General features: G+C 71.0%; 43 protein-coding genes and 1 pseudogene (1 of these 44 cut by a window edge). 29 read left to right on the forward strand and 15 right to left on the reverse strand.

The genetic code is table 11. From position 1 onward, the window contains the following. Positions 1 to 201 carry the start of a TIGR03086 family metal-binding protein gene (locus FF041_RS21245; protein WP_153524241.1) on the reverse strand. It extends 462 nt beyond the left edge of the window, so 201 of the gene's 663 nt are visible here — the first part of the coding sequence; its start codon is at positions 199 to 201; its stop codon lies off the left edge, out of view. Positions 202 to 346: 145 nt separating this feature from the next. Then, on the reverse strand, positions 347 to 835 hold the full coding sequence (locus tag FF041_RS21250; protein ID WP_153482600.1) for a beta-class carbonic anhydrase: 489 nt from the start codon (positions 833 to 835) through the stop codon (positions 347 to 349). Between the two features lie 246 nt (positions 836 to 1,081). On the opposite strand from FF041_RS21250, the gene FF041_RS21255 reads away from it, so the two are divergent. After that, positions 1,082 to 2,611 carry a YfcC family protein gene (locus FF041_RS21255; RefSeq protein WP_153524242.1) on the forward strand — a complete coding sequence of 510 codons (1,530 nt, stop codon included), beginning with the start codon at positions 1,082 to 1,084 and terminating at the stop codon, positions 2,609 to 2,611. Between the two features lie 148 nt (positions 2,612 to 2,759). Next, a complete protein-coding gene (locus FF041_RS21260; protein WP_323392318.1) occupies positions 2,760 to 3,710 on the forward strand; it encodes a fibronectin type III domain-containing protein in 951 nt (316 codons plus the stop codon). A 316-nt stretch (positions 3,711 to 4,026) separates the two neighbouring features. On the opposite strand, the gene FF041_RS21265 is transcribed toward FF041_RS21260, so the two are convergent. From FF041_RS21265 to FF041_RS21275, 3 genes are all read right to left on the reverse strand, one after another. After that, positions 4,027 to 5,253, reverse strand: a complete 1,227-nt coding sequence (locus tag FF041_RS21265; protein ID WP_153524243.1) for an FAD binding domain-containing protein — start codon at positions 5,251 to 5,253, stop codon at positions 4,027 to 4,029. Between the two features lie 63 nt (positions 5,254 to 5,316). Continuing rightward, positions 5,317 to 6,942, reverse strand: coding sequence for a malate synthase A (gene aceB, locus FF041_RS21270; protein ID WP_153524244.1), 1,626 nt, complete (start codon positions 6,940 to 6,942; stop codon positions 5,317 to 5,319). Between the two features lie 210 nt (positions 6,943 to 7,152). After that, positions 7,153 to 7,800 carry a nucleotidyltransferase family protein gene (locus FF041_RS21275; protein ID WP_153524245.1) on the reverse strand — a complete coding sequence of 216 codons (648 nt, stop codon included), beginning with the start codon at positions 7,798 to 7,800 and terminating at the stop codon, positions 7,153 to 7,155. A gap of 253 nt (positions 7,801 to 8,053) precedes the next feature. Here FF041_RS21275 and FF041_RS21280 point away from each other — a divergent pair, with 253 nt between their 5' ends. Together FF041_RS21280 and FF041_RS21285 are read left to right on the forward strand one after the other, a co-directional pair. Beyond that, complete coding sequence (locus tag FF041_RS21280; RefSeq protein WP_153524246.1) at positions 8,054 to 8,374, forward strand: DUF5955 family protein; 321 nt, start codon at positions 8,054 to 8,056, stop codon at positions 8,372 to 8,374. 141 nt (positions 8,375 to 8,515) lie between these two features. Beyond that, positions 8,516 to 9,205 carry an alpha/beta hydrolase gene (locus tag FF041_RS21285; protein ID WP_153524247.1) on the forward strand — a complete coding sequence of 230 codons (690 nt, stop codon included), beginning with the start codon at positions 8,516 to 8,518 and terminating at the stop codon, positions 9,203 to 9,205. Between the two features lie 198 nt (positions 9,206 to 9,403). Here FF041_RS21285 and FF041_RS21290 read toward each other — a convergent pair whose 3' ends face one another. Further along, positions 9,404 to 10,210: an IclR family transcriptional regulator gene (locus tag FF041_RS21290; RefSeq protein ID WP_323392322.1), complete on the reverse strand. Its 807-nt coding sequence runs from the start codon at positions 10,208 to 10,210 to the stop codon at positions 9,404 to 9,406. Between the two features lie 335 nt (positions 10,211 to 10,545). On the opposite strand from FF041_RS21290, the gene allB reads away from it, so the two are divergent. Both allB and alc read left to right on the forward strand, forming a co-directional pair. Continuing rightward, a complete protein-coding gene (gene allB / locus FF041_RS21295) occupies positions 10,546 to 11,883 on the forward strand; it encodes an allantoinase AllB (RefSeq protein WP_153524249.1) in 1,338 nt (445 codons plus the stop codon). 2 nt (positions 11,884 to 11,885) lie between these two features. Beyond that, positions 11,886 to 13,049, forward strand: a complete 1,164-nt coding sequence (gene alc / locus FF041_RS21300) for an allantoicase (protein WP_153524250.1) — start codon at positions 11,886 to 11,888, stop codon at positions 13,047 to 13,049. 35 nt (positions 13,050 to 13,084) lie between these two features. Here the strand turns inward: alc and FF041_RS39190 are convergent, their stop codons facing one another. Next, positions 13,085 to 13,501 (reverse strand): hypothetical protein, encoded by a 417-nt coding sequence (locus tag FF041_RS39190; protein WP_228388460.1) that lies wholly within the window; start codon positions 13,499 to 13,501, stop codon positions 13,085 to 13,087. Positions 13,502 to 13,987: 486 nt separating this feature from the next. On the opposite strand from FF041_RS39190, the gene FF041_RS21310 reads away from it, so the two are divergent. Continuing rightward, positions 13,988 to 14,605, forward strand: coding sequence for a dihydrofolate reductase family protein (locus tag FF041_RS21310; RefSeq protein WP_153524251.1), 618 nt, complete (start codon positions 13,988 to 13,990; stop codon positions 14,603 to 14,605). A 65-nt stretch (positions 14,606 to 14,670) separates the two neighbouring features. Here FF041_RS21310 and tnpA read toward each other — a convergent pair. Continuing rightward, positions 14,671 to 15,081, reverse strand: a pseudogene (gene tnpA / locus FF041_RS21315) (IS200/IS605 family transposase); the annotation flags it as partial. A 26-nt stretch (positions 15,082 to 15,107) separates the two neighbouring features. Here tnpA and FF041_RS21320 point away from each other — a divergent pair. The 3 genes from FF041_RS21320 to FF041_RS21330 all read left to right on the forward strand — a co-directional run bounded on the left by FF041_RS21320 (position 15,108) and on the right by FF041_RS21330 (position 18,554). Beyond that, entirely contained in the window at positions 15,108 to 16,328 is a 1,221-nt protein-coding gene (locus tag FF041_RS21320) for an RNA-guided endonuclease InsQ/TnpB family protein (protein ID WP_323392326.1), read from the forward strand. A gap of 199 nt (positions 16,329 to 16,527) precedes the next feature. Beyond that, positions 16,528 to 17,826, forward strand: coding sequence for an IS4 family transposase (locus FF041_RS21325; RefSeq protein WP_228388479.1), 1,299 nt, complete (start codon positions 16,528 to 16,530; stop codon positions 17,824 to 17,826). Between the two features lie 50 nt (positions 17,827 to 17,876). Continuing rightward, positions 17,877 to 18,554: a response regulator transcription factor gene (locus FF041_RS21330; RefSeq protein WP_153524252.1), complete on the forward strand. Its 678-nt coding sequence runs from the start codon at positions 17,877 to 17,879 to the stop codon at positions 18,552 to 18,554. 192 nt (positions 18,555 to 18,746) lie between these two features. Here FF041_RS21330 and FF041_RS21335 read toward each other — a convergent pair whose 3' ends face one another. Continuing rightward, complete coding sequence (locus FF041_RS21335) at positions 18,747 to 19,751, reverse strand: Gfo/Idh/MocA family protein (protein WP_153524253.1); 1,005 nt, start codon at positions 19,749 to 19,751, stop codon at positions 18,747 to 18,749. 101 nt (positions 19,752 to 19,852) lie between these two features. Here FF041_RS21335 and FF041_RS21340 point away from each other — a divergent pair, with 101 nt between their 5' ends. From FF041_RS21340 to FF041_RS21360, 5 genes are all read left to right on the forward strand, one after another. After that, entirely contained in the window at positions 19,853 to 20,626 is a 774-nt protein-coding gene (locus FF041_RS21340; protein WP_323392328.1) for a GntR family transcriptional regulator, read from the forward strand. A gap of 143 nt (positions 20,627 to 20,769) precedes the next feature. Continuing rightward, positions 20,770 to 21,765, forward strand: coding sequence for a sugar ABC transporter substrate-binding protein (locus FF041_RS21345; RefSeq protein ID WP_153524255.1), 996 nt, complete (start codon positions 20,770 to 20,772; stop codon positions 21,763 to 21,765). A gap of 227 nt (positions 21,766 to 21,992) precedes the next feature. Continuing rightward, a complete protein-coding gene (locus FF041_RS21350) occupies positions 21,993 to 23,006 on the forward strand; it encodes a sugar ABC transporter substrate-binding protein (RefSeq protein ID WP_407698181.1) in 1,014 nt (337 codons plus the stop codon). After that, a complete protein-coding gene (locus FF041_RS21355; protein ID WP_153482624.1) occupies positions 23,003 to 24,064 on the forward strand; it encodes an ABC transporter permease in 1,062 nt (353 codons plus the stop codon). The genes FF041_RS21350 and FF041_RS21355 overlap by 4 nt, the downstream gene beginning before the upstream one ends. Beyond that, complete coding sequence (locus FF041_RS21360) at positions 24,061 to 24,900, forward strand: ATP-binding cassette domain-containing protein (RefSeq protein WP_153524256.1); 840 nt, start codon at positions 24,061 to 24,063, stop codon at positions 24,898 to 24,900. The genes FF041_RS21355 and FF041_RS21360 overlap by 4 nt, the downstream gene beginning before the upstream one ends. 176 nt (positions 24,901 to 25,076) lie before the next feature. Here the strand turns inward: FF041_RS21360 and FF041_RS21365 are convergent, their stop codons facing one another. The 4 genes from FF041_RS21365 to FF041_RS21380 form a co-directional block, all read right to left on the reverse strand. Then, the gene (locus FF041_RS21365; RefSeq protein ID WP_228388461.1) at positions 25,077 to 25,565 is read right to left on the reverse strand and encodes a S26 family signal peptidase; all 489 of its coding nucleotides are present in this window, start codon (positions 25,563 to 25,565) and stop codon (positions 25,077 to 25,079) included. After that, positions 25,559 to 27,514 (reverse strand): ABC transporter ATP-binding protein, encoded by a 1,956-nt coding sequence (locus tag FF041_RS21370; RefSeq protein WP_323392330.1) that lies wholly within the window; start codon positions 27,512 to 27,514, stop codon positions 25,559 to 25,561. Before FF041_RS21370 ends, FF041_RS21365 begins: the two co-directional genes overlap by 7 nt. After that, positions 27,511 to 28,041 carry a TlpA family protein disulfide reductase gene (locus FF041_RS21375; protein WP_153524257.1) on the reverse strand — a complete coding sequence of 177 codons (531 nt, stop codon included), beginning with the start codon at positions 28,039 to 28,041 and terminating at the stop codon, positions 27,511 to 27,513. The genes FF041_RS21370 and FF041_RS21375 overlap by 4 nt, the downstream gene beginning before the upstream one ends. A gap of 299 nt (positions 28,042 to 28,340) precedes the next feature. Continuing rightward, positions 28,341 to 28,598, reverse strand: a complete 258-nt coding sequence (locus tag FF041_RS21380) for a hypothetical protein (protein ID WP_153482629.1) — start codon at positions 28,596 to 28,598, stop codon at positions 28,341 to 28,343. A 262-nt stretch (positions 28,599 to 28,860) separates the two neighbouring features. Between FF041_RS21380 and FF041_RS21385 the strand changes: the two genes are divergently transcribed. The 11 genes from FF041_RS21385 (at position 28,861) to ggt (ending at position 39,925) form a co-directional block, all read left to right on the forward strand. Beyond that, positions 28,861 to 30,021 carry an ROK family glucokinase gene (locus FF041_RS21385; RefSeq protein WP_323371439.1) on the forward strand — a complete coding sequence of 387 codons (1,161 nt, stop codon included), beginning with the start codon at positions 28,861 to 28,863 and terminating at the stop codon, positions 30,019 to 30,021. A 129-nt stretch (positions 30,022 to 30,150) separates the two neighbouring features. After that, positions 30,151 to 30,726, forward strand: a complete 576-nt coding sequence (locus FF041_RS21390; protein ID WP_153524258.1) for a hypothetical protein — start codon at positions 30,151 to 30,153, stop codon at positions 30,724 to 30,726. Between the two features lie 262 nt (positions 30,727 to 30,988). Next, complete coding sequence (pcaDC, locus tag FF041_RS21395; RefSeq protein ID WP_407698182.1) at positions 30,989 to 32,257, forward strand: bifunctional 3-oxoadipate enol-lactonase/4-carboxymuconolactone decarboxylase PcaDC; 1,269 nt, start codon at positions 30,989 to 30,991, stop codon at positions 32,255 to 32,257. A gap of 12 nt (positions 32,258 to 32,269) precedes the next feature. After that, positions 32,270 to 32,899, forward strand: a complete 630-nt coding sequence (locus FF041_RS21400; RefSeq protein WP_153524260.1) for an MBL fold metallo-hydrolase — start codon at positions 32,270 to 32,272, stop codon at positions 32,897 to 32,899. A 30-nt stretch (positions 32,900 to 32,929) separates the two neighbouring features. Next, positions 32,930 to 33,709 carry an exodeoxyribonuclease III gene (locus tag FF041_RS21405; RefSeq protein ID WP_153524261.1) on the forward strand — a complete coding sequence of 260 codons (780 nt, stop codon included), beginning with the start codon at positions 32,930 to 32,932 and terminating at the stop codon, positions 33,707 to 33,709. A 148-nt stretch (positions 33,710 to 33,857) separates the two neighbouring features. Beyond that, on the forward strand, positions 33,858 to 34,304 hold the full coding sequence (locus tag FF041_RS21410; RefSeq protein ID WP_153524262.1) for a DUF6278 family protein: 447 nt from the start codon (positions 33,858 to 33,860) through the stop codon (positions 34,302 to 34,304). A gap of 208 nt (positions 34,305 to 34,512) precedes the next feature. After that, positions 34,513 to 35,259 carry an amino acid ABC transporter ATP-binding protein gene (locus FF041_RS21415; RefSeq protein WP_153524263.1) on the forward strand — a complete coding sequence of 249 codons (747 nt, stop codon included), beginning with the start codon at positions 34,513 to 34,515 and terminating at the stop codon, positions 35,257 to 35,259. Between the two features lie 16 nt (positions 35,260 to 35,275). Then, positions 35,276 to 36,193: a glutamate ABC transporter substrate-binding protein gene (locus FF041_RS21420; protein WP_153524264.1), complete on the forward strand. Its 918-nt coding sequence runs from the start codon at positions 35,276 to 35,278 to the stop codon at positions 36,191 to 36,193. A gap of 8 nt (positions 36,194 to 36,201) precedes the next feature. Further along, positions 36,202 to 36,846, forward strand: a complete 645-nt coding sequence (locus tag FF041_RS21425; protein WP_323392333.1) for an amino acid ABC transporter permease — start codon at positions 36,202 to 36,204, stop codon at positions 36,844 to 36,846. Beyond that, on the forward strand, positions 36,843 to 37,718 hold the full coding sequence (locus FF041_RS21430; protein WP_153524266.1) for an amino acid ABC transporter permease: 876 nt from the start codon (positions 36,843 to 36,845) through the stop codon (positions 37,716 to 37,718). Before FF041_RS21425 ends, FF041_RS21430 begins: the two co-directional genes overlap by 4 nt. 401 nt (positions 37,719 to 38,119) lie before the next feature. After that, positions 38,120 to 39,925 (forward strand): gamma-glutamyltransferase, encoded by a 1,806-nt coding sequence (gene ggt, locus FF041_RS21435; protein ID WP_323392335.1) that lies wholly within the window; start codon positions 38,120 to 38,122, stop codon positions 39,923 to 39,925. Positions 39,926 to 40,166: 241 nt separating this feature from the next. Here the strand turns inward: ggt and map are convergent, their stop codons facing one another. Next, complete coding sequence (gene map, locus FF041_RS21440) at positions 40,167 to 40,934, reverse strand: type I methionyl aminopeptidase (protein ID WP_153524267.1); 768 nt, start codon at positions 40,932 to 40,934, stop codon at positions 40,167 to 40,169. 64 nt (positions 40,935 to 40,998) lie between these two features. Here map and FF041_RS21445 point away from each other — a divergent pair, with 64 nt between their 5' ends. Next, positions 40,999 to 41,253, forward strand: coding sequence for a helix-turn-helix domain-containing protein (locus FF041_RS21445; RefSeq protein WP_153482644.1), 255 nt, complete (start codon positions 40,999 to 41,001; stop codon positions 41,251 to 41,253). Between the two features lie 164 nt (positions 41,254 to 41,417). Here FF041_RS21445 and FF041_RS21450 read toward each other — a convergent pair whose 3' ends face one another. Continuing rightward, positions 41,418 to 42,107 (reverse strand): TetR/AcrR family transcriptional regulator, encoded by a 690-nt coding sequence (locus FF041_RS21450; protein ID WP_153524268.1) that lies wholly within the window; start codon positions 42,105 to 42,107, stop codon positions 41,418 to 41,420. Between the two features lie 176 nt (positions 42,108 to 42,283). Between FF041_RS21450 and FF041_RS21455 the strand changes: the two genes are divergently transcribed. Both FF041_RS21455 and FF041_RS21460 read left to right on the forward strand, forming a co-directional pair. Continuing rightward, complete coding sequence (locus FF041_RS21455) at positions 42,284 to 43,237, forward strand: MBL fold metallo-hydrolase (RefSeq protein ID WP_153482647.1); 954 nt, start codon at positions 42,284 to 42,286, stop codon at positions 43,235 to 43,237. Between the two features lie 103 nt (positions 43,238 to 43,340). Beyond that, positions 43,341 to 43,881 (forward strand): isochorismatase family protein (locus FF041_RS21460; protein WP_153524269.1); only part of this gene is annotated, 541 nt, incomplete at its 3' end.

Here is a 43,881-nt window from a genome sequence, read left to right on the forward strand (position 1 = left end):
GACCAGATGGGCCAGCAGTTCCCGTACGGAGTAGTCGGAGCAGGGCGTCGGGTCCCCGAGCCGCTCGTCGCCGACGCCGCCGAGCAGCAGAGCGACACCGTCGGCGGCGGCCCGGAGATCGGGGTGGCCCGAAGCGCCCTGGCTCTCCGCTCCGCCCGGGGCGGTGGCGTCCGGTGCGGGGGTCTGAGAAGTGGGGTCCATACTCCGTAGACGGTACCGGGGCCGGGATCTCATCGCGAGGGAAGCGACCCCTGCCCGAGAGGGAAGACCGGTGGCGGTGGCCGCGCCCCGCGCCCTCGCGGCTCGTACCGGCCCCCGGAATCCCCCCCGCCGGGCTCACGTCATCTCATTCCACTTCCTTCAGACGGCCGGTCGCCACATCGAAAATGAATCCACGAATCGATTTCGTGTAAGGAATGGAAGGGGCGACTTCGATGCGGCGAATCGACTGGCGTACATCGTCCTCAAGGCGGGAGAATGCCTCCGGGGCCCAGCTGGGGCGAATGCCGGTCTCTTCTTCGATCTGACGTTTGAATTCATCGTCGGTGAAGGTGAGCATGCCGCAGTCCGTGTGATGGATCAGCATGATCTTCCGGGTGCCCAGCAGACGCTGGCTGATGGTCAGCGAGCGGATCGTGTCCTCGCTGACCACGCCGCCCGCGTTCCGGAGGACATGGGCGTCGCCCTCGCACAGCCCGAGCATCGCATAGACGTTCATGCGGGCGTCCATGCAGGTGACGATCGCAAGTCGCCGGTGCGGCGCGAGCGGGAGCGGTCCCGAGAAGGTCGCCGCGTACACCTCGTTGTTGGACACGTATTCATCGGTCGTGGACATGATCGCCTCTCTGTTCGGAAGCGGCCGAAGGCTGTTATGCGCCGCTCCTCGCAAAGTAACGAGCGGGAATTCGAACAGGAATGGGCCTGACCGGTATGCGCCAGAGCATGGCCGGAGCCCATGCCCCCCGCCGCTCGGACGACGACCGAGGTGCGGTCACGGCCCGCCTCTGTTCCGATGGAGCCCTGTCGCGGAAGAACGGACCCCGGCCCGGCGCCGGGGCGAGCCCATCCACCGGAGGCCCCGATGACCACGGCCGCCCCCGACCGGGCCCCCGACGAGCCCACGGGCGAGAGGCGCTTCACCTTCCCCAGCGCGCTGACCGTGCTGGTCATCGTCACCATCGCCGTCTGGGCGCTGACCTTCCTCATCCCGCCGGGCGTATACGACCGCGACGCCTCCGGCGCACCCATCGAGGGCACCTACCACCGGGTCGACAGCGGACAGAGCCTCACCGACCGCCTCAACGATCTCTTTCTCTCCCCGGTCAACGGGCTGTACGGCATCCAGGACCAGCGGTCCGGACTGGTCGGCCCTGATCTGGTCGGCGAGCTGTACGGAAGCGCGGGGGTCTTCCTCTTCGTGCTCGCCATCGGCGCCTTCATCACGGTCGTCTTCGCCACCGGGGCCCTGGACCGGGGCATCGCCCGGCTCGCCCACCGGCTGCGCCACCGGGGCGCACTGCTGATCGCCGGGGTGATGACGGTCTTCTCCGTGCTCGGCACGGTCGAGGGCTTCGCCGAGGAGACCCTCGGCTTCTACGGGCTGATCGTGCCGCTGATGCTCGCCCTCGGCTACGACCGCATGACAGCGACCGGCGCGATCATCCTCGGCGCGGGCATCGGGGTCCTCTGCTCCACCGTCAACCCGTTCGCCACCGGCGTCGCCTCATCCGCCGCGGACATCTCGCTCGGCGACGGCATCGCGCTGAGGTCGGTGATGTGGGTGGTGCTGACCGCCGTCACCATCGCCTATGTCACCCGCTACGCGCGGCGCGTGAGGGAGCGACCGGACCGCTCCCTCTCCGGCTTCCTCCCCGGCGACCGCGATCACACGGCGATCAGCGACGACATGGTCCCACCCGATCTGACCGGCCTCCATAAGACGGTGCTGATCGTCGTCACCCTGGTCTTCGCATTCATGATCTTCTCGGTCGTCCCCTGGGCCGGTGCTCTGACGGGCGACGCGGACGCCACGCCGTACGGCTTCGAACTCGGCTGGTCCTTCCCGCAGCTGGCGGCGATGTTCCTGGTCGCGGCGGTCCTGGTGGGCCTGGTCGCCCGTTTCGGCGAGCCACGGCTCAGCGCGACCGTGGTCCGGGGCGCGGCCGACTTCATCTCCCCGGCCCTGGTGATCGTGCTGGCTCGGGGCGTCACCGTGATCATGAATAACTCCCAGGTCACGGACACCGTTCTGCACTCCATCGAGGGGGTCGTGCGGGGCACCTCCTCGGGCCTCTTCGCCGTCATCGTCTTTCTCGTCAACCTCCCTCTGGCCTTTCTGATCCCCTCCACCTCGGGGCACGCCACGCTGGCGATGCCGATCCTCGCCCCGCTCGCGGACTTCGCGGGCGTCTCCCGCGCGGTGGCGGTGACCGCGTGGCAGTCGGCGAGCGGCCTGATGAATCTCTGGGTCCCCACCACGGCGGTCACCATCGGCGGGGTGGCGCTGGCGAAGGTGGGCTACGACAGATATCTCCGGTTCGTCTGGCCGCTGCTGGTGATTCTCGCGGTGCTCATCTGCGGGTTTCTGGTGACAGGCGCGGTACTGACCTGAGCCGCGGCGCCCCCCGGGCCGCGTCTTCGAAGCAGCGCCGTCCGCCGGACGGGGGAGTGAGGCAATCCGCGGTGAGGTCTTGTCTGCCGGGCGAGGACTGTGCCATATAGGTCTGGACCATTCTCGTCCGCTTGCGGAGGTCCCACCCGTGCAACGTCCCCCCACACTCATCGCGTTCCTCTGTCTGAGCGCGCTCGTCGTCACCGGCTGCGGAGGTGACGACAAGGACTCCAAGGCCCCCACGACCCCGTCCGGCGTCACCGTGCAGGCGGGCAGCGCCACTTCCGTCCACGTCATGTGGGAGCAGGCGTCCGACGACAAGGCCGTGACCGGTTACGAGGTGTTCCAGAAGGACGCCAAGGTCAAGACCGTGCCCGCGGCCAAGACCATGGTCGACGTCAACGGGCTGAAGCCCGAGACCGCGTACAGCTTCACCGTCCGGGCCCGTGACGCCGCGGGCAATCTGTCCAAGCCCAGCGCGGCGATATCCGTCACCACCCCCGCCCCCACCCCCGAGGACGCCAAGGCCCCCACCCGGCCCACGGGGCTGCGGGGCGAGCTGGACGGAAAGCGGGCCGTCAGCCTGCGCTGGCGGCCCGCCGCCGACAACACCGCGGTGACCTCGTACGACATCTACCAGGAGGACTCCCGTATCCACAGTGTGTCCGGCACCGAGACCAGCGCCCGGGTCACCGGTCTGCGGCCCGGCACGGTCTATACCTTCACGATCCGGGCCCGTGACGCGGCCGAGAACTCCTCGCCCGACAGCAACGCCGTGGATCTGACCACCGCCGCCGCGCCCGGCGAGGGCCCGAACACCGCCCCCACCGATCTGAAGGCCGCTGTCCGCAAGGGCAGCGTCGAACTGAGCTGGCTCCCCCCGGAGGCCGACGGCCCCATCGAGTCGCATGAGCTGTATCTCGACGGCAAGCCCGCCACGACCATCGTCTGGGGCGCGATGCCGACCGGGAAGAGGGCGACGTACACGATGACCGTCACCGATCCGCCCGGCACCCGCTACAGCGTCAAACTGCGGGCCAAGCTCCCGGACGGCAAATGGGGCGACTTCTCCGCCCAGCGCACGGTCGTTCTCCGCTAGGGAGTGTCTTCAAAGTAGCGTCGTCCGCCCGGATGGGGGTCCCCCCGGGCGAAGCCCAGGGGGAGGGTCTGGCGGGGTCTGGTGCGTGCGATCGCAAGGCGGAGGAAGGAGCCACTGCGGTGGGGGCACCTCCCGTGCCGCTAGGCACAGGGGGCCATTGGCGACTGACGCCAACGCTGGGGGTCCCTCCCGTGCCCGCAGGGCTACGGGGGAGAGCGTGCGTGCCAGGGCACGGCAGACAGACGGGACTTTGAAGACACGACCTAGGGCACGTCGTCACAGGCCCCGCCCGCAGGTCGGGGCCTGTGACGGAGGCTCACTTCCGCAGTCGCTTCCCGCCGAACGCCCCGGCCGCGTCGGCCCGCTGCCACCAGGCGTCCAGCGCCGGTCCGTCCAGCGACTGCCAGTCCGGTGTCGCCTCGACCAGCGCATGGCCGAGGCGGCGGCCCAGCTCGACCATGGTGCGGCCCATCGCGGCCCGCGAACTCTCGTAGGCGCGCAGCCCCTCCCGCAGATCCGGAGCGGCGGTCAGCGCCGATTCCAGCAGGGTGGCGTCCTGGAGGGCCTTGACCGCCCCCGCGCCCGTGTGAGGGCGCGCGACCGTGGCCGCGTCGCCCACCAGGGCGAGCCGACTGGTGACCCCGGGGGAGGCGGTGAAGTCGTACATCGGCTGGACGAAGAGCTCGTCCGGGCCGGTCAGCCCCACCAGAGCGGCCCAGAACGGCGGCAGCCGGTCCCCGGCCAGCTCCGTCAGATGGCGGTGCAGCGCATCGCTCAGGGTCCCGGGCGGCAGGCTCGTCGGCATGTCGAGGGAGATGTCGAGCCCGGGCGGCGGGGCGGTGTACAGCACCCAGTTGACCCGGTGGCCGCCCTGGGCGTCGGGGATGCGGTAGATCACCGCATGGCCGCCGTCGAAGGCGACATACGCCGTGACCGTCTTCTCCCACCGCCCCGGATCGGCCAGCCTGCTCTCCGGGTAGGCCCCGCGCCAGGCCAGATAGCCCGCGTAGGCGGGCCGTACATCGGGGCAGACCGTGTTCCGGACCACCGAGCGATAGCCGTCCGCGCCGATCACCAGGTCATAGCGGTCGGAGCCCGAAGGGACTCCCGCTCCGGCGGGCCCGGCCGTCCGGACCTCGGCTCCGGTCGCCGACTCGACGACGGATTCCACCGTCGTACCCGACCGGAATTCGACCGAATCCGGTACCCGGCCGCGCAGTTCACGCCAGAGTGAACCCCAGTTGTACGCACGGAAGGGGAACGTCTCCCCCCGGATCACCCGTCCCAGCGGATCGGCGCCGTCCCTGACGTACCAGCGGCGCTCGGATATCCGTACGCACGGCATCGCCGCGTCCAGATAGCCCGCGCTCTCCAGCTCCGCGTAGCGCTCGCTGTGGACGGCGACGCCCACGCCCCGCTCGGCGAGATCGCCCGCCGCGCGCTCATGGACGACGATGTCCCCGTACCCCGCGCGGTGCACGGCGAGCGCCGCCGCACAGCCTGCGATACTGCCGCCCACGACGGCCACCCGCACTCCGCTCATGGGCGCATCATGACAGCACCGGACGCCCGGGACCCGGTGATCGCGGGGATGCGATGGCGTGAATCAGCCCGTCAGCCGCTCATATGCGGACAGGGTCAGAAAGTCCTCGTATGTCTCGTCGAGGGCCACCTTCAGCAGCAGATCGTGCGCCTCCCGCCAGCTGCCCGCCGCGAAGGCGGCATCGCCCAGCTCGGCGCGGACGGCGTCGAGTTCGTCCGCGGCCACCCGCCGGACGAGTTCCGCGGTGGCGCGCTCGCCGTTCTCGAAGACCACGCCGGCGTTGATCCACTGCCAGATCTGGGAGCGGGAGATCTCGGCGGTGGCCGCGTCCTCCATCAGATCGAAGATCGCTACCGCGCCCACCCCGCGCAGCCACGCCTCGATATAGCGGACGCCCACCTGGACGGCGTTGCGCAGACCGCCGTACGTCGGTGCGGCGTCGAGCGAGTCGACGGCGATCAGATCGCCGGCCGCGACCTCGACGTCCTCGCGCAGCCGGTCCTTCTGATGGGGGCGCTCGCCGAGGATGGCGTCGAAGGAGGCCATGGCCACCGGGACCAGATCCGGGTGCGCCACCCAGGAGCCGTCGAAACCGTCGGCGGCCTCGCGGTCCTTGTCCGCCCGCACCTTCTCGAACGCGACCCGGTTGACCTCGGGGTCGCGGCGGGAGGGGATGAAGGCCGCCATGCCGCCGATCGCGTGCGCGCCGCGCTTATGACAGGTGCGGACCAGGAGTTCGGTGTAGGCGCGCATGAACGGGGCGGTCATCGTGACCGCGTTGCGATCCGGGAGCACGAACCTCTCCCCGCCGTCCCGGAAGTTCTTGACGATGGAGAAGAGATAGTCCCAGCGGCCCGCGTTCAGTCCGGAGGCGTGCTCGCGCAGCTCGTAGAGGATCTCCTCCATCTCGTAGGCGGCGGTGATCGTCTCGATCAGCACCGTCGCGCGGATCGTGCCCCGGGGGATCCCGATGTACTCCTGGGCGAAGAGGAAGACATCGTTCCAGAGCCGGGCCTCGTGATACGACTCCGTCTTCGGCAGATAGAAGTACGGCCCCTTGCCCAGGTCGATCAGCCGCTGGGCGTTGTGGAAGAAGTAGAGGCCGAAGTCGGCCAGCGCGCCGGGGACCGCGCTGCCGTCGGCGGCCCGCAGATGACGTTCGCTCAGATGCCAGCCGCGCGGGCGCATCACGACCGTGGCCAGCTCTCCGTCCGGCTTCAGGGCGTACGACTTTCCGGTGCGCTCATCGGCGAAGTCGATGCGGCGGCGGAAGGCGTCGATCATATTGAGCTGACCGGTGACCACATTCGCCCAGGTGGGAGCGGAGGCGTCCTCGAAGTCGGCGAGCCAGACCCGGGCGCCGGAGTTCAGCGCGTTGACGGTCATCCTGCGGTCGGCGGGGCCGGTGATCTCGACCCTGCGGTCTTCGAGGGCCTTCGGCGCGGGGGCGACCCGCCAGGAGTCGTCGGCGCGGATCGCCGCGGTCTCCCGGGGGAAGTCCAGGGCGCAGGTGCGGGCGATCTCGGCGCGGCGCTCGGCCCGGCGCGCGAGCAGCTTGTCGCGGCGGGGGGTGAAACGCCGGTGCAGCTCGGCGACGAAGGCGAGGGCCGCGTCCGAGAGGACCTCCTCCTGCCGGGGCAGCGGGTCTGCTGCGACGATGGCCAGCGGGGACGGCGCCGGTGCGGACATGGGCGGTCACTTCCTTCAGCGGGCGTGGTGGGGATGCGTGCGGCGTACGGCGTGCGGGCATCTGCGCGGAGGGCTGAGGGGCCGAGAGTTTCTGATCGGTGGATAGTAGTTTCCTCATCGTGGAAGTACAAGACGGGTCGGCCCCGAGGTACTCCGGCCCGGCGGCCCTCTCCGCGACCGTCTTCCGGGCCATTAGGGCCGTTGGGGCCGTTACTCAAGGCGGTCGAGGTCGTCGGCCGTGTCGATGTCATAGGGCTCGGCGATGTCCCCGCACTCGACCAGCACCAGCGACGCCCGGTGCGCCGCCAGATAGCGGCGGGCCCCCCGGTCGCCCTCCGCCCCGGCCGCCACGCCCCGCCAGCGGTGCGCGCCGAGGAGTACGGGATGGCCGCGCTCACCCGCGTACGCCGCCGCCGCCAGCGTGTCCCGCGAGCCGTACGCGGAACGGACCCGGGCCACCGCCGGCGCCCCGACGCCCGGCTGATCCACCAGGCACACCAGCGCCGCGTCCGCCCCCGTGTCGGCGAGGGAGGCGAGACCCGCCCGGAGCGAGGAGCCCATGCCTTCGCGCCACCGCGGGTTGGCGACCACCGTGCAGCCGCCGAGCTCCGCCTCGGCGCGCACCTGCTCCGCCGCCGCGCCCAGCACCACATGCACCGGGTCGCAGCCGCCCTCGCGCAGGGCCTGTACGGCGTGTTCGGCCAGCGGGCGGCCCCGGTGGCGGAGCAGCGCCTTCGGCAGCCCGCCGAGCCGCCGCCCGCCGCCCGCGGCGAGCAGCAGCCCGGCGACGACAGGGTGCCTGGTCGGCACGGGGCCTCGCGTCGGGGTTGGCGGCGGGGGCGCTGATGGGGGTGTCATGGGGACTGCCTATCCCATCCACGGTACGGAGGTCACGGACGCGGTACGGAGGTACGGACGTGGTGCAGACGCGGTACGGAGATCCCGCGCCGGGCGGCGACCGGAAAGAGACCTTGACATTCGCGTCCTGAATTCGGTCCACGGAGTGGCGCGTAACGTACCTCATGGCGTTAACTTGCCCGCAACTCTGGGTGGTTGGCCGTCGACTGACGGTCGTGCGGACCGGTCCGGGGTGTGTGCGAGGGGGAGAACTTTGTTGCGGAGCGTGGGGCAGGCGCCGGTGACAGGGAGTGGGAAGGATCCGAGGGCGAGCGCGCTGGGAGCGGCGGTCTCCCGGCTCCGACGTGAACTGGCCGGAAACCCCGGCCGGTTCCCCGACCGGGACATCGCCGAGGACGAATTGGCCGTACTGGCCGCGATGGCGCAGGGCGGACAGTCCGACATCCAGCGGATGCGGCGCTCGCTGCTGCTGATCGCGGGCGCGATCGGGTCGGTGAGCGCACTCGGACCGGCTCTGATGCAGGTGCGTCACGCGGTCGACCTCTTCGGGCAGTCGCCTGGTCCGGTCCGGTAGTCCGTTCGCTCCGTCCGTCCGGACTCCTCCAGGAGTCCGGACGGGCTGTCTTGTACCGCAGCGGTGGCACGTCCGTCGCTGCGGTCTTAATTTAGGGAGGAAAGCCTCAAAACGACCATCGAGCTCTCAGAGGAAGTCGATATGGCCGACAAGCCGGCAATCGTTCTGGTGCATGGGTTCTGGGGAGGCGCGGCCCACTGGGGCAAGGTCATCCTCGAACTGAGGAACCGGGGCTACGGTTCTCTGCACGCTGTGGAGATGCCCCTGGCCTCGCTGGCCGAGGACGCCGAGCGCACCCGGAAGATGGTGAAGCAGATCAGCGGGCCCGTCGTCCTGGTGGGCCACTCCTATGGCGGCGCGGTCATCACCGAGATGGGCGATCTGCCCAATGTGACCGGGCTGGTCTACGTCGCCGCCTTCGCGCCCGACGCGGGGGAGAGCCCGGGGCAGATCAGCCAGGAGTATCCGCCCGAGGCGTTCGAGAACATCGTCCCCGACTCCGACGGCTATCTCTGGGTCGAGCAGAGCAAATACCACTGGAGCTTCTGCGCGGATCTGAGCGAGGACGAGGCGTTCGTCCTGGCGGTCACCCAGAAGGCCCCGCTCGCCTCGACCTTCGGCGACAACGTCACCGTACCGGCCTGGCAGAAGAAGCCCGTCTGGTATCAGGTGTCGACCGCCGACCGCATGATCAACCCGGACAACGAACGCCGGATGGCGAAGCGGATGTCCCCGCGGAAGATCATCGAGCTGGAGGCCAGCCATGCGTCGCTGGCGTCGCAGCCGCAGGCCGTGACCGATCTGATCGAGGAGGCGGTGTCCGGGGCCTGAGGGCCGGACCGGACCGGACCGTACGCCGCCGGGGTCCGAGCCGAGCCTCCGGTGCCGTACAACGACGGGAGGCCGGGCTCCGGGCCCGGTCTCCATGCCATGCGCCCCGTGCACGCGCCCTGGGCCCCGTAGTCCGGGGCTCATGCGCAACGCCCCGTGGCCCGGGCTCCGTTATCCGTCAGCGGACGCCTCAGCGCCTCAGCCGCTCGCCGCCGGGCCCGTGCTGCGCAGCGCCTGCGAGAGCTCCCGCGCCACCTCCTGGAGCACCGGCACGATCCTCCTGACGGCCGTCTCCGTCACCCGGCCCGCCGGTCCCGAGATCGAGATAGCCGCCGTGGTCGGTGAGTCGGGCACCGGGACGGCGAGGCAGCGCACCCCGATCTCCTGCTCGTTGTCGTCCACCGCGTACCCCTGGCGGCGCACCTGCTCCAGCGCGGCGAGGAAGCCCTCGGGCGTGGTGATCGTCTTTTCGGTGGCCGCGGGCATCCCGGTCCGCGCCAGCAGCGCCCGTACCTCGTCGGGCGCAGAGCCCGCGAGCAGCGCCTTGCCGACCCCCGTGGAGTGCGGCAGCACCCGCCGTCCGACCTCGGTGAACATCCGCATCGAGTGCTTGGACGGCACCTGGGCCACATAGACGATCTCGTCCCCGTCGAGCAGCGCCATGTTCGCCGTCTCGCCGGTCTCCTCGACCAGCCGGGCGAGATGGGGGCGGGCCCAGGTGCCGAGCAGCCGGGAGGCCGACTCGCCCAGCCGGATCAGCCGAGGCCCCAGCGCATAGCGGCGGTTCGGCTGCTGGCGTACATAGCCGCAGGTCACCAGGGTGCGCATCAGCCGGTGGATGGTGGGCAGCGGCAGTCCGCTGCTGGCGGAGAGCTCGCTCAGCCCCACCTCGCCGCCCGCGTCGGCCATTCTTTCGAGCAGATCGAAGGCGCGCTCAAGGGACTGCACACCACCGCTGTTCGCGGTCTTGGCTGCGTCGGAGGTGCTGGCGCTGGACGTCGGCACGGGTGGCGGTCCTTTCGGGCGGACGGGCAAGTGAGCAGCCTACCGGGCGGCCGTATCCGTCACCTTGCGGTCCGTAAGGCGTCCGCACCTTGCGGTCCGTAAGGTGTCCGCGCCGGTCAGATGGTGTTCGCCCGGGTACGGGCGGTCGTCCGGGATCGTCTGGGATCGTCCGCCGGTGCTCTTCGGACCCCTATCGGCCTTCTGTGCTGCGAAATCCGCCTTTCGCTCCATGGAAGCCGGGGCCGATGCCCGGATGCTTGACGGAGGGGGCGACCCGGGTGAAGACTCCTTCAACAGTTCGTTGAATTTCGCATGCAGATGTGAAAGGGGAACGGATGACCGAAGGTGTGGTGAGTCTGCTGCTGCGCTCCACCCGTGTGATCACACCGGAGGGGACACGGGCGGCGGCGATCGCCGTCGCGGACGGCAGGATCGAGGCGGTTCTGCCGTACGGTGCCGAAGTCCCGCCCGGCGCCCGGTCCGAGGACCTCGGCGACGACGCCGTGCTCCCCGGTCTCGTCGACACCCACGTCCATGTGAACGATCCCGGCCGCGGCGAGTGGGAGGGTTTCCACAGCGCCACCCGCGCGGCGGCGGCCGGAGGCGTCACCACCCTGCTCGACATGCCCCTCAACTCCTTTCCGCCGACCACCACGGCCGGCCATCTGCGGACCAAGCGGAGGGCGGCCCGCCCCAAGGCGCATATCGACACCGGCTTCTGGGGCGGCGCGGTGCCGGACAACGTCCGGGAGCTGCGCCCGCTGCACGACGCCGGGGTCTTCGGCTTCAAGTGCTTTCTCTCCCCGTCCGGGGTGCCGGAGTTCCCGGAGCTCGACCGGGACCAACTCGTCCGCGCCATGACCGAGATCGCCGGATTCGGCGGACTGCTGATCGTGCACGCCGAGGACCCAGCGCGGCTGACGCCCCAGCGGCCCGGCCCCCGGTACGCGGACTTTCTCGCCTCGCGCCCCCGCGCCGCCGAGAACACCGCGATCGAACTGCTGATCACCGAGGCCGAACGGCTCGGTGCCCGGGTGCACATACTCCATCTGTCGTCCTCGGACGCGCTGCCCCTGATCGCGGCGGCGAAGGCGGCGGGGGTGCGGGTGAGCGCCGAGACCTGCCCCCACTTCCTCACCCTCACGGCCGAGGAGGTCCCCGACGGGGCGACGGAGTTCAAATGCTGCCCCCCGATACGCGAGGCGGCGAACCGGGACGCCCTCTGGGCCGGGCTCGCCGCCGGGGTCATCGACTGCGTGGTCTCCGACCACTCGCCCTGCACCGCCGAGCTCAAGACCCCGGACTTCGCCTCCGCGTGGGGCGGGATCTCCTCGCTCCAGCTGGGGCTCCCGGCGGTCTGGACCGAGGCCCGCCGGCGCGGGCACACCCTCGACGAGGTGGCCCGCTGGATGTCCTCGGGGCCCGCCCGGCTCGCCGGACTCGGACGCAAGGGAGCGATCGAGCCCGGCCGGGACGCCGACTTCGCGGTCCTCGCGCCCGACGAGCGCTTCACCGTCGATCCCGTACGTCTGCACCACCGCAACCGGATCACCGCGTACGCGGGGCGAACCCTGTACGGAGTGGTCCGGTCCACCTGGCTGCGCGGGGAGCGCGTCGCGGCCGACGGCGTCCCGGCCGCACCCGCAGGCCGGCTGCTCGAAAGGAACGGCTGACCATGTCCCCTTCCGCCATCCCCTCCTTCACCGGGGACGCGAGGCCCTACGGCGGAGGCGAGCCGTACGCCGACTACCGCGCCGCGGACCTCCCCTTCACCCACCACGCCGATCTCGCCGACCGGCGGCTGGGCGCGAGCGTCATCGCCGCGAACGACGAGTTCTTCGCCGAGCGCGAGAATCTGCTCAAGCCCGGTCCGGCGGAGTTCGACCCCGAACGCTTCGGCCACAAGGGCAAGATCATGGACGGCTGGGAGACCCGCCGCCGCCGCGGCGTCTCGGCCGCCGCGCCCCATCCGGCCGACGACGACCACGACTGGGCGCTGATACGGCTCGGGGCGCCCGGGATCGTCCGCGGGATCGTGGTCGACACCGCGCACTTCCGGGGCAACTATCCGCAGGCGGTCTCCGTCGAGGCCACCGCGCTGCCCGGCGTGCCGGGGCCGGGCGAGCTCCTCGCCGAAGGGGTGAAGTGGACGACGCTCGTGCCGCGTACGGCCGTGGGCGGCCACGCGGCGAACGGGTTCGCCGTGGACGCCGAACGCCGCTTCACCCATCTGCGGGTGAACCAGCACCCGGACGGGGGCATCGCACGGCTGCGGGTGTACGGGGAAGTCGCGCCGGACCCCGGGTGGCTGGCGGCGCTCGGCGCCTTCGATCTGGTGGCCCTGGAGAACGGCGGCCGGGTGGAGGACGCGTCCGACCGCTTCTACTCGCCCGCGGTGAACACCATTCAGCCGGGCCGCTCACGGAAGATGGACGACGGCTGGGAGACCAGACGGCGCAGGGACCGGGGCAACGACTGGATCCGCTACCGGCTGGTGGAGCAGTCCGAGATCCGCGCGGTGGAGATCGACACGGCGTATCTGAAGGGGAACAGCGCGGGGTGGGCGGCGATCTCCCTGCGAGACGGGACCGGGTCGGGGGAAGGGTCCGGGCCCGGAGCCGGGTCCGGGACCGGGGGCGAGTGGGCCGGGATCCTGCCGCGCACCGCGCTCCAGCCGGACACCAACCACCGCTTCGTCCTGCCGGAGCCCGCGGTGGGCCGGGAGCTGCGGATCGACATCTACCCGGACGGGGGCATCTCGCGGCTGCGGGTCTTCGGCCGGCTGACGGACCGGGGCGCGGCCCGCCTTGAGGCACGCCACCGGGAACTGGGCGGCTGACCCGCTGTCCCGAGCGGGAGGTTCTCCTTCTCAGCTCACTGGATGGGTTCCTCGAACAGCATCGAACTCGTCCGGTCGTTGTAGCCCCAGAGGTCCGGGATCCTGCTGTTGGCGTTGTGCCAGACATGTCTGCCCTGCCGGCTGTAGTGCTCGTAGAGGCGCACCGAGCACTGGCCGTAGATCTGGAGCGAGCTGAGCCTGTCGTTCCAGCCGTCGGGGAGCGAGTCGAGCGGCTGCCGGCCCGCACTCCGGCAGTCCTCGGCGTAGAAGTAGATGGCCGCGCCGTCGTAGAAGGTGTGCTCCCAGCCGGTCGCCACATGGACCTGGCCCGTGCCGACGGACAGGGTGCGCGGTCCCGCGTCCGCCGCGCCCGCCGTGCCCGAGAGACCGAGCACCATGGTGATACCGGCCGCGACCGCGAGGGCGCCTGCCGCTCTGAAGCGTGTGAACACGTGGTTCTCCCTGAGTCGGACGGCGGCTGGAGCGGGAGGGCCGCTCCGGGGGCGTCCGGGTGCGGACGCCGTCCCGCCCTGTGTCACGAGGGCGGCGGCGCGGCGGTTCATGCCGGGGTGCGGTGCCAGGGCACGGCGGAAAGACGGGACTTTGAAGACACGACCTGGGCCCGGCGCCCCGGCCGAGGCGTGAACACGCGTCGATCGAGAGCTCCGCGCCTGTCATGAAGGCCGACTCGCCGCCCGCCGGACAGGCTGCCGGACAGGCCGCCGGAGACGCCGCCCCCTCAGAGCTGTTCCGGACATGTTGTCCCCTCCGTCATCAGTGCTCATGACGGTGAGAAAACCCTGCCCGGCCGCGTCGTGCTGGCGGGAATCGGACGCCAAGATCCAGAATCGTCTCCGGCGACCGATGATTCTCCGGACCCGGATCGGTCACAGTTCACGACGGATCGCGCACACCCCCCAGACGGAAGCAGGAACGGCATGGCACAGCTCTCGATCACCACCTTCGTCACCCTCGACGGAGTGATGCAGGCCCCGGGCGGCCCCGGGGAGGACTCCACCGGCGGCTTCGACCAGGGCGGCTGGTCCGTGCCCTACGGGGACCAGGAATTCGGGACGTTCGTCACGGAGGTCTTCGAACGGGCCGGGGCGTTTCTGCTCGGCCGGCGCACCTACGAGATCTTCGCCGGGCACTGGCCCAAGGTGACCGAACCGGACAACCCGGTCGCCACCCGTCTCAACTCCCTGCCGAAGTACGTCGTCTCGACCACACTGACCGACCCAGGATGGGAGAAGACCTCCGTCGTCCCCGGCGACGACCTGGTCAAGGAGATCACCGCGCTCAAGGAGAGCACCGAGGGCGAGCTCCAGGTGCACGGCAGCGGCCGGCTCGCCCACTCCCTCCTCGCGGCGGATCTCGTCGACACCGTGAATCTGCTGGTCTTCCCCATCGTCCTCGGCGGGGGACTGCGGCTGTTCGCCGAGGGCCTGCCGCCCACCGCCTTCCGGCACACCGGAGCCCGCACTACGTCCTCGGGCATCGCCATCCACACCTATGAGACGGCGGGCCGCCCCCAGTACGGGAGCTACGCGCTCTGAACTCCCGCCCCCGCCTCGCCCCGGCGGGGGCTACTCTGAGCACTGCTGTGACCGGCAGGCTGGAGCGGATGGTTCTGCTGCTCGATGTACTGGCGGACGGTCGACAGCGGGGCCCTGCCCACCGATCCGGCGGAGTGTGAGCCGGACCACGGGCGCTGTGCCCGCCAGTAGTGCCGGACCAGTTCCGGGTATTCCTGGCGGAGCCTGCGCGGGCTGACGCCCTTGAGTGAGTTGACCAGCTTGGACAGGGCTGCCTTCGGCGGGAAGTTCACGAGCCGATGGACGTCGGTGTTCGCACCGTTGAACTCCACCAGCTCGCATGCGAACTCCTCGCACACGGCCCGCTTGATCACCTCCATCCGTGTCAGGTGCACGTCCTTGAAGACCTTGTACCGGTACTTCGTCACGAAAACGGAGTGAGCGTGGAGGACGAAAACACAGTGCCGACCCGTACGAATGTTCTGATACTCAGTCATAAACCAACTGCAGTACGGTGATCGATGTGCAGCTTCGGTACCGCTTCCGCCTGTACCCGAACGGGCCGCAGCGCGGTGCGCTGACCAGGGCATTCGGGTGTGCTCGGGTGGTCTACAACGATGCGCTCCGCGCCCGTGAGACCGCCCGCAGCGCGGGCTTGCCGTTCCCGAAGACCGGCGACCTGTCGAAGCTGCTGATCACGGAGGCGAAGAAGACCGACGAACGCGCATGGCTCGGCGAAGTGTCCGCCGTGGTGCTGCAACAATCCCTGCGGGACCTGGACACCGCGTACCGGAACTTCTTCGACGGCCTCAAGGGCAGGCGCCCGCGCATGGGAGCGCCCCGGTTCAAGTCGAAGCGGGACAACCGGCAGGCCGTACGGTTCACCGCCAACGCCCGCTGGAGGATCACGGCCGGCGGGGACCTGTCCCTGCCGAAGATCGGCGATGTGCGGGTGAAGTGGTCCCGGGCTCTGCCGTCCACACCGTCCACGGTGACCGTCGTCAAGGACGCCGCCGGGCGGTATTTCGCCTCCTTCGTGGTCGAGACGGACCCGGACGAGGCCCTGCCCGAGACGGACGCGGTGGTCGGGATCGACCTCGGCCTGACCCATTTCGCGGTCCTCTCGGACGGCACGAAGATCGACAGCCCGCGCTTTCTGCGACGGGCGGAGAAGAAGCTGAAGCGGGAACAGCGCCGGCTGTCCCGCAAGGCGAAGGGGTCCAGCAACCGGACGAAGGCCCGGCTGAAGGTCGCCCGCGCTCACGCGCGGGTCGCCGACGCGCGGCGCGACTTCCACCACCAGCTCTCCACACGGATCATTCGCGAGAACCAAGCGATCGCCGTGGAGAACCTGGCGGTCAGGGGACTCGCCCGCACGCGCCTGGCCAGGTCCGTCCACGACGCGGGATGGTCCGCGTTCGTGACGATGCTGGAGTACAAGGCGGCCCGGTACGGGCGCGCCTTTCACCGCATCGGCCGGTTCGAGCCGACCTCTCAGGTCTGCTCGGCCTGCGGCGTCAAGGACGGCCCCAAACCCCTCTGCGTCCGCGTGTGGACGTGCGGGGCGTGCGGGGCCGTCCTGGACCGTGACATCAACGCGGCGGTCAACGTCGCCAAGGCCGCCGGACTGGCGGTGTCAGCCTGTGGAGCGCGGGTAAGACCGGGACACGTCCCGGCACAGCGCGGTGAAGCAGGAACCCACCGAGACGGTCACCCGACCGTGGCAGGAATCCCCCTCCTTTAGGACAAGGCCGTGAAGTTAGGGCTTCTGGGCTGGTGGCAAGGGGTGATCTGGCTGAGTGCCGGACGTAGGAAGCGGAGCCCCGGTAGAACTGGCAGTCGACCAAGACAAGCCGTTCACACAACCGGAGGCTCCGCTGTCGGGCCAGTGTGTCATCACGCGTGAAATCACGGTAGCCAAGGGGCTGTTCGCACCTGGGCACCTGGGGGAACTCACCCGCATCGTTCCCTTCGAGATGGTCGATGCCGTCCTCGCCGAGACCAACGCGAGCCAGCGCCGGCTGCGGAAGCTTCCTGCCCGTGTGGTGGTCTACCTGCTGCTGGCAGCCACCTTGTTCGAGGAGTGCGGCTATCCCGGCGTCTGGCGCAAGCTCACAGCCGCGCTGGACTCGATACCGATACCGACGATCACCGGGGCGGCGCTGTGGGACGCGCGGACCCGACTCGGCGTGCGGCCGATGCGGGCCCTGTTCGACCTGTTGCGCGGACCGGCGTCAGCGATCCGCACCAACGGCGCCCGCTGGAAGGGAATGCTGACCGTCGCCATTGACGGCACCTACCTCGATGTCCCCGACAGCCCGATGCACCGGACCCGCCTGGGCAAGGGATCCAACCAGTACGCCACCTCCGGATACCCGCAGATCTGCCTGACCACCCTGGTCGCCTGCGGGACCCGAGCCGTCATCGACGCCGCCTTCGGCCCCCGCAGCAGCGGTGAGACCGTCTACGGCAAGCGGCTGATGCGGTCCCTGCACCACGGCATGATCGTGCTCCTGGACCGCGGCTTCGCCACCAACACCTTCCTCACCGCCGTCGCCGGCACAGAAGCCGCCTTCGTGGCCCGCCTGTCCGCCATTCGCAAACCCCCCGTACTCGCCCGGTACGACGACGGCTCATTCCTGTCCCGCCTCGGCCACCTGGACGTCCGCGTCATCGAATGCGAGATCACCATCACCACCCCGACCGGGCGCCGCACCGGCCTCTACCGGCTGGCGACCAGCCTCCTGGACGCCCGCCGCTATCCGGCGCTCGACCTGGTCAGGCTGTATCACGAGCGGTGGGAAACAGAGTCCGCCTACTTCGAGATCAAGAAGTCGATGCTGGGCCGGCGGGTCCTGCGGTCCAAGACCTGGGCCGGGATCGCGCAGGAGGTCTACGCTCTGCTGAGCACCTACCAGGCCCTGCGGATCGCGATCACCGACGCCACCGGAACCGTCCCGAACACCGACCCGGACCGGGCAAGCTTCAGCATCGCCCTCCAGACCGCCCGAGACCAGATCATCCAGGCCGCAGGCGTCATAGCCGATACGGTGATCGACCTCGTCGGAACGATCGGCCGGGCAGTCCTGGACCAGCTCATGCCCACCCGACGCCTACGCGTCAGTCCCCGAGCCGTGAAACGCCCCCTGTCCCGCTACGCCTACAAAAGCCTCAAAGTCGACCGACACACCTACCAAGCCACCCTCAGCATCAACATCGTGACACCAACGATCAGCCCCTAACTTCACGGCCTTGTCCTTTAGGAGGGGGAGCGGAAGTCAACGTGGGCCGTATGACTATCCGTCTGCTCGTCGTCGATGACGACCCCCTGGTCCGTGCCGGCCTCGCCCTGATGCTCGGCGGAGCCGACGATCTGGAGATCGTCGGGGAGGGGGCCGACGGCTCCGAAGTCCCCGCGCTGGTCGACCGGTACGCGCCCGACGTGGTGCTGATGGACATCCGGATGCCGACGGTGGACGGGCTGGTCGCCACCGAGGAGCTGCGCCGCAGGCCCGGAGCTCCGCAGGTGGTGGTGCTCACCACCTTCCACGCCGACGAGCAGGTGCTGAGGGCGCTGCGGGCGGGGGCCGCCGGGTTCGTCCTCAAGGACACCCCGCCCGCCCGGATCGTGGACGCGGTACGGCGGGTGGCCGCGGGCGACCCGGTGCTCTCGCCCGCCGTCACCCGGCAGTTGATGAGCCATGTCGCCGACCCGGCGCACGACCGGGCGGCCGATCCCCGCAGACGGGCGGCTGCCCTGCGGCTCGCGTCCCTGGCCGAGCGGGAGAGGGAGGTGGCGATCGCGGTGGGCCGGGGCCGGTCCAACGCCGAGATCGCGGCGACGCTCTATATGAGCGTGCCGACGGTGAAGACCCATGTCTCGCGGATTCTGGCCAAGCTCGATCTCAACAACCGGGTGCAGATCGCTCTGCTGGCCCACGACGCCGGACTGCTCGACGAGGACGGGTAGGGGCCCCGGCGGGAGCGCGCACGGGGCGGGCCCCCGAGGTCCAGCCGACGGAGCGGGTACGAGGGGCCCCGGGCCAGGGCGCGTACGAGGCGAGGAGAGCCCCAGGCCAGGGTTCCAGCCGGCGGGAGCGCGCAGGAGGCGAGGAGGCCCCCGGGCCAGGGCGCGCACGAGGCGAGGAGGCCCCCGGGAGGCTCAGTCCGCGGGGATCTCCGCGATCCGTACCGGCCTGTGCTCGCGCCGGGAGAGCTCGCACGCCTCCGCGATCCGCAGCGCGGCCAGCGCCTCCCGCCCGTCGCAGGGGTTCTCCGCCTCCCCCCGCACCACCCGTACGAAGGCGTCGAGTTCGGCTTCGTACGCGGGTGCGAACCGTTCGAGGAACCCTGGCCACGGCTTCTCCCCGGGGGGCGGGCCCTGCGGTTCGGCCGAGGTCACCGGCGTACGGTCGGCCAGGCCCACCGCGATGGTGTCGAGCTCTCCCGCCAGCTCCATCCGTACGTCGTAACCGGCCCCGTTGCAGCGGGCCGCGGTCGCCGTCGCCAGGACGCCGTCGTCCAGGGTGAGCACCGCCGCCGCGGTGTCCACATCGCCCGCCGCGCGGAACATCGCCGGGCCCGCGTCCGAACCGGTCGCGTACACCTCCACGACCTCCCGCCCGGTCACCCAGCGCAGTATGTCGAAGTCATGCACCAGACAGTCCCGGTACAGACCGCCGGAGAGCGGCAGATACTCCGCGGGCGGCGGCGCGGGGTCCGCCGTGATCGCCCGTACGGTGTGCAGCCGGCCCAGCCGTCCCGAGCGCAGCAGCTCGCGGGCGGCCGTGTACCCGGCGTCGAAGCGGCGCATGAAGCCCAGTTGGAGCAGGGTGCCCGCCGATTCCACCGCATGGAGCGCGCCGAGGGTGCCCGGCAGATCCACCGCGATCGGCTTCTCGCAGAAGGCGGGGAGCCCGGCGCGGGCCGCCCGCCCGATGAGCTCGGCGTGCGAGGCGGTCGCCGAGGCGATCACCACCGCGTCCACGCCGCCGTCGAAGACCGCGTCCACGCCGGGCGCGGCCGTCGCCCCCGTGTGCTCGGCGACCGCCGCCGCCCGGGCCGGATCCGCGTCCGCCACGACCAGGGAGTCGACCTCCCCGTGGCGGCTGAGCACACCCGCATGGAAAGCCCCGATACGTCCCGTTCCGATGAGTCCGATGCGCATGCGCCCAAAATGGTGCCGCGGCCGTCACCGTGTCAAGACTTTGTCCTGACAACCGAACCTCACGGCTTCCCGTCACCATGAGCGGCGACTACGCTCGCCCCGTGCCCAAGCAGCCCAGACACGCGCCGGAACCGTCCCCCTCCCTCCAGCTCGCGGTGGACCGCACCAGCCCGGTCCCGCTCTACTTCCAGCTCTCCCAGCAGCTGGAGGCGGCCATCGAGAGGGGCGCGCTCACCCCCGGCAGCCTGCTCGGCAACGAGATCGAACTCGCGGCACGGCTCGGCCTCTCCCGGCCCACCGTGCGCCAGGCCATCCAGTCCCTGGTGGACAAGGGGCTGCTGGTGCGCCGCCGCGGCGTCGGCACCCAGGTCGTGCACAGCCAGGTCAAACGCCCACTGGAGCTGAGCAGCCTCTACGACGATCTGGAGGCGGCCGGCCAGCGGCCCGCCACCGTCGTCCTGGGCAACGCGGCCGAGACCGCGAGCGCCCGGGTCGCCGCCGCGCTGGGAATCGCCGAGGGCGCCGAGGTCCAGCGGATAGAACGGCTGCGCTACGCCCATGGCGAGCCGATGGCCGTGCTCGTCAATCACCTCCCCGTCGGTCTGCTCGGCTGCGACACCGAACGGCTGGAGGCCACCGGCCTGTACCGGATGATGCGGGCCGCCGGGATCACCCTGCACAGCGCCCGGCAGTCGGTCGGCGCGCGGGCCGCCGACGAGCGGGAGGCGGGGCTGCTCGCCGAGGAGCGGGGCGCCCCGGTGCTCACGATGGAGCGCACCACCTTCGACGACACCGGGCGTGCCGTCGAGTACGGCTCCCATATCTACCGCGCCTCGCGGTACGCCTTCGAGTTCCAGCTGCTCGTCCGGTCGTAGCTCCGTCGCCGCGCGGGCGAACGTCAGAACGAACATCAGGGCGAACGTAAGAATGTTCGGACAAAGTCTTGACGGCGTCGCACAGCCGCCGTAAAAACTCACCCAGCCGCAACCGGGCGGCCGGGAGAGAAAGCGGATCCACGATGCGAACCCAACGCACGGCAGTGGCCCTGCTCGCCGTATGCGCCCTGGTCGTCGTCGCCGGGTGCAGCAGCTCCGGCGGCAAGGAGGCGAAGGAGGAATCCGCCGGGAGCGGCGGTGGAGTCCCCGCGGCCACCGAGAAGCTGAAGATCGCCATGGTGACCCACTCCGGCGAGGGCGACACCTTCTGGGACATCGTCCAGAACGGCGCGAAGGTCGCCGCGAAGAAGGACAACGCCGACTTCCTCTACGCCGCCCACAAGGAGGGCAAGGAGCAGGCCCAGCTCATCCAGACCTATATCGACCAGCGGGTGGACGGGATCATCGTCACCCTCGCCAAGCCCGAAGCGGTGGGCGACGCGGTCGAGAAGGCCGTCGCGGCCGGGATACCCGTCGTCACGATCAACTCCGGCGGAGAGTTCTCCCGGGAGCTCGGCGCGATCGGTCATATCGGCCAGGACGAGTCCGTCGCGGGCGAGGCGGTCGGCGAGGAGCTGAACGAGCGCGGCCGGAAGAAGGCGCTCTGCGTCATCCACGAACAGGGCAATGTCTCCCTGGAGGCCCGCTGCGCCGGGGTGAGGAAGGCGTTCGACGGCACGGTGGAGAACCTCAACGTCGAGGGCGTCAATATGCCCCAGTCCACCTCGTCCATCGAGGCCAAGCTCCAGAGCTCCCGGGACATCGACAGCGTGATCACCCTCGGCGCACCGTTCGCCGCCGCCTCCGTCAAGGCCAAGGCCGGCGCGGACTCCCGGGCGGAGATCGACACCTTCGATCTCAACGCCGATGTGATCAAGCAGCTCAAGGCGGGCGAGATCGGCTTCGCGGTCGACCAGCAGCCCTATCTCCAGGGCTATCTCGCCGTCGACGAGCTCTGGCTCCACAAGGTCAACCGCAATGTGATCGGCGGCGGGAAGCCCGTGCTCACCGGCCCCGCCCTGATCACCCGCGAGGATGTGCCCGCCCTGGAGAAGCTCACCGCGGCCGGTACCCGGTGAGGTGCGCGGTGAGCTGCGCGTTGAGGTGCTCGGAGAGGTGCTCGGAGAGCTGCGTGGTGAGGTGCTCCCACAGCGCCCCGAAGGGCGCGGCGGCCCGTCGCGGAAGGCGCCCGGCGCACCCGATGCCCACCCTCCGATCTGCCGTGACCCATACTTGGGCGGCTGGGGTGCGACGAAACGTCCCCCGGTCGCACCGGCAGACAGTACGGCAAGAAGGGCACAGCGTCGTGGCAAGGGCAAGGACAGGGGTACGCGCACTCGGCGCGGTGCTGGCAGCGGTGCTCGGGGCGTCCCTCGTGGGATGCAGCAGCACCGGGGGCAAGCGCGCGGAGGACGCCCGTAAGGCCCAGGCCGCGGCGGGGAAGGCCGCGGTGAGCACCCCCCGCTGGACCTTCGCCATGGTCACCCACTCGGGTGACGGCGACACCTTCTGGGACATCGTCCAGAAGGGCGCCGAGGAGGCCGCGGCCAAGGACAACATCAACTTCCTCTACTCCAAGAACGACGAGGGCAAGGAGCAGGCCCAGCTCGTCCAGACCGCCATCGACAAGAAGGTCGACGGACTGATCGTCACGCTCGCCAAGCCGGACGCGATGAAGGACGTCGTCAAGAAGGCCGTCGCCGCCGGCATCCCGGTGATCACCGTCAACTCGGGCTCCGAGCAGTCCAAGGAGTACGGCGCGCTCACCCATATCGGCCAGGACGAGACCGTGGCCGGTGAGGCGGTCGGCGACGAGCTGAACGAGCGCGGCCGGAAGAACGCCGTCTGCGTCCTGCACGAGCAGGGCAACGTCGGCCATGAGCAGCGCTGCGCCGGAGCGAAGAAGACCTTCGACGGAGAGCTGCGGAACCTGTATGTCGAGGGCACCAATATGCCCGACGTCCAGGCGTCCATCGAGGCCAAGCTCCAGACGGACCCCTCCATCGACAGTGTGATCACCCTCGGCGCGCCGTTCGCGGACACCGCCGTCAAGGCCAAGGACGCCGCGGGCAGCAAGGCCGAGATCGTCACCTTCGATCTGAACGCCAAGGTCGCCGCCGCCCTGAAGTCCGGCACGCTCGGCTTCGCCGTCGACCAGCAGCCCTATCTCCAGGGGTACGAGGCCATCGATCTGCTCTGGCTCTACCGGTACAACGCCGATGTCCTCGGCGGCGGCCGGCCCGTGCTCACCGGACCGCAGATCATCACCGAGGCCGACGCCGCCGAGCTGGAGGACTACACCAAGCGGGGGACCCGATGAGCGCGACCGCACCACCCGCCGGCACCCGGGAGCCCGGCGCCGCCGATGAACGGCTGATCCGCACCTCGCCGCTGCGCAGCCTGCTCGGCCGGCCCGAGCTGGGCTCGGTCGTCGGCGCGATCGCCGTCTTCGTCTTCTTCGCGGTCGTCGCCGACTCCTTCCTGCGCGCCGCCAGCCTCTCCACCGTGCTGTACGCGGCCTCCACCATCGGGATCATGGCCGTACCGGTCGCGCTGCTGATGATCGGCGGCGAGTTCGACCTCTCGGCCGGTGTGCTGGTGACCAGCTCGGCGCTGATCTCGTCGATGATCAGCTACCAGATGACCGCGAACGTCTGGGTCGGGGTGCTGGTCTCCCTGCTGGTCACCCTGGCGGTCGGGGTCTTCAACGGGGTGCTGCTCACCCGTACCAAACTCCCCAGCTTCATCATCACGCTCGGCACCTTTCTGATGCTGACCGGCCTCAATCTCGGTTTCACCAAGCTGATCAGCGGCACGGTCTCCACCAAGTCCATCGCCGACATGGAGGGCTTCGACTCGGCCAAGGCGCTCTTCGCCTCCGAGTTCACCTTCGGCGAGGTCACGATCAAGGTCACCATTCTCTGGTGGATCGGACTGGTCGCCCTCGCCACCTGGGTTCTGCTGCGGACCCGCTTCGGCAACTGGATCTTCGCGGTCGGCGGCGGTCCGGACGCCGCCCGCGCGGTCGGCGTCCCGGTCACCAGGACCAGGATCGGCCTCTACATGGGGGTCGCGTTCGCGGCCTGGATCTCGGGGCAGCATCTGCTGTTCTCGTTCGACGTGGTCCAGTCCGGCGAGGGCGTCGGCAATGAGCTGATCTACATCATCGCGGCCGTCATCGGCGGCTGTCTGATCACCGGCGGCTACGGCTCCGCGATCGGCTCGGCGATCGGCGCGCTGATCTTCGGCATGACCAGCAAGGGCATCGTCTACGCGGAGTGGAACCCGGACTGGTTCAAGTTCTTCCTCGGAGCGATGCTCCTACTGGCCACCCTGCTGAACGCATGGGTGCGCAAGCGGGCGGAGGCGACACGATGAGCGATCAGCCCGCTCCGGCCGGGACCGATCGGCCCGCACTGGTCGAACTGGACCAGGTGAGCAAGTACTACGGGAACATCCGGGCCCTGGAGGGCGTCTCGCTGGAGGTCCACGCGGGTGACATCACCTGTGTGCTCGGCGACAACGGAGCCGGTAAGTCCACCCTCATCAAGATCATCGCAGGGCTGCACCAGCATGACGCGGGCACCTTCTCGATCGAGGGCGAGCAGACCCGGCTGGCCAATCCCCGTGAGGCGCTGGACCGGGGCATCGCCACCGTCTACCAGGATCTGGCGGTCGTCCCGCTGATGCCGGTGTGGCGGAACTTCTTCCTCGGCTCCGAGCCGACGACCGGGTCCGGCCCCTTCAAGCGGCTCGACGTCCGCAGGATGCGGGAGACGACCCGGACCGAGCTGCTGCGGATGGGCATCGATCTGCGCGATGTGGACCAGCCGATCGGGACGCTGTCGGGCGGTGAGCGGCAGTGTGTCGCGATCGCGCGGGCGGTCTACTTCGGGGCCAAGGTCCTGGTCCTGGACGAGCCGACGGCGGCGCTCGGCGTCAAGCAGTCCGGGGTGGTGCTGAAGTATGTGGCGGCTGCCCGGGACGCCGGGCTCGGCGTGGTGCTGATCACGCACAATCCGCACCACGCGTATCTCGTGGGGGACCGGTTCATCCTGCTGAAGCGGGGGACCATGTCGGCGAGCCACACCAAGGACTCGGTGTCCCTGGACGAGCTGACGCGCCAGATGGCGGGCGGCAGCGAGCTGGAGGACCTCCGGCATGAGCTGGAGCGCGCTCCCGCGCCGACCCACCTCGGCGGCCCGGAGAAGTAGCGGCGCACGGGCACGGGCACGGGCCACGGGCTCCGGGCGGGGGATCCGGCGAGGGTTCCCCGCCCGGACCGGAGCCCCGGGTGTGGCTTCCTGGCCCGGGCCGGAGCTCCGGTGTGGTTTCCCGGTCCGGGCCGGAGCCCTGGTGTGGCTTCCCCGCCCGGCCCGGCACCGCGCCGCTACAGCCTGCGCACCACCACGCCCAGCACCTGATCCACCGGGCACGGCCCGTACTGCTTGGAGTCCTGGCTCAGCGGCCGGTCCCCGATCACCACCACATGCCCGGGCGGCACCCGCTCCCCGCCGCCCGCCACCCGTGGCGGCATCGGATCGCCCGCCACCGCCGCCACCCGCTTGATGTTCCAGGCCGCCGCCCCCGGATCGCGGGGCGCGGGCCCCCGGCCCCGCCAGGCCCGCGCCGGATCCGGGTCCGGCGCGGCGATCACCGCGATCCGGCCGGGGCGCAGTCCGCGGCATCCCCGGCGGATCAGCACCCGGTGGCCCGGCAGCAGCGCCGGGGACATGCTCTCGCCGACCACCGTGACCGCCACATAGCCCCGGCGCACGGACCAGGCCGCGCCCGCGAGCGCCGCCAGCACGCCCGTGCCCGCGGCGGCCCACCACGCGGTCGCCGCGCCCCGTCCGCCGCGTTCCCCGAAGGTCAGCACCGTTCCTCCGCCTCTTCTGCCTCGCCCGTCCCGTCCGGCCCGTGCGCGTCGGCGTACCCGGACGCCTGGATCGTGAACAGCCGGGCATAGGTCCCGGCGCGGCGCATCAGCTCCCGGTGGCTGCCCGCCTCGGTGATCCGCCCCTCCTCCAGCACCGCGATCCGGTCGGCCCGCCGCACCGCGCCGAGACGGTGCGAGATCAGCAGGCTGGTCGCGCCCGCGCGGTAGGCCCGCAGCCGCCGGTGCACCCGCTCCTCGGCGGCGGCGTCGAGACCCGCGCTCGGCTCGTCGAGGATCAGCAGATCCCGCCCCTCGCGCATCATCGCCCGCGCCAGGGCCAGCCGCTGCCACTGGCCGCCGGAGAGCGAGACCCCGGCCTCCCCCGCCTCCCCCTCCCCGGATCCCTCCGTGAAAACCCGCGAGAGCAGCGTCGCGTACCCCCGGGGGAGCGCCGAGACCAGATCGTGCGCGTCGGCGGCCCGCGCCGCCGCGACGATACGGTCCAGCTCGCCGTGGTGCGCCAGATCGCCCAGCCCGATGTTGTCGGCCGCGGTGAAGTCGTACTCCACGTAGTCCTGGAAGACGGCGCTGATCCGGTCCCGCAGCCGCCCCGGGTCCATGTCCCGCAGATCGGTCCCGTCCCAGCGGATCGCGCCCCGGACCGGGTCGTACAGCCGGCAGAGCAGCTTCACCAGAGTGCTCTTGCCCGCTCCGTTGAGCCCCACGAGGGCGAGGGAGGAGCCGTACGGAATGGTCAGACTGACCCCGCGCAGCACCCAGGGCCCGTCGTCGCCGTACCGGAACCAGACGTCGTCGAGCTCGACGCCGCGGCTCAGCGGCCCGGTCGGCAGCGGCTCCCGGCGCACCGGGAGATCGGGGCCCGCCGTGGTGACATCGGTGAAGTGTCCGAGCAGCAGCAGCGCCTGATACGCCCCGGCGCCCTGGAGCAGCATGCCGACGAGCGCGCCCTGCACCCCGGAGACGGAGGCGATGAAGGCCGAGACGTCCCCGATGGTGAACCGGCCGTCTGCCGCCGCCATGATCATCCAGGCCAGGCCGCCCGCCGCGATCACGGTGCCGAGCGCGGTGAGCGGCGCCTGGCGCAGCAGGGCACGCCGGTCGAGCCGCTCCTCGGCGGCGTTGATCACCCGGGTCTCGTCGTTCATCCGGCGCAGCAGAAAGCCGCCGAGCCCGAAGAGTCTGATCTCCTTGACGGCCGCCAGGTCCAGCAGCATCCGCTGGTAGAAGAGCTGCCGCCGGTTGCGCGGGCTGAGCGAGAGTGTCATCCGGGCCCGCTCCCGGCTCAGCGCCGTCTCCACCAGCAGCACCGGCGCCGCGGCGGCGACCGTGATCAGGGTCATCGGCGGCGAGATGGTGAAGAGCACGGTGATCAGCCCGGCCACGGTCAGGGACTGCTGCACCACGGCGAAGAGCGAGGCGGTGATCCGCTCCGGTGCGGTGACGGCGGCCTCCTGGGCGAGCCGCAGCCGGTCCAGGAAGGCCGGTGACTCGAACCGGGCCATCCCGGTGAACCGGTTGACCGCGCCGTAGAGCCGGTCCTGCACCACCAGGACGATGCCGCGCCGCAGCCGGGCCTGGGCGTACTCGGACAGCTGCGGCAGCAGCGCGTACAGCGTGGTCAGCAGGGCGAGCCCGGCCACCAGCGCGAGCGGCTGCGGCCCGCCGGCGGCGGGGCCGTGCTGGAGCCGATCGAGCAGCCACTTGGTGAGCAGGGCGATACCGGCGGGCAGCAGTCCCTGGACGGTGGCGAGGAGCGCGGAGCAGAGGCAGCCGACCGGGCCCGCGCGCAGGCTCAGGGCCAGGGCTTCGGCGGTACGGCTCAGGAGCGCCCGCGCGCCTCCGGTCCTGCCGCGCGCTGTGTCCCCCGCACGGCCCTTTCGGTTCTCCTGGCCTGTTCGCTCCTCCCGGCTCTCCCGGGCTCCGCTCACGCGGCGGCCGGAGCGATCAGCGGACTCGTGCCCGCCTCCGCGTAGGCGACCCGGCCGTCCATGCCGACGATCACGGTCGTCGGCGTTCCGGAGACCGAGAACGTCCGGCTCAGCTCGCCGGGGAAGGGCTCGGTCACGACCGTAGCGACGCCCGCCAGCGGTTCGATCAGCTCACCGGCCTCCGACTCCGCGCCGGTGATCACCACGATCGTCCGCTCCCGGTCCAGCCCGGCCTGTGCGGCGTACTCCACGAGACGGGGAACGGCGGCCGGACAGGCGGGGCAGCCCGTCGACAGAAAGACGAGCACCGCGGGCCCGCCGGCCAGCCCCGCCCGGGAGACGGAGCGCCCCGACAGCGCGACGGCGGAGAACTCGGGCAGTTCCTCGCCGGGGCGGGGGCCGCTGCGCAGCGCCTCGCCGCGCTCCTCCTCCTGCCGGCGCAGCCGCCGGATGACAGCGGTGATCAGCAGCAGATTCAGTAAGCCGATCGCCCCGACGAGCACGAGACCGGCGACTACGAAGGCCATCTCTCTTCTCCAGCGTCAGATCATGGTGGTACGGACCATCGGTTCGCGGGGCCGGGGTCGCGCGCCTGGGGCGGCGGCGTCCGCGCAGGAGCCCCGGACCGGCGCTCCAGCCGCCCGTCGCGGCCCGGGCCGGAGCTCCGGTGGTTCCCGTTCCGGCCGCGCCCGGTGGGGACGGCCTGCCCGCAGGCGGACGGCCCGCCCGCGGGAGCCGGCCCGCCCCGCGGGGAAGCCCCGGGCAAGGGAGCCGGCCCGCCCGCAGAGGGCCGCGCCGCCTCCCTCGCCGGGTCCGCGCCGCGCGGCTAACAGAAGCTGCCCGTGTACTCCCAGGGCCCGCAGTAGGCCCGGCTGCAGTACGGCGGTTTCGCCCGGTAGCAGCAGCGTTCGTGCAAGCGGAACGTGAAGCACTGGTAGTCCTTGTAGGACGGGCAGGCCGTGCCGCAGGTGACGGCCTCCGCCTGTGCCTCGGGCGCCAGCCGCGCGAGCAGCGCATCGCCGAGTTTCCGCAGGGCGTTCATACGTTCCCTTCCATCGGGGACGAAGCGCGTGAAGTCGATCACTGGACTAGACCTGTTCGCAACGCACTCCCCGGCATTGTGAGACGGCTCACAGCTGCTCCAGGGTTGGCCCGTACGGACCCTTTACGCTCCCCACGTCCCCCGGGCCCCGGGAGTGGCAGAATCGCCCATGGCGGGCGCCGTCCGCCGCCGGTCCCGGGGTGAGGGAGATCATCACGCGATAACCGGCCCCCACGACACCAGGGACGACGCGAACCGTGCGAGCACCCGCCACCACCCGTTCCGCCGCTGGGGACCACGCCCGGTGAGCACCTACCGCGACTTCGCGCACCGGGGCTCCGCCCGCGCCACCGTCCTGCGGACCGTCAGTGCCCGCGAGCGCCGTTCCCATCTGACCGCGCCCCGCGTCCCCACCGTCGGCATCGACATCGGCGGCACGAAGGTGATGGCCGGGGTCGTCGACGCCGACGGGGTCATCCTGGAGAAGGTCCGCACCGAGACCCCGGACAAGTCCAAGAGCCCCAAGGTCGTCGAGGACACCATCTGCGAGCTGGTCCTGGACCTCTCCGACCGGCACGATGTGCACGCCGTGGGCATCGGCGCGGCCGGATGGGTCGACGCCGACCGCTCCAAGGTCCTCTTCGCCCCCCATCTCGCCTGGCGCAACGAGCCCCTGCGCGACGCGCTCTCCGCCCGGCTCGCCGTGCCCGTTCTGGTCGACAACGACGCCAACACCGCCGCCTGGGCGGAGTGGCGCTTCGGCGCGGGCCGTGGCGAGGACCATCTGGTGATGATCACCCTCGGCACCGGGATCGGCGGCGCGATCCTGGAGGACGGGCAGGTCAAGCGCGGTAAGTACGGGGTCGCCGGGGAGTTCGGCCATATGCAGGTGGTGCCCGGCGGGCACCGCTGCCCCTGCGGCAACCGCGGCTGCTGGGAGCAGTACAGCTCGGGCAACGCCCTGGTGCGCGAGGCCCGGGAGCTGGCCGCCGCCGAGTCCCCGGTGGCCCACTCCCTCATCGACCGCGTCGGCGGCAGCGTCCAGGACATCACCGGACCGCTGATCACCGAGCTGGCGCGCGAGGGCGACGCGATGTGCGTCGAGCTGTTCCAGGACATCGGCCAGTGGCTCGGCGTCGGCATCGCCAATCTGGCCGCCGCCCTCGACCCCTCCTGCTTCGTCATCGGGGGCGGGGTCAGCGCGGCCGACGATCTGCTGATCGGGCCCGCCAGAGACGCCTTCCGCCGCCATCTGACCGGGCGCGGCTACCGTCCGGAGGCCAGGATCGTCAAGGCCCAGCTGGGGCCCGAGGCCGGCATGGTCGGCGCGGCCGACCTGGCGCGGCTCGTGGCCCGCCGCTTCCGCCGCGCCAACCGCCGCCGGGTGGAGCGCCATGAGCGGTACGAGCGGTACGCCCAGGCCCTGCGCAACTCCGCGTCCCCCCGGACCACGCAGGAGCCGTGAGCCGGGCCGTGCCCGCGGGGCGGTGACGCGCCGGGCGTCCCCCGCCCGGACCGGACGGCTCCGGGGTGCGGGGACCGTAGACTTCACTTCTGACCGAACTGCCCCGGACCGTCCAGGAACACCCACGTCATGACCGTTCCCCGCCAGCCCACCTCCCCGGATGAGAGCTTCCGGCCCCCCGAGGGCCGGCGGCGGATGATCCTCCGCCGCTGGCTGACGGCGATCATCATCGTGCTGCTCGTCGGCATCCCGGCCGGCTATCTGGTGATCTCCGCCGAGCAGAGCCGCGACAGCGGCCGGGACAAGGCGGCCGAGTCCTCCGCCCAGGGGCTGCGCGACAGCTGGCCGTCCCAGATGAAGCGGCGCGTCTTCGAGGTGCCCATCCCGCCCGAGTCGACCGAGGTCGCCTACTTCGAGACCAGCAACTGGAAGACCAGCAGGCTGTACGTCCGGTTCACCACCACCTCCGCCGGACTGGACCTCTTCCTCGACGGAGTGGGCGCCGACCGCGCCGCCCTCCAGGAGGGCGCGGTGACCATCAGCCCGCGCGACGCCGCCACCGTCGGCTGGGACTTCACCGGCGACACCCCCTGGGCGGGCCTCCGGCACACCCGGAAGGACCCCCGCCCCACCCAGGACATCGCCGTCGACATGACCGATTCCGCCCAGCCCAAGGTGTATGTGGTCTCCACCGCCAACCCCTGAGCGGCCCCACCCCACGGGCTCCGGGGTGTCCCCACCTCCACGCGGAACTCCGCGCTCTGCCCCAAGGGCAAGGTCAATCCGTCATCCTCCCTGCTCGCAGGGGATATGGGCCTCGACTCCGCGCCAACGCCAGGACCACGGCACGCCGGTGGGTGAAGGCGGATGTGGAGGATCTTCGTCCGGCGGCGGACGCATGGGGAGGTCTGGCGAGTGTCCCGACCCTCGCCCCTGGGAGAGGGGTGGGATATGGGAGCGTGAGCGGGTGAGTGAGACGACGACTAAGACCCTGCAATACCGCATGGACGGACCCGAAGACGCACCCGTCCTCGTCCTGGGCCCTTCTCTCGGCACCACCTGGCACATGTGGGACCGCCAGATCGCCGAGCTGTCCCGCGAGTGGCGGGTCTTCCGCTACGACCTGCCAGGCCACGGCGGCGCCCCCGCCCATCCCGCGACCGCCGTCGGCGAGCTGACCGACCGGCTCCTCGCCACCCTCGACGAGCTGGGCATCCAGCGCTTCGGCTATACGGGCTGCTCGATAGCCGGCGCGATAGGCATCGATCTGGCGCTGCGCCACCCCCACCGCATCGCCTCCCTCGCCCTGGTCTCCGCCTCGCCCCGGTTCGGCACCGCGGACGAGTTCCGCCGCCGCGGGGTGGTCGTCCGCACCAACGGGCTGGAGCCGATCGCCCGCAGCGCCCCGGAGAGCTGGTTCACCCAGGGCTTCGCCGCCGCCCAGCCCGCGATCGTCGACTGGGCCGTGCAGATGGTCCGCACCACCGACCCCGGCTGCTACATAGCCGCCTGCGAGGCCCTCGCCGCGTTCGACGCGCGGGAGGACCTCGGCCGGGTCGGCGTGCCCACCCTGGTGCTCGTCGGCTCGGAGGATCAGACCACCGGACCCGCCGAGGCCCGCACCCTGGTCGCCGGGATCACCGACGCCCGGCTCGCCCTGGTGCCCGGCGCCTCCCATCTCGCGCCCGTGGAACAGCCGGCGGCCGTCACCGATCTGCTCGTACGGCACTTCGCGGGCGTCTCACAGGACACCCTGACGGCGATCCCCGTGCCCCCCGTCCCCACCGTCTCCGCGCCCGTCACCCCGGTCGCCGAGATCGCCCCCGCCGAGGTCCCGCCCCAGCCGACCGGCCGCCCCGACCCCTATGAGCCGGGGATGAGGATCCGCCGGGAGGTCCTCGGCGACGCCCATGTGGACCGGGCGCTCGCCGAGGCCGACGCCTTCACCGCCGGGTTCCAGGAGCTGATCACCCGCTACGCCTGGGGCGAGGTCTGGGCCCGCGACGGCCTCGACCGGCGCACCCGCAGCGTCATCGCCCTGACGGCGCTGGTCGCCGGCGGCCACCGCGAGGAGCTCGCCTTCCACACCCGGGCCGCGCTGCGGAACGGGCTCACCCCCGAGGAGATCTCGGAGATCCTCCTCCAGACGGCCGTCTACTGCGGCGTTCCGGCCGCGAGCGCCGCCTTCGAGGCCGCGCGCGCCGTGATCCGGGAGGAGACCGCGCCCAGTCCGTAGCAGGATGGGGGTATGAGGCTCACCAAACTGAAGCATTCCTGCGTCCGGCTGGAGAAGGACGGGGCCACCCTGGTCATCGACCCCGGGGCCTTCAGCGAGCAGGACGCGGCTGTCGGCGCGGACGCCGTCCTCATCACCCATGAACACCCCGACCACTTCGAGGAGGGCCGGGTGCGCGCGGCCCTCGAAGCCGGGGCCGAGGTGTGGACCCTCGGGAGCGTCGCCGGGAGGATCTCGGCGGGGTTCCCCGGCCGGGTGCACACCGTCGGCCACGGCGACGCCTTCACCGCCGCCGGATTCGACGTCCAGGTCCACGGCGAGCTGCACGCCGTGATACACCCGGATCTCCCGCGGATCACCAACGTCGGCTATCTGGTGGACGGCTCCCTCTTCCACCCCGGCGACGCCCTCACCGTGCCGCAGACGCCCGTCGACACGCTGATGGTCCCCGTACAGGCGCCCTGGAGCAAGATCTCCGAGGTCATCGACTACGTACGGGAGGTCGCTCCCCGGCGGGCCATCGACATCCACGACGCGCTGCTCACCGATCTCGCCCGGCCGATCTACGACACGCATCTCGGCAATCTCGGCGGCGGCGCGGAGCACGGGCGGCTCGCCCCGGGGCAGAGCGCCGAGCTCTGACTGTCGGACCCCGGCGTTAGGCTGGCGTCCATGCGTATCGCCACCTGGAACGTCAACTCGATCACCGCCCGGCTGCCCCGGCTGCTCGCCTGGCTGGAGAGCAGCGGCACGGACGTCCTGTGCGTGCAGGAGACCAAGTGCACCGAGGAGCAGTTCCCCTCGGACGAGCTGCGCGAGCTGGGCTATGAGTCCGCCGTCCACGCAGACGGCCGGTGGAACGGGGTGGCGCTGGTCTCCCGCGTGGGCCTCGACGACGTGGTCGGAGGACTGCCCGGCGGGCCGGAGTACGCGGGGGCGCAGGAGCCGCGGGCGGTCTCCGCGACCTGCGGTCCGGTGCGGCTCTGGTCGGTCTATGTGCCCAATGGCCGGGAGATCACCCATGACCACTACGCCTACAAACTGAAGTGGCTGGGCGCGCTCAAGGACGCGGTCGCCGCCGACGCGGCGGGCGGCCGCCCCTTCGCGGTGCTCGGCGACTTCAACATCGCGCCCACCGACGACGACGTCTGGGACCGCGCCGCCTTCGAGGGCAGCACCCATGTCACCGAGCCCGAGCGGGCCGCGCTGGCCGCGCTGCGCGAGACGGGTCTGTCCGATGTGGTGCCCCGTCCGCTCAAGTACGAGCACCCCTTCACCTACTGGGACTACCGTCAGCTCGGCTTCCCGAAGAACCGCGGGATGCGCATCGACCTCGTCTATGGGAACGGGGCGTTCGCCGGAGCGGTCAAGGACGGCTATGTCGACCGTGAGGAGCGCAAGGGCAAGGGTGCGTCGGACCACGCACCGGTCGTGGTCGATCTGGAGCTCTGACCCGGCCCGTCGGGCCCCGGGGCCCGACGACGGCTCGGCAACGGCCCGCTCCCCGGCCGGTTCAGGGCCCCGGGCTCAGGGCCCCGGGCCGGAACCGTGGCGCGCGCCGTATGGTGCCGGTGGGTCGGAGGATGCGACGCTGGGCGGTATGAAGATCCCTTTCTTGGACAACTGGCTCAGGCGTCACGGCGAGCCCCCGCCCGCCGCCGACCCCGCCCCCGAGAAGGACCCGGAGCGCGCGGCGGCCGTCGCCGAACTGCTCTCGGAGTGCGAGCTGCTGCGCGCCCGGGCGCAGGCGCTGGGGCTGGACCTCGACGACACCCCGGCGTCCCTGGCCGCCCTGGACCAGCTTCCGCCGCGCTGGCGGGAGGACCCCGAAGAGCTGCCCTGGGTGGGCAATGACGCGGGCCTCTACCTCGGTACGGTGATCGTCCGTACGGTACGGGGCGCGAGCTGGCACATCTGGCCGGGTGGTCACCCGGTGGTGCGACTCGCCTCCGGCCGGGAGATCGGTGTGGTGGAAGCCGGTCTGGACTGGGCGGTCAACGGCGTGCCTCAGCTGTCCCAGGTCTATGCGGAGGCCGCCGAGATCTGACCGGGTCGCCCGCCCCGCCTGTCCCATCCGTCCTGCCCCGCCCGCATCCATCCATCCCGCCCCCGCCCCGGCCGTTCCACGGCGCACCGGCCCGCAAAAGCGATAAATACGGCTTATGCCCTATTTATGCGTGTCGCGTGTGAAGTCCCTTATCGGGCTGGATAGTTTGCGCTGACCTCGACACTGCGATGAGTGGGTAGGGCAGCGTATGGCCGTCGTCGATCCGTTGATCGAGCTGCGGGACGTCAACAAGCACTACGGGCAGTTGCACGTCCTCCAGAACGTCAGTCTCACCGTGGGACGCGGGGAGGTGGTGGTGGTCATCGGGCCGTCCGGCTCCGGTAAATCGACCCTCTGCCGGACGGTGAACCGGCTGGAGACCATCGAGTCCGGCACGATCACCATCGACGGCCAGCCGCTGCCGGCGGAGGGCAAGGGACTCGCCGGACTCCGCGCCGACGTCGGCATGGTCTTCCAGTCGTTCAATCTCTTCGCCCACCGCACCGTGCTGGCCAATGTCTCGCTCGCGCAGATCAAGGTCCGGGGCCGCAAGAGGGACGAGGCGGACCGCCGCTCCCGGGAGCTGCTCGAACGGGTGGGCCTCGCCTCCCAGGCGGACAAATACCCCGCCCAGCTCTCCGGCGGACAGCAGCAGCGGGTCGCCATCGCCCGAGCGCTCGCCATGGACCCCAAGGTCATGCTCTTCGACGAGCCCACATCGGCCCTCGACCCCGAGATGATCAATGAGGTCCTGGAGGTGATGCAGCAGCTCGCCCGGGACGGAATGACCATGGTCGTCGTCACCCATGAGATGGGCTTCGCCCGCTCCGCCGCCAATCGCGTCGTCTTCATGGCGGACGGCCGCATCGTCGAGGACCGCGCCCCCGAGGAGTTCTTCACCAACCCGCGGAGCGAACGGGCCAAGGACTTTCTCTCCAAGATCCTCAAGCACTGACCGGGGGCAGGCAGTGATGGCACGCATCCGACGCGCCCTGGCGGCGCTGCTCCTTCCGCTCGCGGCAGCCGCGGCCCTCACGGGCTGCGGCAAGGAAGGCAGCCCGCCCGTCAAGGGACCGCAGCCCGAGCAGCTCCCGCACTACCAGGTGAACACCTCCTTCGAGCTGAACGACTCGCCGACCTGGCGCAGAGCCGTGAAACGCGGCCACTTCACCGTCGGAGTCAAGGAGGACCAGCCCTATCTCGGCGAGAAGGACCCGGCGACCGGGCTCTACTCCGGCTTCGACATCGAGATCGCCCGGATGATCTCCGCCTCGCTCGGCCTCGACCCCGCGAAGATCGTCTTTCGGACCATCGCCTCGGCCAACCGCGAAACCGCCCTCCAGAACGGCCAGATCGACTACTACGTGGGCACCTACACCATCAACGACAACCGCAAGAAGCTCGTCGGCTTCGCCGGGCCCTACTACATGGCGGGCCAGGATCTCCTGGTGCGGGCCGGTGAGACGGACATCAAGGGCCCCGAGGACCTCGCCGGCAAACGCGTCTGCTCCGCCACCGGATCCACCCCGTACCAGCGCATCCAGCAGGACTACCCCCAAGCCGATCTCGTCGCGTACGACACCTACTCCATCTGCGTCGACAATCTGCTGACCTATCAGGTCGACGCCGTCACCACCGACGACGCGATCCTCACCGGATACGCGGCCAAGGCGCCGGACGAGCTGAAGGTCGTCGGCACGCCCTTCTCCCAGGAGCCCTACGGCATCGGCGTCCCCCGCGACGACAACGCCCTGCGCTTCGCCATCGACGACGCCCTGGAGGAGAACGAGAAGAACGGCAACTGGAAGAAGGCCTACGACGCCACCCTCGGCCTCTCCGGGGTCCCGGCGCCGCAGCCGCCCCCGATCGACCGCTACCCGGCGAGCTGAGGCAGAACGTGGACGTACTGACCGACAACTTCTCCCTGTACGCCGAGGGGTTCCTCGGCACCGTCCAGCTGACGTTCTTCTCCTCGCTGCTCGCCCTCGCCCTCGGCTTCCTCATGGCCGCCTTCCGGGTCGCGCCCGTCGCCTCGCTGCGGGCGATCGGCACCACCTGGGTGACCGTGCTCCGCAACACCCCGCTCACCCTGCTCTTCTTCGCCGTGCTGCTCGGACTGCCGCGCTTCGGCCTGGTGCTGCCGTTCGCGGTCTTCGCCGTGATCGCGCTCGGCTGCTACACCTCCGCGTTCATCTGCGAGGCGCTGCGCTCCGGCATCAACACCGTGCCCACCGGCCAGGGGGAGGCCGCCCGCAGCCTCGGCATGAACTTCGGCCAGACCCTGAGCTTCGTGGTGCTGCCCCAGGCGTTCCGCACCGTCATCCCCCCGATCGGCTCCACTCTCATCGCACTCGCCAAGAACTCGGCCATCGCGGGCGCGTTCAGCGTCACCGAACTGCTCGGCACCTATAAGACCCTCAGCGAGCTGGGCTACAACATCGTCTGGACCTTCGTCTGGATCGCCGTGGGCTATCTGATCATCACCCTCAGCATCAGCGCGCTCTTCAACGTGCTGGAGAAGCGCTATGGAGTCGCCCGATGAACGATTCCACCGCCCTCTACGACATCCCCGGCCCCCGGACCCTGCGGCGCCACCGCCTCTACGGAGTCATCTCGGCCCTCGCCATCCTGGCGCTGATCGGCTGGATCCTCTATCTGCTCTTCGACACCGGGCAGTTCGCCGCCGAGAAGTGGAGCCCCTTCGAGTACAAAGGCATCCAGGAACTGCTGCTGCGCGGCCTCGGCAACACCCTCAAGGCGTTCGCCTACGCCGCCGTGCTCTCGCTCGTCCTCGGCAGCGTCCTCGCCTGCGGCCGGCTCTCCGACCACCGCCCGGTGCGGTGGACGGCCACCCTGCTGGTGGAGTTCTTCCGCGCCATGCCCGTACTGGTGATGATCTTCTTCATCTTCGTGGCGCTGAAGGTGCAGCCGCTGCCCGCGCTGGTGGCCGGGCTGACCCTCTACAACGGCTCGGTGCTCGCCGAGGTGTTCCGGGCCGGCGTCAACTCCGTCGACCGCGGCCAGCGGGAGGCGGCGTACGCCCTCGGCATGCGCAAGACGCAGGTCATGACCCATGTCCTCGCACCCCAGGCGGTACGGGCCATGCTCCCCGCCATCATCAGCCAGCTGGTGGTCGCGCTGAAGGACACCTCACTCGGCTATCTCATCACCTACGAGGAGTTCCTCCACGCGGGAAAGCTCATCGCCTCGAACCTGGACTACAGTCTGCCGTTCATCCCCGTGGTGATGGTGATCTCGCCCATCTACATCGGGATGTGCATGCTGCTCTCCTGGTTCGCCACCTGGGTGGCCAGACGCCAGCGCCGCAACCCGAAGACGGAGGCCGTGGACATCGCCCCGGCCGAACCAGGAACGCTGCTGCCCGGGGACCCCACCGCGACCGGGAGGAAGTAGGGGACGGGCGGCAGTTCATGGGGCATGACCCGGCGCCCCGGGCGGGGCTCCGGCGGCAGCCGGTGATCACTTCTCGCACGGCGGGACCGACCGATACGGAAGGCCGGCCACGGGCGGGGAGAAGGTCAGCTGCGCGCCGGGGGGTTCGTGTCCGATGGAGTAAGGGCCGACAGTGCCGACGACCACGGCGGGCCGGCGACCGGCGGCGAACGGTTCGCCCCGCTCCCGCCGCGGACGGCGTACGGGCACTGCCGGCCGGCTTGCCGGGGCCGGGCGGGCCCGCGTCGCAGAGACGGGGGCGCCGCTCTCCCCGGCGGCGGCGTGCACCTCCCACGCACTCCTGACGCAGGCCGCCGGGTGCGGCTACAGTGCGCGGACACGCGCCCGACCCGGAGGTATCTGTGAGTCTTCCCGCCGCACGGAAGCTGTCCGTTCTGGCCGCCGCCGCGGCCCTGGTCTCCTCGGTCGGCGCCGCCGCGCCCTTACCCGGCGCTCCGGCCGCTCCGGTGAAGGAACCGGTCGCCGTCGGCTACGGCGGAGCCGTCGCCAGCGTCGACGCCGACGCCTCGGCCGCCGGGATCGAGGTGCTCCGCAACGGCGGCAACGCGGTCGACGCCGCCGTGGCGACCGCCGCCGCACTCGGCGTCACCGAGCCGTACTCCGCGGGCATCGGCGGCGGCGGCTACTTCGTCTACTACGACGCGCGCTCCCGTACCGTGCACACCGTCGACGGGCGGGAGACCGCGCCGCGTTCCGCCGACTCCGGCCTCTTCCTGGAGAACGGCAAGCCGATCCCGTTCGAGGAGGCGCAGACCAGCGGACTCGGCGTCGGCGCCCCCGCCACCCCCGCCACCTGGGACACCGTGCTCGACTCCTGGGGCAGCAGAGAGCTCGGACAACTGCTGGAGCCCGCCGAGCGGCTGGCGAAGGACGGCTTCACCGTCGATGCCACCTTCCGCTCCCAGACCCAGGCCAACCAGGCCCGGTTCGCCGACTTCCCCGCCACGGCCGAGCTCTTTCTGCCCGGCGGGCGGCTCCCCGAGGTCGGCTCCGTGTTCAAGAACCCCGATCTGGCCCGGACCTACCGGAAGATCGCCGACAAGGGCACCCGGGTGCTCTACCGGGGTGAGATCGGCCGGGACGTCGTACGGACCGTACGCACCCCTCCGGTCGCCGCAGGCGCCGCCCGCACGGTACGGCCAGGCGATCTGACGGCGCGTGATCTGCGCTCGTACGACACGATCCGCCGCGCGCCCACCAGAATCTCCTACCGGGGTCTGGACGTCTACGGCATGGCCCCCTCCTCCTCCGGCGGCACCAGCGTCGGCCAGGCGCTCAATATGCTGGAGCGCACCGAGCTCTCCGAGGCGTCCCCGGCGGGCCATCTGCACCGCTTCATCGAGGCGAGCCGGATCGCCTTCGCCGACCGGGGCCGCTGGGTCGGCGACCCGGCCTTCGAGTCCGTACCCACCAGGGGATTGCTCTCCCAGCGGTTCGCCGACGCGCGCTCCTGCCTGATCAAGGACGACGCGGTGCTCACCAGTCCGCTCGCGCCGGGCGATCCGGCTACTCCGGTGGCCTGCGGCACGACGGGGCAGGCCGCGCCGACGCCCCGCGATGCGGAGAGCACCACCCATCTGACGGTCGCCGACAAGTGGGGCAACGTCGTCGCCTACACGCTGACGATCGAGTCGACCGGCGGCAGCGGCATCACCGTGCCCGGCCGGGGATTTCTGCTCAACAACGAGCTGACGGACTTCTCCTTCGCACCGGCGAACCCGGCCGTCCACGACCCGAATCTGCCCGGCCCCGGCAAGCGTCCGCGCTCGTCGATGTCGCCGACGATCGTGCTGGACGACGGGCGGCCGGTGCTCGCGCTGGGCTCGCCGGGCGGCGCGACCATCATCACCACCGTCCTCCAGACCCTGACGGGCCGTCTGGACCGGGGACTGCCGCTGGTGGAGGCGATCGCCGCGCCCCGGGCCAGCCAGCGCAACCAGACCACGACGGAACTGGAGCCCGGACTCTGGAACAGCCCGCTCCGGGGCGAGCTGGAGCGGCTCGGCCACGCCTTCCGGCAGAACGCGGAGATCGGCGCGGCGACCGGCGTCGAGCGGCTGCGCGACGGGCGATGGGTCGCGGCGGCCGAGAAGGTCCGCAGAGGTGGCGGCTCGGCCATGGTGGTACGCCCCAGCGGAACGCCCTAGCAAGCCGGGGCCCGTACCCCGTCCGGCCCTGAGCGCACACGGCCCGTCCGGCGTCAACCGCCGGGCGGGTCACGTGCGTTGGAGCCCTGGTCGCGGCAGACCGCCATGCGGAGGGACCGGTTGCCGCCGGGAGCGGGCAGGGTCCGCGCCCGCCCGCCGGGGCGCTGTTCGTCGGGCGGTCCGGGGGCGGTTCGTCGGGCGGTCCGGGGCGCGGCTCATCCGGCGGTCCGGGGGCGCTGGTTCACAGGGCGGTCAGCACCCGGGGCCCGTCGTCCGTGATCGCCACCGTGTGCTCCGCGTGCGCGGCGCGACTGCCGTCGATCGTGCGTACGGTCCAGCCGTCCCGCGCCGTGTAGTGGCCGTCGCCCCCCCCGGCGATCACCATGGGCTCGATCGCCAGAACCATGCCATGGCGCAGCGTCAGGCCCCGGCCCGGACGGCCCTCGTTGGGGACGCCCGGGTCCTCGTGCATCCGGCGTCCGATCCCATGGCCGCCGAAGCCGTCCGGTATCCCGGCGCCCGCCGTACGGCAGACCTGCCCGATGGCATGGGCGATGTCCCCGATGCGATGGCCGACGACCGCGGCGGCGATCCCCGCCGCCAGGGCCCGCTCGGCCGTGGCGATCAGGGCGCTGTCCTCGGGGCGGGCCCGGCCCACCGTGAAGCTGACGGCCGCGTCGCCCGCCCAGCCGTCCAGCACCGCGCCGCAGTCGACGCCGACCAGATCGCCGTCGCGCAGCCGGTAGCCGTCCGGGATGCCGTGCACGATCGCGTCGTTGACGGAGACGCAGAGCACCGCGGGGAAGGGCGTCGGGGCCCAGTCCGGGCGGTAGCCGAGGAAGGGCGAGGAGGCGCCGGCGTCCGCCAGCACCGCGCGGGCCGCCCTGTCGAGCTCCAGCAGACTGACGCCCACCGCCGCGGCCTCGCGGGCGGCCTGTAGCGCTTGGGCCACCACTCGCCCGGCCGCGCGCATCGCCTCGATCGATGAATCCGTCTTGATCTCTACCATGCCAATTACTATACCGGTCGGACCGTTATTCTCATACCGGTCTCAGCGGCATTAGAATAACGGCATGGTCCGTACCCCTCTCACCCCCGAAGAGCGCGAGCGCGGCGAGCGGCTGGGCCGGCTGCTCCGTGCGGAGCGCGGCGAGCGCAGCATGGTGGAGGTCGCGGCGGCGGCCGGGCTCTCCGCCGAGACCCTGCGCAAGATCGAGACCGGCCGTGCCCCGACCCCGGCGTTCTTCACCGTGGCCGCCATCGCCGCGGCGCTCGGGCTCTCCATGGACGACCTGATGGCCCGCTGCGCCCTGGCGCCTGCCGCGTAGGCACGCCGTCGAGGGCTGGCTGCCTGTCGGTCTGTTCTGTCGGGCGGATGGTGTCAGTCCGCGGCGGGTGCCCGGTTCCGTACTGCCGGCTTCCGGGGGCGGATCGTGTCCCGGGTCGCGCCGGGAGGCCGGGATCGCCGGCCGCCGCGGTCAAGAAGGCGGTCTCACGCGTCCGGAGACGGGGCTGACGGCTGAAGGGCGCGGGCCAGGCGGCCGATGTCGGCGCCGTTCGCGGGCGCCGTTCCGGTGAGGGTGCCGACCAGCGCCTGGGCGAGGACGGTCGCGGTGCCGATCCGCGCGTCCTCCCGCTCGTCCCCGGTCGCCTTCCCGATCACGGCGTCACGTACCGACTGCGAGATGTCGAGCCCCCCGAACAGCTCGGGGAAGGACAGCGCCATCAGGCATACGCCCACATTGGCGGAGAGGATCGACTGGCCGGCCAGTTCGGGGGTCGTGCGCAGTCGCCCGGCGTCGCGGCAGCGCTCCACGGCCGACAGCAGCAGGGCCTGTGCTTCCTTGATCGCCTGCGGTTTGGCGTCTCCCGTCGGCGTGAACATCAGCCGGTAGAGGTGAGGGTTGCGGAGCGCGAACGCGACATGGGCGTCCCAGGCCGTACGCAGGTCCGCCACCGGATCGTCGGTGAACGGGTTCCGCCTCTTGTTGGCGAGGAAGCGCTCGAAGCCGATGTCGGCCACCGCGGTGAGCAGTCCCTGTTTGTCGCCGAACTGGCGGTAGATCTCAGGCATGCCGACGCCGGCTCGGTCGCAGATGGCCCGGGTCGAGATTGCCAGCGCGTCCTTGGTGGCGAGCAGTTCCGCGGTGGCTTCCAGGATGCGCTCTCGTGCCGTTGACATGCCTCCCACGATAACAGCGCTAACACATCGGACCTGGACTGATCCGGTGCAGAGGTGGGCAATAGGAGAGCTCTGTAATCGACGCTAACGAAATGTGTTAGCGTTGAAAACAGTTCGGAGGCCGACCCGCTTCCGGCCTGCCCGACCGTTCGTCGTGAGAGAGCTGGTACTTCCCCATGAACCGTTCGACGTTCCGCCGCGCCGCCTCGGCCGCCGTCGCAGTCACCGCGAGTGTGGCCCTCCTCTCCGCCTGCGGCGGCAAGGACGCCGACGACGGTGACAAGGCCGCGCCGGCCGCCACCCCCGAGGCCGCCGCCTCCGAGCCCGCTGCCTCCGAGGCCGCCGCTGACGCCGCGTTCACCGTCACGCACATCGGCGGGCCGACCACGATCCTGGAGATCGCGGGCTCGCGCATTCTGATCGACCCGACCTTCGACGCGCCGAAGAAGTACAAGAGCGGCCTGGAGAAGACGCAGGCTCCCGCGTTCGGCACCGACAAGATCGGCGAGATCGACGCCGTACTGCTCTCCCACCACCAGCACGACGACAACCTCGACGACAAGGGCCGCGCGCTGCTCAAGGAGATGCCCGTCGTGCTCTCCACGCCCGGCGCGCGGAAGACCCTCGGTGACCACGTCACGGGCATGAAGAGCTGGGACTCCCAGGAGCTGAAGACCCCCAGCGGCACCATCAAGGTCACCGCGGTGCCCGGTCTGCACGGCCCCGACGGCGTGGACCGGGGTGCGGACGGCGAGGTCACCGGCTTTGTGCTCAGCGGCAAGTCCGTGCCCACCACCTACATCTCCGGTGACAACGCCTCGGTCAAGGTCGCCAAGGAGGTCGGCGACCGCGTCAAGAAGGAGATCGGCCCCATCGACACGGCCGTCCTCTTCGCCGGCGCCGCCCGTACCCCCGCGATCCTCGACAACGCCCCGCTGACCCTCACCTCCAAGAACGCGGCCCAGGTGGCGAAGGACCTCGATCCCCGCAAGGTGGTCCCGGTGCACACCGACAGCTGGAACATCTACTCCCAGGACACGGAGTCCGTCGTGAAGGCGTTCCAGGACCAGGGGATCGACGGGAAGCTCGTCGACCTGGCGCCGGCCGGCGGCACGAAGAACCTGTCGTAGCGGAGGCGCGCCCCTCCCTCCCTCCCGCCTTTACCCGGGGCGGTCCCTGCCGCACTGCGAGCAGGGCCCGCCCCGCCCCTCCCTGACTGGAAAAGGATTCCCCATGGAAGCGTCCACCACCCTGCGCGATGTGATCGGTCTTCCCCAGGAGCTGCCGCGTCTGAGCGAGTCGGCCCTGATCATGATCGACTTTCAGAACACCTACCGCACCGGCGTCATGCGGCTCGACGGCGCCGAGCAGGCCGTGGCCGCCGGCGCCCGTCTGCTCGCAGCCGCCCGCGCCGCGGGCTCCCCGGTCGTCCATATCGTGAATGACGGCGGCGAGGGCACGCCGTACGACATCCGGGCCGAAATCGGCTCGATCAGCGACGAAGTCGCCCCGGTGGAGGGCGAGAAGGTCGTCGTCAAGCAGTCTCCCGACGCCTTCCACGGCACGGAGCTCGCGGAGACCCTCCGCGAGCTCGGAGTCGGCGGCAACCTGGTCATCGCCGGGTTCATGACGCATATGTGCGTCCTGTTCACCGCGCAGGGCGCCTTCAACCTCGGCTACCGCCCGACCGTCGTCGCCGAGGCCACCGCCACCCGCCCCCTGCGGTCGCCGGACGGCGCCGTTCTTCCGTCGCAGACGCTGCAGGCCGCGAGCC

This window comes from Streptomyces jumonjinensis (assembly GCF_009600885.1).
In the GTDB taxonomy this organism is placed as follows: domain Bacteria; phylum Actinomycetota; class Actinomycetes; order Streptomycetales; family Streptomycetaceae; genus Streptomyces; species Streptomyces jumonjinensis.

Excerpts from the sequence above, each read along its gene's own strand:
- FF041_RS21250 (WP_153482600.1), bottom strand. The coding sequence starts at position 835 with ATGTCCACGACCGATGAATACGTGTCCAACAACGAGGTGTACGCGGCG.
- FF041_RS21255 (WP_153524242.1), top strand. The coding sequence starts at position 1,082 with ATGACCACGGCCGCCCCCGACCGGGCCCCCGACGAGCCCACGGGCGAG.
- FF041_RS21265 (WP_153524243.1), bottom strand. The coding sequence starts at position 5,253 with ATGAGCGGAGTGCGGGTGGCCGTCGTGGGCGGCAGTATCGCAGGCTGT.
- aceB (WP_153524244.1), bottom strand. The coding sequence starts at position 6,942 with ATGTCCGCACCGGCGCCGTCCCCGCTGGCCATCGTCGCAGCAGACCCG.
- FF041_RS21275 (WP_153524245.1), bottom strand. The coding sequence starts at position 7,800 with ATGACACCCCCATCAGCGCCCCCGCCGCCAACCCCGACGCGAGGCCCC.
- FF041_RS21285 (WP_153524247.1), top strand. The coding sequence starts at position 8,516 with ATGGCCGACAAGCCGGCAATCGTTCTGGTGCATGGGTTCTGGGGAGGC.
- allB (WP_153524249.1), top strand. The coding sequence starts at position 10,546 with ATGACCGAAGGTGTGGTGAGTCTGCTGCTGCGCTCCACCCGTGTGATC.
- alc (WP_153524250.1), top strand. The coding sequence starts at position 11,886 with ATGTCCCCTTCCGCCATCCCCTCCTTCACCGGGGACGCGAGGCCCTAC.
- FF041_RS21310 (WP_153524251.1), top strand. The coding sequence starts at position 13,988 with ATGGCACAGCTCTCGATCACCACCTTCGTCACCCTCGACGGAGTGATG.
- FF041_RS21330 (WP_153524252.1), top strand. The coding sequence starts at position 17,877 with ATGACTATCCGTCTGCTCGTCGTCGATGACGACCCCCTGGTCCGTGCC.
- FF041_RS21335 (WP_153524253.1), bottom strand. The coding sequence starts at position 19,751 with ATGCGCATCGGACTCATCGGAACGGGACGTATCGGGGCTTTCCATGCG.
- FF041_RS21345 (WP_153524255.1), top strand. The coding sequence starts at position 20,770 with ATGCGAACCCAACGCACGGCAGTGGCCCTGCTCGCCGTATGCGCCCTG.
- FF041_RS21355 (WP_153482624.1), top strand. The coding sequence starts at position 23,003 with ATGAGCGCGACCGCACCACCCGCCGGCACCCGGGAGCCCGGCGCCGCC.
- FF041_RS21360 (WP_153524256.1), top strand. The coding sequence starts at position 24,061 with ATGAGCGATCAGCCCGCTCCGGCCGGGACCGATCGGCCCGCACTGGTC.
- FF041_RS21375 (WP_153524257.1), bottom strand. The coding sequence starts at position 28,041 with ATGGCCTTCGTAGTCGCCGGTCTCGTGCTCGTCGGGGCGATCGGCTTA.
- FF041_RS21390 (WP_153524258.1), top strand. The coding sequence starts at position 30,151 with ATGACCGTTCCCCGCCAGCCCACCTCCCCGGATGAGAGCTTCCGGCCC.
- FF041_RS21400 (WP_153524260.1), top strand. The coding sequence starts at position 32,270 with ATGAGGCTCACCAAACTGAAGCATTCCTGCGTCCGGCTGGAGAAGGAC.
- FF041_RS21405 (WP_153524261.1), top strand. The coding sequence starts at position 32,930 with ATGCGTATCGCCACCTGGAACGTCAACTCGATCACCGCCCGGCTGCCC.
- FF041_RS21410 (WP_153524262.1), top strand. The coding sequence starts at position 33,858 with ATGAAGATCCCTTTCTTGGACAACTGGCTCAGGCGTCACGGCGAGCCC.
- FF041_RS21415 (WP_153524263.1), top strand. The coding sequence starts at position 34,513 with ATGGCCGTCGTCGATCCGTTGATCGAGCTGCGGGACGTCAACAAGCAC.
- FF041_RS21420 (WP_153524264.1), top strand. The coding sequence starts at position 35,276 with ATGGCACGCATCCGACGCGCCCTGGCGGCGCTGCTCCTTCCGCTCGCG.
- FF041_RS21430 (WP_153524266.1), top strand. The coding sequence starts at position 36,843 with ATGAACGATTCCACCGCCCTCTACGACATCCCCGGCCCCCGGACCCTG.
- map (WP_153524267.1), bottom strand. The coding sequence starts at position 40,934 with ATGGTAGAGATCAAGACGGATTCATCGATCGAGGCGATGCGCGCGGCC.
- FF041_RS21445 (WP_153482644.1), top strand. The coding sequence starts at position 40,999 with ATGGTCCGTACCCCTCTCACCCCCGAAGAGCGCGAGCGCGGCGAGCGG.
- FF041_RS21450 (WP_153524268.1), bottom strand. The coding sequence starts at position 42,107 with ATGTCAACGGCACGAGAGCGCATCCTGGAAGCCACCGCGGAACTGCTC.
- FF041_RS21455 (WP_153482647.1), top strand. The coding sequence starts at position 42,284 with ATGAACCGTTCGACGTTCCGCCGCGCCGCCTCGGCCGCCGTCGCAGTC.